This is a genomic window from Prevotella sp. HMSC073D09 (genome assembly GCF_001814145.1).
Taxonomy (GTDB): Bacteria; Bacteroidota; Bacteroidia; order Bacteroidales; family Bacteroidaceae; genus Prevotella; species Prevotella conceptionensis.
The window spans coordinates 96,289-139,915 of sequence record NZ_KV815108.1 but is presented as its reverse complement, the minus strand read 5'-3'; the positions used below and the strand labels follow the sequence as shown (position 1 = coordinate 139,915).

The window sequence follows — 43,627 nt, the reverse complement described above, 5'->3', positions numbered from 1 at the left end:
GGACATTGTCATGGCGAGAAAACGCACTTTTAGAAGAACGGAAAAAGAACCATTTAATAAATTAATGAGTATGAAGAATAGACAAAAGACAAATTCGTTTGCAGGTTATAAGTACCTGCTTTTCGTGCCATTGGCTTTCGCCTTGGTGTTTATGGCCAGCTGCAAAAGAAAGACGAAAGTGCAAGAACAAGTTATGGAGGGCACAAAAGTTGAAGTGAAAGCAGAAACGGGCGAGGACACTGCACAAATCAAGAATGCCGAACCAACGGATAAGGCGTATGAGGTGGTTGAGCAGATGCCTACTTTCAAGGGTGGAGATGCTGCATTGATGAAGTATCTCTCGGAGAACATTAAGTACCCCGAAGCAGCCGAGAAAGCAGGAGAACAAGGTCGCGTTGTGGTTAATTTCATTGTAGAGAAAGACGGGGCGGTATCTAACGTAAAGGTAGTTAGGTCGGTAACGCCGACACTCGATGCAGAGGCGGTAAGAGTGATAAAGGCCATGCCCAAGTGGGTTCCTGGCAAGCAAGACGGCAAGTTAGTGCGCGTGAAGTATAACGTACCTGTGTCTTTCAGATTACAATAGCATACAGCTAGACTGGTAATATTGACGAGTTAATGGGTTGGCAAGCGAATGTGGGGGTGGCTAGTGGCTTACTTCCACCCTCCTTGTCGGCTCATTAACTTGCTGGCGAAAGGCCTTTTATCATGTTAATAGTTGGTTAATCCGTTTCTTTAATGAGATAATACGTTGCATCTAATAAATAAATGCGTATGAAGAATAAACAAACGCCCAAATTGTTTGCAGGCTTTAAGTGTCTGCTTTTCGTCGTTTCGGCCCTCATATTGTTGGTTATTGTCATCGCTCCTGTTAGGGCGAACGCGCAGGATAAAAAGGGAAAGACCACCCAAATGCGTAAAGACACCGCCACAGACGATAAGATTTACGAGGTGTGTGAGCAGATGCCCATCTTCGAAGGCGGTGATGCAGCACTGTTGAAATACCTTGGAGAGAACTTGAAATACCCAGACAAGACTAAGGACAGAGGGGTGCAAGGGCGTCTTGTAATAGGTTTTATTGTCGAGAAAGACGGCTCTCTAACCGACGTTAAGGTGTTACGACCAGTGGATATAGACCTTGATGCCGAGGTGCTAAGAGTGATAAAGGGCATGCCCAAATGGATTCCTGGCAGACAAAACGGCAAACGTGTGCGCGTAAGATACCTACTGCCCATACATATTTGTTTGCAATAGGTGTCCTTATATCTTTTTTTATCCTTGCTTATCATCCAAGAAATTAATATATTTGCAAAGTGACAGCAATGCAAGATAGCTGTAACGTATAACCATTTAAATAATCATGAGTATGAATAACGAACAAGCACCTAATCTGTTTGCAGGCTTTAAGTGTCTGCTTTTCGCCGTTTCGGCCCTTATGTTGTTGGTTGTTGTCTTCGTTCCTGCTAGGGCGAACGCGCAGGATAAGAAGGAGAAGGAGAAGACCACGCAAACGCAGAAGGACACCACCACAGACGATAAGGTTTACGATGTGTGTGAGCAGATGCCCACCTACAAAGGAGGGGAAGAGGCAATGATGAGATTTATTTCGGAGGTAACAAGGTATCCACAACGGGCCCAAGACTTCGGCATACAAGGCTGTGTTGTGGTTGGCTTTATCGTTGAGAAAGATGGGTCGCTAAGCGACTTTAAGTTCATACAGCGGGTAGACCCTGAACTGGATGACGAGGCTTTAAAGACTGTGAAGGTTATGCCTAAGTGGAATCCGGGGAAACACAACGGTCAAAATGTGCGCGTAAGGCATAGCGTACCAGTTGGTTTTAAGCTGACATAAATGTGGTGTGAACCAGCTGTTGACCTCTCAACAGACAAACTTCCATCGCTTATTGTGCAACAAACCGTCTTTACATGTTAGTCAAATTCAATGCAAGATAATCTCAATACACAACCATTTAAAAGTATGAAGATGAAGAACAAGCAAGCCTGCAAGCGGTTAGTAGGCTTTGATTGTCGACTTTTTGCCGTATTGCCCTTTGCCTTTATGGCTGTTGTCTTCGCGCCAGCAAGGGCGAATGCGCAGAGAAAAGTGCGAAATAAGTACGTACAACCCAAGCGGATTGAGGTAGACAATAAGGTTTACAATGTATGCGAGTTGATGCCATGCTTTAAAGGAGGCGATGCTGCACTGCTGCAATATCTGGGTAAGACGGCCAGATACCCCCAATCGGCGCAAAAAATCAAAAAGGAAGGGTGCGTAATCGTGAGTTTCATTGTAGAAAAAGACGGTTCGCTGTCTGACTTTAAGGTTGAACGGGCGGTGGATGCTGCCCTTGATGCCGAGGCTTTGCGTGTAATGAAGGCCATGCCCAACTGGTTGCCAGGCCAGCAAGACGGCAGATTTGTACGCGTGAGGTATAGTGTACCTTTGAGATTTAAGCTGAACTAAAAACAGATAAGGCCCGTAACGCTGCTGACAGTGGACGAGTTTGCAAGTTGACAAGTTGACAAATTAACGAGTTAACAGGTTGATAAATCACACGGGTTGACAAGCTTATAAGCCAGCAAATGGCTCTGCTTATGGTCTATTGTCACTCCATGAACATACTCACTTATAACCTTAGCAACTTAATTTCCACAAAAACAAAGTCTAAACATCACACTAAATGCCCATTTACAACTTCGCCTTAAACTCGTCGAACACCTCTTTATAGCCATTAAACACGTTAATGTCTACCTCGCCTTGTATGCCTTGCACCCGTCCGTCGGGACAAAGTTGCCAATACACCAAGTGAACATCGGGCTTGTATTCGCCATAACGCGCAATCCAAATGTCGTAGTCGCGCTTGATGTCGGGAGCCAGTGGCAAGTAACGATTAACAAACTGCTGACTGATATAAAGTATGGGACGTTTGCCCGTTCGTTGCTCCACAATAGTGAGCCAAGTGCGAACGGCTTTGAAGAGAACCTCCGCACCGCCCATCTTAGCAATCTGCTGCGGACTGGGTTCCACATCGAGAACAGGTGGAAAATCGCCTTTCGATATGTGCGAATGGCGTAAGAAATGGGCCGCCTGAGCCGCAGCAGGCGAGTAAATGGAGAAGAAATGATAAGTGCCAACGCTGAAACCGTGGGCGCGAGCTTGCTTATAGTCCGCCTTGTAAAAGGGATTGAGCAGCGATTTGCCCTCGGTACTCTTGATATAAATAAACGATATGGGATAGTTTACCTGCCCATGAATGGCCTTTCGGCTAGCCGTTCCCAAGTGAATGATGCGCAATTGGTTCCATTTGATGGGATGCACGCGCTTGTTGATAACGTGTTGGTACTTTGAAATGTCGATGCCATAGATGCGTTCGGTGGTATAAGTAAGGCGTTCGCCCAGATATTGGCCTGCTTTCCATTCGCCAACCTTCACCTTGGGCTGCGCTGTAAGGGCAAATCCCTTACCTGTTTGGGCATCGTTTTCCCAATGTCCTTCGTAGTGGCTGCCGTCGTTGCCCGTATATTCGCCGTGTCCGCTGGCCATCATCTTACTGTTAAAGCTGCCCACGTACACACCTGCGGCATCTTCGCGACTGCCACTCACCAGCGTGTCGGCATTCCAACGCCCCGTAATTTTCCGTCCTTTGCTGTCGTGCGCCGTGCCCATTCCCTGCCGTTTTCCCTCCTTCCACTGTCCAGCATACACCACACTGTCTTTCAGCCACAACACGCCATAGCCATGACTGCGGCCACGAAGTACCGTGCCTTGGTAGCAAAGGTCGCCTTCTTGTTGCAACACCTGCGCCGTTCCGTCGCCGTTAAGTGTATTCTTCTCGAAGTGGCAAGCGCCGAAAAGTACCACAACCAACAATGCCGTGAGCCAAAGAAAGCGTTTAGGATGGTTTATTTTTCGTTCCATAGCATTTTGGCGATGATGTTGCGAGGCACTATACCTACACCGTTATACACTCCAACGAAACGCCCCCACGCACTGAACACGGGCGAACCTGCCTGTCCTAGCGCAGCGTGCATGCGCAAGCCGCTATCCGTTTGCACACTGGCCGCCCATACAGCAGCACTGTCTTTAACCGTGGCCAAGGGGTCTAGGCCCAATCCAGGCACGCTTGCCACGCGCACCTCTCCCGTTGCCGACATGCCCCAAGGCAAGGCCGAAAGCGCATTTGCGCGCCAAGGCTTTCTCTCGTTTGTGGTTTGTAGCAGGCACAAGCCCCATTGTTGGTCTTCGCGCAAACATTTGGCAGCGATGCTCTTGCCGTCGAAAAGCAGGGCATAACGCGTGTGGCGCAACACCCGCAGTTGCTTTTCCTTACGCAATACAGCAAGCCTTTTGCTCACCTTTTGCACCTCGGCCAACCGTGTTTTCAGCTTATGGGCGTAGGCCAAAACGGCCGTATAGCCTTCGTCTTGCATGCCGTGCACCTTCATATAGTAGTTGGTTTCCTTTATTTCTTTTCTTAACTGTCGCTCTTGTGCAAGCAGTTTGGCCAATGTTTTCTGCACCATCGTGTTCACATCGGTGGGCAATTTCCCCTTATCAGCTGTGCCATGAGGCATGGCAGCGACAACTCTACCACTGCACGAGGGCAGCAATGCAAACCTGTTAACCCAAAATCCAGAGGTGAGATAGGGCGTTTTAAGTAAGTCTGTGGGGCTTGTTGCTGCCTCGGCGAAAGTGCTATCGGGAGCTACTTCGGCAAAAAACACCACCTTGTCGGCACCTGTACCCACGGTGTACCACAGGTTGCTCTGCACAACCACAACGCTATTGCGCATCTGTCGTTGCGAAGAGAAACAGCACATCACGGCATAAACCAGCGCGCCAACCAACAGCACGGCGGCCACAAGACTCCATGCCATGCCCTTGCTCATCCTTCTTTTCTTTCTTTTCATTGTTCCGGTCTTAGGCGTTTTTCCCGCCTATGTTGTCGATTATCGGTGCAAAGTTAATCTAAAAATCCTAATCTTGCACACCCCCACTCGCGAAAAAATGTACACCTGCAAGATGTACAACGCATGCGCACGCAATCGTTTGCATTGTTTTTTGCACATATCTATAGGTGTCACATGCCATTTTCGACATTTTATTTTATCTTTGCAAAAGGAACAGGTGTGCGAAACGAGCGCGCGTTTCCTTGTTGTTCCACCTTTATGACACGTTTATTCAATAACTAACAACAATATGAAAAGATTTGTTTTGTCTGTATGCTTGGTGCTGCTGTCTGCTTTCAGTGCCCTGGCGCAAGAAGTTAAGTCGCCCAATGGCGATGTAAAGGTAAACTTCGCACTTAACAATTCGGTGCCCACCTACACCGTAACCTTCCGCGGCAAGGCCGTTATCAAGCCTAGCCGCCTGGGCTTTGAACTGGTAAAGGGCGGCGACTTGCTGGAAGGTTTTACGCTTGTGGGCGAAGAAAAGGGCTCGGCCGACGAGACGTGGACACCCGTTTGGGGCGAGAACCGCACGATAAGAAACCACTACAACGAACTGTTGGTGCGGCTCGAACAAAAGTCTACCGAGCGAATGCTCAACATCCGCTTTCGCGTTTACGACGATGGAGTGGGCTTTCGCTATGAGTTTCCGCAAGAAGGAAAGCTGAACTACTTCCAGGTGAAGGACGAACGCACCGAGTTTGCTATGACCGGCGACCACACGGCGTGGTGGATTCCTGGCGATTACGACACACAGGAGTACGAATACACCCAGTCGCGACTCAGTGAGGTGCGGCAGAAGATGAAGGGGGCAATTACCAATAACATGTCGCAAACCCCATTCTCGCCCACGGGTGTTCAGACTTCGCTGATGATGAAGACGGCCGAAGGGCTGTACATCAACCTGCACGAGGCGGCTTTGGTGGACTATCCGGCAATGCACCTCAACCTAAACGACCGCGATATGGTGTTCACCTCATGGCTTACACCCGATGCAAAGGGCGTTAAAGCTTACCTGCACACGCCCTTCCGCAGTCCTTGGCGCACGATGATCGTTACCGACGACGCACGACGAGTGCTTGCATCAAACCTTATTCTTAATCTTAACGACCCCTGTAAGTACGCGGACACGTCGTGGATACGCCCTGTTAAGTACGTAGGCGTTTGGTGGGAGATGATTTCGGGCAAGGGCGATTGGGCCTATACGCAGCAATTCCCATCGGTTATACTTGGCGAAACAGACTATACCAAGGCCAAACCATCGGGCAAACACTCGGCCAACAACGCCAATGTGCGCCGCTATATCGACTTCGCCGCCGAACATGGGTTCGACCAAGTGCTGGTTGAAGGCTGGAACATTGGTTGGGAAGACTGGGCAGGAAACATGAAAGAGAAGGTGTTCGACTTCCTAACGCCCTACCCCGACTTCGACATCAAGGCCTTAAACGATTATGCGCACTCAAAAAACGTACGCTTAATGATGCACCATGAAACGTCGTCGTCGGTGATGAACTACGAACGTTACATGGACCGTGCCTACAAATTGATGAACCTCTACGGCTATAACGCGGTGAAAAGCGGGTATGTAGGCGACATCATTCCACGTGGCGAGTACCACTATGGGCAAGTGATGGTGAACCATTACTTGGAGGCCGTGAAACGTGCAGCCGATTATAAGATTATGATTAACGCGCACGAGGCGGTTCGCCCCACGGGTTTGTGCCGAACTTATCCCAACCTTATCGGCAACGAGAGCGCACGCGGCACCGAGTATCAGGCCTTCGGGGGCACAAAACCGGGGCATACGGCCATACTGCCATTCACTCGTTTGCAGGGTGGGCCGATGGATTACACGCCTGGCATCTTCGAAATGGACTGCGCAGGTGGCTCGCATGTAAACTCTACCATCTGCGGTCAGCTTGCGCTTTATGTTACGATGTACAGTCCGTTGCAGATGGCGGCCGACTTTCCAGAGAACTATCTGAAACATCCCGATGCCTTCCAGTTCATTAAGGACGTGGCCGTAGACTGGGATCGCTCGCTATATATCGAGGCCGAACCAATGGCCTACATCACGGCGGCCCGCAAAGCCAAGGGCACCGACAATTGGTTTGTGGGCTGTGTGTCGGGCAATGCGCCCCACAAGTCGCAGTTGTCACTGTCGTTCCTTGATAAAGGGCGTAAATACGAGGCAACAATTTACACCGATGCACCCGATGCCGACTATCGTACTAACCCAAAAGCTTATCGAATAGAACGTCGCACGGTGACTTCTGCCACCAAACTTTCGCTCACAGCCGTGGCTGGTGGTGGTTACGCCATATCAATCGTACCTAAACGATAAAGGTTTGGCGCGAGGGTTTGCTGTTGTTTTTTTCCATAAGGCTTTTATGCCCCGTGCGTATACACTTATATAAGGTAAGAAAAGAATGGGCACGACATAAGGCAGAGAAAAATGCTTTTGCAGTTGTTGCGAAAGGCAGAACAAGCCTAATGCGTGCAGCAAGAAGTCATCACACAGGTTAAGCCCGTAACGTCCATTCAAGCCCACTCACACAGGCCCTATGGCTCAATGCCACGTAGACAGCCCCTTGTTGTGTAGCAATTGCATTCTAGCTGCATTGCTAGAAGTTGGCAGTTGCCACGCATTCACTCGCTGAATGCAACACAACAAGGGGCTATTTACGTGGCATTGTGCGTTAAAGTGGGTTGCGAGGTGTTGAAGTTTGCGGGCGAGGGAGGTTCCTTAGTCCCAGAAAAATTGATGCTTTATTCCATTATAGCCCACTTGTCAACCCGTAAACTCTTCAAGACATCCACTTGCCAGCCCTCATTTTGTCCGCTTTTCAGTATGAATTTTAACATTATGAGTGCCCATTTTACCCACCAACCGCTCACCTTGCCAAAAAAATCGATTCTCGCGAAGGTTGGTTTTGATGCAAAAAGGGGTTGCTTGTAAACGAAGGCAAAATGAATATACATTCATCAAACCGCCATTTGTACCAGATTTCGGCCTATTTACCACCAAAACCAGTGCATTTTGGTGCAAAACGCAGTGCAATATGGTGCAAAACGCAGTGCGTTTTGGTGCTAAATACAATGCGTTTTGGTGCTAAACGCAAGGTAAAATGGTGCTAAATGCAGCGCAAAATGCCGCTAAACGCGAAATAAAAAGCATAAATATGCACTACTATAGCATAAACAAAACCTTTCCGAACCATTAAAAAGAGGACGATAAAGGGCAAAACGGCAGTTAAAAAGTGGGGTTTTAGGGGCTAAAAGCGGATAATTGAGCGTAAAAAATAATGAGTTGGCAACCAAACTAGAAAGGCAAAATGGTGCAAAATGCAGTTTTTTTGCTTAAAAGAGACAGAGTGAGAGATGTGAAAAGCTGAAAATAGTGCCAATTTGCCCAATTTACAGCCAATATTTTCGCTAGAATGGCGATAAAACCAGAGCGATTTTGTAAAATAAAAAATAATATTTTTAAGCTTTTTAGTTGACGAGTTGGCAAGTTGACGGGTTTGTGAGGTGGGGAGGTGGCGAATTGATGGGTTTGTGAGTTGACGAGCTTGTAAGTTGATGAATTTGCGAAATGGGGAGATGTCGAGTTGATGGGCTAGCAAGCTGATAAGCTTGTAAGTTGATGAATTTGTGAGATGGGGAGAGGGCGAGTTGATGGGCTGGCAAGCTGATGAGTTGGTAAGTTGATGAATTTGCGAGATGGGGAGAGGGCGAGTTGATGGGTTGGCAAGCTGATGAGTTGGTAAGTTGATGAGTTTGTGAGTTGTCGAGTTGTTGAGTTATCGAGCTATGCTTTATGTAAACAGAAAAAAGACAACTTCCACTTTGAACAAAATAAAGAGTAAATCTCCACCACTTGCACCAACTGCCACGCTGGGGTCAACATGCTACAAACGGCAAATCTTTCTACCATAAACAACTATTAGCATGATGCTTACCCCCAATGTCCAACGAGAACATGGCTGTTAGCCAAGCGCCCCCCACCTAAACAAACGCCGCATGAGAGGGAGAAACCGAATGGTGTTGGGTGTCCGCAAACCGACAATCCCCGTTGGTTGCACGCGCTACAACACGCAAAAGGGACCCGAAACACGTTCGAGCCCCATCCAAATAACCACTAATTTCTTTAACAACTAAATTTACATAACAACTAAAATCTATCCGCCATCGCGGCGTTGTGTGCCTATTGCACGTTTAAGGCATGGCAAGCAACTTGCCTTCAAGGTCTACATTAACCTGTGCACTGGTTACTCGGGTAAGAACTAGCCCTTGCCTTGTACTTGTCATCATCATGAAAGGCACCTTCACACCACCCACATTGCGGTAGTCTTCGTACCTTATCACCCCGGCGGGCGACGTGGTTTGCCTTATCAAGCCGTCTTTACGCGACATGCACACCATCATCTTATATCCCGACCGGTAACGAACTTCCAGTTCAAAACAGGCTTCACCATCCAAATCTTTCTCGCCAACGAAGGCAAGCGACACCACGTCCGACGTCTTTTTGTTCACATAATAGTCGAACAACGGGCCAAGAAACTTCGACCCAATGATGTACGATTCAACCATACCGGCTGGCATTGGCTCTGTTTGCGGCGTTGGGGCGGAGTTAAAAGTCCATCCCTTGTCCTTATATGCACATACCATCATCGTGCCAAGAGGCGACTTCACTCTCTGGTAGAAGGCTACACCAGGAACCAAGAGTGTGGTAACGGGCATTTCGCCCCCTTGTGTTACAACCACCTGTTGCAGTTGCAACGATTTGACCTTGGCTGCCGCTGTCAATCCGCCTAGTTGGCGAACGTTTTGCGAACAGATGTCGTCTACGGTCTGTCCGAAAACGCCTACGACAGCCAAAGTCCACGACAACATTAACGTACCTACTCTTTTTGTAAAACTCTCCATAAGCTTAATATCTCTTTTTAAACAATGATTACTTGAAAACTGCTTTAAATCCACATACATTAAAGAGCCGCCAAACGCCTTCACAGGTTTTAAACTTTTTCTTGTAAGAGGCATCCGGCGGCTGTACTATCCTAAATACCTCTGATGCAAAGTTAGGCCGAAAATCGCCACGTTCAAAGCCCAAGAATATAAAATAGATTAAGGCAAAATGAAAAAAGATGAAAGGCTAAAACCGCGTTAACATAAATATACGCATTAGTTACACCCTTTAAGTTGCGCCAATAAGCACACACAAACCATTCGGGGCATAAAAGTGGACAAACAGAAAAATAAAAACCACAAAAGAGGAATAGTCAGACCATTAGCACTAACGTTAAAAGACGTATATGAAAAAGAAAATAAAAGTTGCAGCAAGAAGGGGAAAACACGCCCGAAAGCGTGAGAAACTAGGCAACAACAAGCAAAAAACAGACTTAACCCCTAAGCTAAACAACGACACCATTAGAACAAAGAAATTAAACATTAAGCACAAGATTTACACCAAAAAGACCTTCGTTAAAAAGTGATGAACGTATTTTGTAAACTAAATCGCATAACCTTTCACTTCTTCAACTTTACCTTATCGCTTTCATCCAGGCAGTTAGCCATCCTTCTCCTTCGGTGTTCGCCATACATTCCGTTTGTCAACAGCATCACATTCTCCCCTCAAACAGCACGTCCGCCCCACCCTGCCGCCTTTTTTAGCTATGCCCACATCTCTTTTGCACGTTGTGTCCGCCCTTGCTTTATCACCAATCCACGTTACCTAAACACACAACTACCACGCTTCCTCCACAAAAGCAGACCTTAATATAACGCGCGCGTACGCGAGAGAAAGAAGACCATAACGTTTCCACACCACGGCCTGCATCGCACGAAAGCCATCACCCTACCCCATTCGCCCACTCGCACCAATGCCATAAGAGCAAGTTGTAGCCCGCTGCCATGCCTAGCTGAACAAACCAATTTGAGAAAACAAGTGGGCCAACAGCCAGGTATTAAACGGACCACACCAACGAACCATCCTGCCCCAATTGCCCCTTAAAAAGCAGTGAAGGCACTTTTTACAAGCCACCAGGAACAAAAAATACACGAAAAAATTTGGAACTACTAAAAAAAAGCAATACCTTTGCACCGCATTTAACAGCAAAGCGATTTTCAACATCGACGGAAAAGGAAGTTTGGGTGAGTGGCTGAAACCACCAGTTTGCTAAACTGACGTACGGGTTACCGTACCGGGGGTTCGAATCCCCCAGCTTCCGCACGGTTTTAATAATCGCATGGTGGATTCATCTAACGGTTAGGATACAAGATTCTCAATCTTGGCATAGGGGTTCGATTCCCCTATCCACTACTACAAAAAAGGGCTTTTGCGCATGTTCGCGAAAGCCCTTTTTGCGTTAACCAATGCAAAACAACCTTACAAAGACAAGCCTTACAGACAATTTAAATGGAATAGTTACGTTTTTGTTGTACCTTTGCATAGAATGTAAGCTTTTAAAAGTAGAACAAAAAGAATAGAAAAATAGAGAAAACTCATAAAATATTTTTTAATTATGAAAGATAATACATTGGGATTAATAACTTTGGAAAATCTCTTGAACAAAGACGAATTACGGCCTTTTACTTTTAAGTTCAAAGTCCGCTCTGAATCTTTTAGGGCTTATACAGAACGTAACAACAAATTTATATCACCTATCTTATCAATTCAATCGCCTACTAATGGAAAAGATGTTAACCTGAAGGAGTCACAGATTTTATTGATATCAGCTGCAGGCGCAACAGGAAAATCTGAACTTGTAAAACAACTATCCGTAGATATGAGTTGCCCTGTTATTGACCTTGGAAAAACTGATGTCGTTGCAGGAAATTCACTTACTGGTACGATATTTAAGAATTTGGAAATTAGAGATGCGGCAACGTTTCTTGAGAGAATAAAAGAAGGCCAAGCAATCTTACTAATAGATGCCCTTGATGAGGGTTACCAAAAGACCAATACCCAAGGATATTTTGATTATCTTAAGGATCTGGTTGAAATGTTGCCAGGAAAGGGAACCCCCTTTGTGTTGTTTGGGAGAACCAATGCAGTTGAACTAGCTGCATTATATTTTGAAGAGTGCAAGATAAGAACAAGTATAATCCAAATTGAACCCTTTACAATAGAGAAGGCAAAAGAATTTATAGACAAACAAATAGGAAGCGAGAGTATAGTTTATCAAGAAAAATATCGTGAAACGCGTGATTATATAATAAATTCTATCGGTGGTTTCTTTAAAGATCAACATGCAATAAAGAATAAACAATACGAGCATTTTATTGGCTATGCACCTGTACTGTTGGCAATTTCCACTTTTTTCAAAGAAGAAGTTACTAATTACCAAAAGACTCTAGAGGATTTGAAGAAGACCAACGCTCAAGAAATTTCACTTGTTCTAGATATTGTAGAACGGATTTTAGTACGAGATAAAGAACAAAAGGTCAAGCCTAATTTATTAGTAAGGATAACAAAAGGAAGGCAGCCAAATTTTATTAGCCAAGTGTTCGAAAAAGCTTATACACCAGAAGAACAATGTGCAAGGGTGCTATATACCATGCTGCAAGAGGAGTATAAATACAAACCAATAAACGATGAACATTTCAATCAGGAATACACAAAAGGTCTAAAGGACTGGATAATAGAACATCCTTTCTTAAATGGGAGGAAACCGTCAAACATCGTTTTTGAAAGCTATATTTTGGCTCGATTAATTTCAATAAAGGAGTATAAAGACATGGTTTATAGATATTTGAAGGAAAATTACACTAATTCCTATATGTTTTTTTACATCTACCATGAACTAAATAAAGAGTCTAAGGCTCTTGAATTATCATTGTTACCATACTTAAATGCCTCCATTAAGGCCTTGGATACTAAGAACAATTATTATCTAATGTCGTTGGTCTCCGAGAAGGCGGAAACTGGTACTGCAGAAGTTTTTTTTTGAAGGTTCAAATGAACAAATGACTTCGTACGAGTACAAAGTTAATTTTAAAGAGGATGAAGAAATAGTTTTCACATCAAGCATGTCAGACATAACAATTGATGCACCAATCACACTTAGATTGGCAGGCAATAAAATTGATATTACGTCCCCTACATACTTATGTTGCAAAAAAATTAAAATATGTGTTGATGAAATAAACATATGCAACAGAGAGCCCGAGAGTAAGGTTGTCATCGAACCTGACGAAATGATTGTTGCTACTGATACAGGAAACTATCCCACCATTTGTAACAATGAGAAAGTTGGTAACCATCTTGTCGTAATTTATCCAGGAAGAGTAGAATATCCCTTCTCTCAATACGCTGTTGAAGATTACAAGAAGAATGCTAGATTGACGCCTGAAATGCGTGATGCTTACCAAAAATTACGAAGAACTCTTATCATGTTTAGATCACATAGTAAAGGCAAATTAGCAAAGATTAAAGCGAAAATTGACAACAGAATTGGGAAAACAGACATTGGTAAAAAAGTTATAGATTCTCTATTGAAAAAGAATATTATCTATCAAGATAAACAAATGTATATTATAAATAACACAGCAATGGATAAATTCTTAGGAGTGAAATTTGATGGAATACGTACATGTGTAATGTCAGATGCAATACTTCTTTTTTTGGAAGATTGCTGCAAGAAGAAAGAGGATAAATGCTAACAAAAATCCCCAATAAAGGCTTTTTGTGTGATTATTTACAGTAACTATTCAGCAATAAGGCGTATAAGCTATTGTTGATTATCAATAAGTTACACAAACAGACACATACAAATTCTGGTAAAGTAATGTCATTTCGATCCTTTTTGCCACAATATTACGTTTATAAGTTTTTGATAATCAACGTTCATTATTGCTGAATAGTTACTATTTACAAGCTAACCATTAAAACATTATAAAAATTTGCTATCCCATTTTAAGGTGCTACCTTCACACAAAGGAGATAGGCTTTTTTCAACAGTCTAACGTTTAGTACATAGTTCTCTTTCCAATCACGACAGAATTTCGCTTAATAATGTAATGAAAGTGCAACTTTTAATGTCTGCCTAACGTCTATACAGTATGATTGAACTAAAAGACATCAACAAAACATACTTTGGTGCACAGCCCTTACACGTGCTCAAAGGTATCAACCTCACCATCGGCGACGGCGAGTTTGTGTCCATCATGGGCGCATCAGGGTCGGGAAAGTCAACCCTTTTGAACATCCTCGGCATTCTCGACAACTACGACACAGGCGAATATCGCCTAGGGGGAACGCTCATTAAGGACCTTACCGAGCGGCGCGCCGCCTATTATCGCAACCGTATGATTGGCTTTGTTTTCCAATCTTTCAACCTCATTGGCTTTAAAACGGCTGTGGAAAACGTAGAGCTACCCTTGTTTTACCAAGGCGTGTCGCGCAAGAAACGCCACACCATGGCCATGGAATACCTAGAAAAGCTTGGGCTTGCACAATGGGCCAGCCACTACCCCAACGAGATGTCGGGCGGACAAAAGCAGCGCGTGGCCATAGCAAGGGCACTAATAACCAAGCCACAAATAATACTTGCCGACGAACCAACGGGCGCACTCGACTCTAAAACCAGCGTTGAGGTGATGCAACTGATAACCAGCCTAAACAGAAACGAAGGCATTACCACTGTGGTTGTGACCCACGACCCTGGCGTGGCCGAACAAACAGACAGGCTGATAAGGATTAAAGACGGACTGATTGTTGACGAAGGAGACAACAAAAAGCCCCAAACACACCTGCACAGATAAACCACACTTAACCGCAAGAAGCAATTATGTACACGCTCATAGCCGAAATATGGTCGACCACCCGACGCAACAAGCTGCGCACGGCACTCACGGGTTTTGCCGTGGCATGGGGCATATTCATGCTGATTTGCTTGCTGGGTGCAGGCAACGGACTTATCAATGCCGCCACACAAAACATGGACCGCTTTCTTGATACCTCGATGATGGTAGAAGGCGGAAATACAAGTAAGGAATATAACGGCCTGCCCAAAGACCGCGCTATCACACTGAACGACCAAGACATCAATACCACGCAAAACCAATTTAAGCAGAACATCGAGACCGTTGGCGCAGAAATAGAATTGGGCGACCAAACCATCACGCTGGGCGACAAGTACGAAACGGCATCGCTAACGGGCGTTTATCCCAACGAAATAGACATCAACAAGCGTAAAATGATCTGCGGAAGATTTATCAACCAAACCGATATGGAGGAGCAACGCAAGGTGTTGGTGATTAGCAAAAGCCGCGCACAAGGGCTGATGCCCAACAATTGGCAAGGCGTTGTGGGGCAACAAGTAACGATGGGCGGCTTGGCTTTCCTCGTGGTGGGCATCTACTCGGACGACGAGAGCATGTTCCGAAATAATTCGTACGCACCATTTACCACCGTACGCACCATATATAATAAGGGCGACAAAACGGGAAACATCATATTTAGCTTTAAGGGGCTAGACACACAAGCTGCTAATGAGGCCTTCGAGCAAAGTTATCGCCGCAAGATTAACGCTCGCCACGACGCCGCGCCCGACGATGAAGAGGCCATTTGGATATCGAACAGGTTTACCAGCAGCCTGCAAATGAACACGGGCACGGCCATTATACGCTCCGCCCTGTGGGTTGTGGGCATCTTTACACTGCTTAGCGGCATTGTGGGGGTTAGCAACATCATGCTCATCACCGTAAAAGAACGCACCCGCGAGTTTGGCATACGCAAGGCCATTGGCGCAACGCCGTGGTCGATATTAAAGCTCATCATCACCGAGAGCGTAATTATCACCCTCTTCTTTGGCTATATTGGCATGATGCTTGGCATCGGCGCAAACCTTTGGATGGATGCCACCATCGGCAATTCCTCACTAGATACGGGCGTGTTTCAACAGAAAATGTTCGTCAATCCCACCGTGGGTTTTGCCGTCTGCATGCAAGCCACGCTGCTCATCGTTATCGCCGGCACCATAGCTGGTCTTGTTCCTGCGCGCAAAGCGGCAAAAACACGACCCATAGAGGCACTGAACGCGATGGACTAGCAGAACGGAACGGCCTGACGAAATGAGGCAAGAAGAAACGAAGCAGGCAGGAAGAAGAGCGGCAAAAGCCCCGCACAACCTGTTTCCCCCAAACGCATAAGTCCATAAAACGCCACTTCCGAACGCATAAACTTATAAATTCACCACCTCAACACCTCACATATACAATGATAGATCTCGACAGATACAAAGAAATACTCGACACCCTAACGCGCAACAAGACGCGAAGTTTCCTTACGGGCTTTGGTGTCTTCTGGGGCATTTTCATGCTCGTGGCACTGTTGGGCGGAGGTAAAGGAGTGCGTGAGCTGCTGTCGAACACATTCAAAGGCTTTGCTAACAACTCGGGTATGTTCTTTGCCATGAACACAACCAAGCCCTACGATGGGCTGAAAAAGGGGCGCAGCTGGAGCATGTCGTACAAAGACTTGGAACGAGTGCGCCAACAAGTGCCAGAAGTAGAAATGGTTACGCCCTTGATTAGCAAATGGGGGTCTACCGCCGTGTACGAAGACAAAAAAGCATCGTGCGTGTTTAAGGGACTAGAAAAAAGCTATGAGGACATCGAAGCACCCGACATCTATTACGGACGCTACCTTAACGACATAGACAACCTGCAAAAACGTAAGGTATGTATCATAGGAAAGCAGGTTTATAAGACACTTTTTCCGAAGGGCGGAAACCCTTGTGGAAAGGATATTCGCATAGGTTCTGTGTTCTTTAAGATTGTGGGCGTGGATTATAGCCCTGGTAAGATCAACATTAATGGTAGCGCACAAGAGTCTGTCGTTGTACCAATAAATGTGATGCGCGATGCCTTCGCCATGGGCGACACCATCCACCTGTTGTGTTTTACAGCCCATAAGGGTTACAAAGTGAGCGATGTTGCGCCCAAGATACGTGCAGTGTTGGCGCGCGCTCACCATGTAGACCCCACCGACGAGAAGGCATTACCCTCCTTTAACATGGAGGCGATGTTCAATATGATGGACAATTTGTTCAGCGGAGTGGACTTCTTGGCATGGCTTGTAGGCATCGGTACGTTGCTGGCAGGAGCCATCGGCGTGAGCAATATCATGATGGTGACGGTGAAAGAACGCACCACCGAGATAGGTATAAGGCGCGCTATCGGGGCAACACCGCGTAACATTCTCACCCAAATTATCACCGAGAGCATCACGCTTATCGGCGTCGCGGGCATGTCGGGCATCGTTTTCACGGTGATGATACTGCAATTGGCCGAAATGGCCAGCACCACCGACGGCATCGTAAGCGCCCATTACCAAATCAACTTCACCACGGCCGTGGGCGCAGTTCTGTTTCTTTGCGTGCTTGGCGTGCTTGCCGGACTTGCACCGGCATTGCGTGCCATGAACATTAAGCCCGTAGATGCCATGCGCGACGAGTGACAAAAGGGGCCGGCTTACGCCCAAAAACCATACCGAAACAAAACAATAAGACATAAAAACATTAACAAAGGAGACCCCAAAAACAACGCCCTCGCAACACGAAAGGCTAACAAGGGGAATGACGTTATGAAGAAGAAAATCATTGTGGCAGTGCTTATAGCCATCGTGTTCGTAGGCACATTCGTGTTTCTCTGGGCAAAATCGCAGCCCCAACCCGAACAATACACCGAGCTGACGGCCAGTGTTAAGGACCTGAAAAAGACCACGGTTATTACCGGGCGCATAGAACCGCGCAACGAAGTGAACGTGAAACCGCAGATTTCGGGCATCATTACCGAGATTATGAAGGAGGCGGGACAACCCATACAGGCAGGCGAAGTGATTGCCAAAGTGAAGGTTATACCCGACATGGGACAGCTTAGCGGCGCACAAGCGCGAGTAAGACTGGCCAAGATTAACCTGGAACAGGCCAAGGCCGAATATGATAGGGAGAAGACTTTGTTTGACAAAGGATTGGTGGCTGCACAAGAATACGAGAAGGTAAGGCAAGTGTACCAGCAGGCCAAAGAAGAAGTGTCGGCCGCCGACGACAACTTACAGGTGGTGCGCGACGGTGTTTCGAAGAGCAACGCCAAGGCTAGCTCCACGCTGATACGCTCTACCATCACGGGAATTATACTCGACATCCCCGTGAAAGTGGGCAATTCGGTTATTCTAAGCAACACCTTCAACGACGGAACCACCATTGCCAGCGTGGCCAACATGAACGACCTAATCTTTAAAGGCAACATCGACGAGACCGAGGTGGGGCATGTAAAGCCGGGAATGACGATGAAAATAACCATCGGCGCATTGCAAAACCTCAACTTCACGGCCTCGTTAGAGTATATTTCGCCCAAGGCGGTAGAGGCTAATGGCGCCAACCAGTTTGAGATTAAGGCCGCTGTGCACGTGGATAAGGCCACAAACATACGCAGCGGATATAGCGCGAACGCCGAAATAGTGTTGCAAGCGGCCAACAAAGCCCTCACTGTTCCCGAAAGTGCCATCGAGTTTAGCGGCAAAGACACCTATGTTTATATTCCCAAAGGCGAGGGAAAGGAACTTACTTACGAACGAAGGAAGGTGAAAACGGGGCTTAGCGATGGTATCGACATTCAGATATTGAGTGGCCTGAAAGCCGGCGACAAGGTGCGCGGACCAAAGGTTGTTGCCTCAACAGACAACGAAACTGATGAAAAACGAGACTCGAAAAGACATTACTAATATGAATATGCTTAAACAATCACTACTTTTCGCGGCCTGCACTATGGCCTTCACAACCGCTTTGGCTAACGATGTGGACGTGAAAACATTCCGCTATGCCGGCCCTTTTGACCTACCTGCGCCCGTTTTGATAGACAGCACCGATGCGCAACAAAAGCGGTTCGCCTCCGAGTCGCTGCTCAACACGCCCCTTCACCTTAGCTTGGCGCAGCAAGGCCGCATCGTAAACACAGGCAACGCACCCACATCTGCTGCCCCTTATGCCCTGCACCTGCTGCAATTCAACATCCAAAACGCTGCTTATCGCAAGGTGGGTATCGAGCTGAAAGGCCTGAAACACTATCAGGTGTACGTAGACAACAAGCTGGTTTCACCATCAGACGTGGCCTTGCAACCGCAAACCCACAACGTGGTGATAAAGTATTTGAGTCAGAAAGACTCTACCTACAACCTCTCTGTACGGCTAACCAACGTGGGCGACAGCCTTACAACCAACACAGACACACGCCGAACGCTCACGCTGAGCGACATCCAAAACGGCCTGCAATACTATCGCCTAGGCCTATCTGCCAACGGGCGCTACCTCATCACCAACTATTACGACGTGATGGACGGCGGTTACACGCGCTATTCGTGGCGACTGACCGACCTTAAAACAGGTACCATCATGCGCCAGACGGACGAATCGATGAGTTGGATACCCGGAACAAACCGCTTTTACACCATACGCAAGGGACGTGAAGGGCGCGACATCATTGTTACCGACCCACTAACGGGGCGCGAACAGACACTGGCCACAGGCATTGGCGAAGGTAACATCACGCTTGCACCCAATGGCGAGTATCTGATACTAAGCACTTCGCAAGAAGGACCAAAAGAAGATGCCGACATCTACGAGATTACACAGCCCGAAGACAGGCAACCAGGCTGGCGAACACGATGGAATTTGTCGCTCGTCGACTTGAAAACAGGACTGACCAGGCCGCTTACGTTCGGCTATCACAACGTTTCGCTCGAAGACATATCGGCAGACGGGCGCTATATATTATATATGGTGTCGCGTAGTCGATTGGAAAAACGCCCCACAACGGTTTCTTCGCTCTACAAGCTAGATGTAAAGACGATGCAAACCACATGCGTTGCCCACGACGAAGGCTTTCTTTCGGAGGCGCGTTTCTCGCCCGACGCATCGGTACTCTTGGTTAAAGCCACGGCCGAGGCATTCAACGGCGTGGGCAAAAACGTACCCGAAGGCAGCACACCCAACATGTACGACTATCAACTCTTTGCCCTAAACGTGAGCAACAAGGCCGTAACGCCACTCACAAAGACCTTCAATCCAAGCATCGAAAACTTCTCGTGGAACCCGCGCGACGGACAAATCTACTTCACGGCATTGGATAAAGACCAACAAAAGCTTTTCCGCCTGAACCCCAAGACGAACAAGTTTACCCGACTCGACATGCCCGAAGACTACGTTACTAGGGTTTCTTTCGCCCACAATGCGCCGCAGGCCGTGTGGTATGGAGAAAGCGCATCCAATTCGGACAGGCTTTACACGCTGAACTTAGACAACGGAAAGAGCAACCTATTGGAAGACCTTAGCAAGCTGAAACTAAAAGACATTGACCTAGGAACGTGTACGCCGTGGAACTTCATTTCGTCTCGTGGCGACACCATCTCGGGCCGTTGTTATCTTCCCCCACACTTCGACCCGAACAAAAAGTACCCCATGATAGTAAACTACTATGGTGGTTGTTCGCCCGTGAGCGTTTATTTCGAGAGCCGTTATCCCCTGAACCTCTATGCTGCGCAAGGCTACGTGGTGTATTTGGTTAATCCCAGCGGTGCCGCCGGTTTCGGACAGACGCACGCTTCGCGCCATGTCAACACTGCGGGTAAAGGTGTAGCCGAAGACATTATCGAAGGAACAAAGGCGTTTCTTAAAGCCCATCCATACGTAGACCCCAAGCGCGTGGGCTGCATCGGTGCATCTTACGGCGGATTTATGACCCAATACCTGCAAACCCAAACCGACATCTTCGCCGCAGCCATATCGCACGCAGGCATAAGCGACCATACCAGCTATTGGGGCGAGGGCTATTGGGGATATAGTTACAGCGAGGTGTCGATGGCAAACAGCTATCCTTGGACACGTAAAGACCTCTATGTCGACCAAAGTCCGCTGTACAACGCCGACAAGATACACACGCCCCTACTCTTCCTTCACGGCAATGCCGATACCAACGTGCCCATCGGCGAGAGCATTCAGATGTTCACAGCCTTGAAATTACTGGGCAGGCCCACGGCATTTGTTGTGGTAAACGGCGAGAACCACACCATCATGGACTACCAAAAGCGCATAAAATGGCAGAACACCATCTTCGCATGGTTCGCTCGTTACTTGCAAAACAACCCCTCATGGTGGCAAGCACTCTATCCTGAAAAGAAACTATAACACAAAATAAACACCGTAAAATCGGGTTAAGTTCAGCGTTCTGAACTTAACCCGATTTTGTTTTAAGGCAAGCTCTAAAACTTCCCTCATTGGATTTTAGGCCTTATCCGTGCAGAAATGAGGTCATCTTTACCACTCTCCCTTTCTTATCTTTGCTCAGGAGGATTGAAAGTCAAGACCCCTTCAATCTTAAAAGTCAAGGACATTCCAACAACATGCACTCAAACAGAAAACAAAGACGCCAAGAAACGTCTTTATGTAGAGAGCCCTTGTTTGTAAAACGAACAACAAAAATCCGCAAGAAGAACACCGCCACACCCCATCCTTTCGCCCTATCTCACAATGAAACAGGCACTTGTAAGTGTTTAAATCTGTAAAAGACAACTTTTGCATTGTGTACGAACACACGCTTTAAACATCCTTATTTATAAGGATTTGCGCGTTAAAATACGTTTAAATCAACGTTCTTAACACCTGTTAAAGTTAGCGTTCCACCTCAAAAATCATGCCGCTTGCACAAGCCGTATTGCGCTTTATTTGCTATATTTGCACAAAGAAAATATAGCGAACATGATAAAAGACAAGCTAAAATCTATCTTATCGGCATTCAGCTACCGCCAAAAGATATTCCTTTTGGTGACGGGAGGATTGATTGTAGGTCTAGGAGGGCTTTTCATGTACCTCCTTAGAATGCACACATACCTCACTGACGACCCTTCGGCATGCGTAAACTGTCATATCATGACACCCTATTACGCCACATGGATGCACTCCTCGCATGGTCGCGACGCCACATGCAACGACTGCCACGTGCCTCACGACAACATCTTCGCCAAGTATTACTTCAAGGCGAAAGACGGTATGAACCATGTTCGCAAGTTCGTTACCTTCAACGAGCGGCAGGCAATAACAGCCGAAGATGCCAGCGCAGGGGTGATAATGGACAACTGCATACGTTGCCACACCCAGCTCAACCAAGAGTTCGTACGCACGGGGCGCATCAATTACATGATGGCCAAGCGCGGAGAAGGCATGGCTTGTTGGGATTGTCACCGCGACGTACCACACGGCGGAATGAACTCCCTATCCTCTACGCCCAATGCAGAAGTGCCATTACCCAAGTCGCCTGTGCCAGATTGGCTGCAAGGCATGCTCGGAAAGAAAGGCAAGTAACCCAAACACATTCATGCACCACGCCTAAACGCGTGAGCAAAAACATTATGAAAACCGAAACTAAAAACAAATAAGATATAGATATGGCAAAGCAATTAAAACGTTGGCAAGGATGGCTGTTGTTCGGAGGTTCAATGGTTGTCGTTTTCATCCTAGGCCTTCTCGTATCGTCGCTCTTAGAGCGCAGGGCCGAAGTGGTTAGCATCTTCAACAACAGAAAAACCCCAATGGAGGGTATCGTATCTGAAAACTCGAAGTTCGCAAGCGACTTCCCACGCGAATACGAAACGTGGAAACAAACGGCCGACACAACTTTCAAAAGCGAATTTAACAGTTCACAAGCCGTAGACGTGCTTGCCCAACGTCCCAACATGGTGATACTTTGGGCTGGTTATTCTTTCTCGTGGGACTATGCCACACCCCGTGGACACCAACATGCTGTTGAAGATGTGCGCAGAACACTACGTACAGGTGCCCCTGGAGTAACCGAAGGCAAACAGCCACAACCAGGAACATGCTGGACTTGTAAAGGTCCTGATGTGCCACGCGTGATGAAAGAGCAAGGCTTGGCCAATTTTTACAAGGCTCCGTGGTCGAAGTGGGGAGATCAGATAATGAACAGCGTGGGCTGTTCTGATTGCCACGACTCCAAAACGATGGACCTCAAACCCGCACGGCCTGCACTGTACGAGGCCTGGCAACGCGTTGGCAAAGACGTTAACAAGGCCACCCATCAAGAAATGCGCTCGCTGGTTTGCGCACAATGTCACACAGAATACTATTTCAAGGGCGACGGACAATACCTTACTTTCCCACAGGATAGTGGTATAACAGTTGAGGCTATGGAGAAGTATTACGATGCTATGAACTATAAGGACTACACGCACGCACTAAGCCGTGCACCCATCCTCAAAGCGCAGCACCCTGGATACGAAATTCACCAGATGGGTATTCATGGACAACGCGGCGTTTCGTGTGCAGATTGCCACATGCCATACATGAGCAAAGGCGGCGTGAAATACACCGACCACCACATCATGAGCCCCCTGGCCAACATCGAACGCACATGCCAAACCTGTCACCGCCAGAGTGCAGAAACGCTTAGGCAGAACGTGTACGAACGCCAACGCAAGTGCAACGAAATACGTAACCGCGTAGAAAACGAATTGGCCACAGCACACATAGAAGCCAAGTTCGCATGGGACAAGGGTGCAACCGAGGCCGAAATGAAACCCGTTCTCGACCTCCTGCGCAAGAGCCAATGGCGTTGGGACTTTGCTGTTGCCTCGCACGGAGCCGCTTTCCACGCTCCACAAGAAATCATGCGCATCCTCTCGCACAGTCTCGACTTCGCTAACCAAGCACGCCTGAAAGTGGCAAAGGTGCTTGCCCGTCATGGATATACGGCCGATGTGCCCATGCCCGACATCTCTACAAAGGCCAAAGCACAAGCTTACATCGGACTGGACATGAAACAGAAAGAGGCCGACAAGGAGAAATTCCTAAACACCGTTGTGCCGCAATGGATTAAGAAAGCCAAGGCCGCAGGGCGTGCGCTCGACTTGTAACAGCACTGCCGACTAAGGATTTGCAAACAACAAACATGTTACAGCATCCACCATAAAGGGGTTAAGGCTCATAAAAAGGCCTCAACTCCTTTATGGTGTCTATAAAAGGCATCTCCACTTGCGGCAAATCCATTTGTGGGAAACAACCGCTTTGGCGTGCTTTCAGTTCCCGCCACTCCTATATATAAATAGGTATGCGCATGCGAGCTGGTTCTCAAAGGACATATTCTTAATACCCTAGTAGCAACCTTGCTCTTTTGAACGCCCCACAATTCACGCACACGCCAACAGCAGCAAACACCCGCTTTCACGCCCATTCGGTACGAATGATAAAACGATAACTAACAAACAAAAACAACAAACCATTATGTGGACACGACCATGGAAGATGGTTGAAGGCTTCGCAGTTGGAGCCGGACTTGTGCTAGTTGGCCTACTGTTGCAATTCAGCACAGGGCCGATAGCCTGGAACAACCTTTCATTTCCCGTCAACTTCATCATCCTGGCAGGCTATCTCCTCGCCATGAGCCTTGTATATGCTTTTCGCAACAAGGTATATTCCTTCAAGTTCCTATCCTCGTACGCCTCGGCCATCCCAGCCTTAGCCTACGCCGTGGCTCTTACAGCCATCATGGGACTTACCAAACAGGTGCCCGACGGGCACCCGGCATCCGACCCTCTGGGGCTTTCGCGCATGCTTTCGTTCTGGCCCTTCGTGCTTATCTACATCTGGGTGTCGGTCATTGTGGCGCAAGCCACCATCAACAAGGCCATGCACTTCAAGTGGCGCGACGTGCCTTTCATGCTCAATCACGCCGGTTTGCTCATCGTTATGCTATGCGCAACATTAGGCAACGCCGACATGCAACGCCTCAAAATGACCATCCACAAGTCGTCTCCCGAGTGGCGAGCCACCAACGACCAAGGAAAAATCGTCGAAATGCCCCTTGCCATACAGCTTAAAGAGTTCGAAATCTACGAATATCCCCCCAAGTTGATGCTTGTAAACGGCAAAACTGGCGACCCCATACCCAAGGATAAGCCCGCAACCATCGTTGTAGACAGCACCTTTAAGACAGGCGAGTTGCAAGGTTGGCGCATCAAACTAAACAAGTGCATCGACGAGGCCGCCCCTCTGATGACCCGCGACACCACCAATTACCTGCCTTGGCACTCGTCGGGAGCGGTGACCGCGATAAACATCACCGCCACTTCGCCCAATGGAAAGGTGAAGAGAACGGGCTGGGTAACCTGCGGAAGCTACCATTTTCCCTACCAAGTGCTTAGCCTAGACGGCAAAATATCCATCGCCATGCCCGAACGCGAACCGCAACGCTACCTCTCGCGCATAGAACTGATGACCCAAGCCGGCCTGCACGCATTCGCAGACATAGAGGTAAACAGCCCGTTAAGCGTGGAAGGATGGAAAATCTATCAGCTATCATACGACACCTCGATGGGCAGATGGAGCGAAACCAGCGTGTTAGAACTGGTTAGGGACCCGTGGCTACCCTTTGTATATGCAGGTTTGGGCATGATGATGCTCGGTGCCGTATTTATGTTTTTGTCGTTACAACGCAGAAAGGAGACCAAAGAATGACCTGGAATCACTTCCCCTATTTCGCCCTTGTGGCCGTTTTGCTATGGGCTGTTGGCGCATACGCCGCCTGGAAAGACAAGAAAACGCTCACTCTTAGTGCCACCATTGCGGGCCTGTTGGTGTTTTTCGGTTACATCGTAGCCATGTGGGTGTCGCTCGAACGCCCCCCTTTGCGCACGATGGGCGAAACACGTCTATGGTATTCGTTATTCCTTCCCTTTGCCGGAATGGTAGTCTACCTGCGTTGGCGCTACAAGTGGATACTCTCTTTCAGCACTATCTTGGCCACGGTGTTCATCGTTGTCAACGTGGTGAAACCTGAAATACACAACAAGACGCTGATGCCCGCCTTGCAAAGTCCTTGGTTTGCACCGCACGTCATAGTCTACATGTTCGCCTACGCCCTGCTTGGTGCGGCTACCGTGATGGCCATCTACCTGCTTTTCGTTAAGAAGAGACCAGCCACCGACGACGAAATGGACATCACCGACAACCTTGTTTACGTTGGCCTGTCGTTTATGACGCTTGGCATGCTCATGGGCGCGCTCTGGGCAAAGGAGGCTTGGGGACATTATTGGGCATGGGACCCGAAGGAAACATGGGCTGCCGTAACATGGTTTGCCTACCTAGCCTACGTGCATTTCCGCCGTTCGCGTCCCCATCACCTGCGCCCCGCGCTCTACATGCTCATCGTTTCATTCCTACTCCTGCAAATGTGTTGGTGGGGAATAAACTACCTGCCTGCCGCTATGGGGTCGAGTGTGCACACCTACAACCTGGGCTAGAAAGCAGAGCATAAGTGCTCACACGCAAAAAAAACAAACCACATTACAAGCCGTTGGCAGCATAACGTTGCCAACGGCTTTTTGTCTATTCAAGTTCTCCAATATATCCTCAGTTCGGGGTAAAGCGCCATGCCTTTGCTTACCCTCCAAATCGGTCATTATACCGCTTATCATTTTTTAGGCTGTTTCCATCGCTTACGGCCCAGCTTTCGTTTGCCTGTGGGCATCATGCCTGTCTTATTTCTCTCAACGCAGCCCACTACACACCTCCAAAAATAAGATAGGCAATATGCTCAACAATCAAAAAAATCTGCACAGGCACTAATGAACCTATTTCGGATAAGCACGCCTCACAGGTACGAAACGGCAGACAAAGATACCACAACGCCAGAGATACAGCCTCATCCGCCTGAGGCAGAACGCTGTTATGTGCTAAAAGGCGACCAGACAGAAGTTATTCCATGTATCTCCCACAGGCTGAAGACAAGCTGCAAATGGCAGATGTTCTCTGTATTTCCATGCTGCTCTCGCCGTCGGCTGTGGGCTGCATACACTGCAACAACATGCGCTGGCCGTCCGCAAACGTACCTGCTTGCCGTTCCGTAGCCCATACACGTGTATTCGGCACATTCACTTTTGTATAGTTTTCAGCAAGAAATTTAACATTATAAGTGCCCTTTCTGCTCACCGAGCGTTATCTTGCCGCAAAAAATCGATTCTCGCGAAGGTTTGTTTCGAGGCAAAAGGGGGCTTGTTGCAAATGCAAGCAAAGTGAATACGCATTGCATAAAACTGCAATTCGCACCCATTTTCGGGCTATTTGCAGCTAAATACAGTGCAATTTGCTGCTAAATGCGTGCAATTTGCCGCAAAACGCAGTGCGTTTTGATGCAAAACACCTTGCGTTTTGGTGCTAAACGCAAGGTAAAATGGTGCTAAATGCAGGGCAAAATGGTGCTAAATACGAGGCGAAAAGCATAAATATACATTGCAGTTGTATAGGCAAAACCCATTCCCACCATTAAAAACAGGGCTAAAATGGGTAAAATGACCATTAAAAAGTGGGGTTTTAAGGGCTAAAAGTGGGTTATTGAGCGCAAAAAATAATGAGCCGATAACCAAACTAGAAAGGCAAAATGGTGCAAAAAGCAGGCTGTATTCTCGAAAATAGACAAAACAATAGACGTGGAAGACTAGAAATAGTGGCCATTTAACCACTTTTCACCCCATTTTTTCGCTAGAACGAAGCGAGAACTAGAACAGTATTGTAAAATAAAAGCAACAATTTAAGGGTGTGAGTTTTTGAGCTGATGGGTCTTTGAATTTGCAAGTTCATGAGTTGATGAGTTTGCAAATTGATGAGTTGCCGTGTTCGGGTATTGTCGGTTTTTCGCGAGTTTGTAAACCAGAGAGTTGATTTGTACCGCATTTCGCAGACGGAGAGGAGAGTGTATTTATGTTGGCCCAACAAAGACAACAAGCTCCTCTTAATTTACGGAAACATTAAGCCCAAATCGGTTGCTAGGGCTTGTGCAATTTTTGTTTGATTGTTGAGCCTATTGCCTGTTTTGTTCTTGAAGGCGTAGCGAGCTACATAAAGAGAATGAGACTGGCAATATGTCGACAAACAAACGAAAGATGAACAGCAGACAAAGGAAACAACCTAAAATAAATGGCAAGCGGCTTAACGGCCGATTGGGATTAAAAGTCAAGACGGTTTCGGCATATCGCATTGCGCTTTGCAGTTTACAGCACTGCATGTAGCAACTCATTGCAGCGTGTTTTGATGTGAACAGCAGTACCGTTTGCAGCAAATAGAGGCCGTTTTGATGCGAATAGCACACTTTTCAGCATAAATTTCACTTTAATTCAACCCAAATCGGTTGTTTGAGACATGCAATTTTTGTTTGAATGTTGAGCATATTGTTTGCCTTATTCTTGAAGGCGCAGCGGGCTACGTAGAGAGAACAAGACAGGCAAGCTGCCGGCAAGCAAACGAAAGATGAACAGCGAGTGGTGGAAACAATCAAAAATAATTGATAAACGGTATAACAACCTATTGGGTTCAACAACAAATGCCGCCATCAGCATTTACACACAAGAGCCAGATATAATACAGAAAAAGATGAATTGGCGGTTGCATAAAGCTATCTAAACACCGCACAATTCATCCTTATTTTTATCGGCCAAGCAGGCCGTTGGCGCAACATCAGCCTTTACCGTGCTGTCTCCAAGCCCATTTGCTTAGCCTTCTGCATCAGCAATTGCATCAGCGGTTCGCGCTCGTTAGGCACACGATTGTCTAGCACTGCATCTTTAAGCGTTTGTTTCAGCGTGCCCACCTCACGGCTAGGACCAAGATGAAACAACTCCATTATCTCGTTTCCATCAATCACTGGCTGTAACAAACGTTTGTAATCACGTTCTTTCAAGTCGGCCAACTTTTCGCGCACAATGCGGAAATTATCTAGGAAACGTTGTTTCTTAATGTGATTTTTGCTTGTTATGTCGGCCTCACAAAGCGTCATCAAGTCTTCTGTGTCGTCACCCGCATCGTTCATCAGTCGCCTAACGGCACTGTCGGTAACGCTGTCTTCGGCAATAACGATGGGCCGCATGTGCAAGTCTACAAGCTTTTGTACGTACTTCATCTTCGAGTCGAGGGGCAGTTTCATGCGCCTGAACAAGTCGGGCACCATCTTTGCACCAATGAAATTGTGGTTATGGAAAGTCCATCCAACCGCCGGGTCCCAACGTTTTGTCTTCGCTTTGCCCACATCGTGCAACAAGGCTGCCCATCTCAGCCACAAGTTGTCGGTGTGTTGGCAAATGTTGTCAAGCACCTCCAACGTGTGATAGAAGTTGTTTTTGTGCGCACGGCCATTGCGCGTTTCCACATTATCGAGCCTAGTTAATTCGGGAAGGATGAGTTGCAGCAGGCCACAGCGGTGCAATTCCACAAATCCGCGACTAGGCTGCTGTGTCATCATTATCTTGTTTAGTTCGTCGGCAATGCGTTCTCCGCTAACAATCTTAATGCGTTCGGCATTACGTGTAAGCGCATCGAATGTTTCGTCTTCGATGAAAAAGCGAAGTTGGGTGGCAAACCGCACGCACCGCAACATGCGCAGGGGGTCGTCAGAGAAAGTGATGTCGGGGTCGAGCGGCGTGCGAATGATGCCGTCTTCGAGGTCGTAAAGGCCGTCGAAAGGGTCTATAAGCTGCCCGAAGTTCTCGGCGTTAAGGCAAACGGCCATAGCGTTGATGGTAAAGTCGCGGCGGTTTTGGTCGTCTTCCAGCGTTCCGTTCTCCACGATAGGCTTGCGCGAGTCGTGGCTGTAACTTTCTTTTCGCGCTCCAACGAACTCAATTTCGTAACCACGAAACTTCACTTGGGCTGTTCCGAAATTGCGAAACACCGATATGTGCGCCTTCTTTCCAAGGCTTTTGCGCAGTGCGTCGGCCACTTGTATGCCACTTCCCACCACAACTACGTCGATGTCGTTAGACGCTCGTTCCAAGAAAAGGTCGCGAACATACCCTCCTACCACATAACAAGGCACGCCGAGGGCATCTGCCGCATCGCCTATTTTATGGAAAATGTCTTGGTCTAGGAGTTCAGCCAGTTGGGCATCGGATAATATCTTCATGCTAAATACAAGTCTTTTTGTGGGTACAAAGTTACGCATAAAAGTTGATAGTAGCCCGTTGCAAACACGTTTTTAGACGTGCAGGCTGACAGATGTTGGGCATAAGCGCCAATTGAAAAGCGACAACGGATGCGCCTGAACACAAAATGAAGTGCATTTTATCGAATAAGCCTTAAAATACATGCAGATAGTTCGGCGGTTTCGTTTTTTATTGTTACTTTTGTCCATGATGGTGCGTGCAAACACCAGATGAGACGTAGGTACATGGCTGGCAGCGCGTTTTTAATGATGCGCAAAACAGGGCGGTTATCGCCTATGTGCCACATCGGGTGTTGCAGATGGTACCCCATACAGTACATATAATTAAGAAATATGAATAAGATACTTTTGCTTTTGGCTCTGTTTGCCTTAACCATTAGCTGCGAAAAGAGCGAAGACGAAAAGGCGGCACCGCTGCTAGCCAAGATAGACAGCTTGTATAAGGCAGAGCGTTATCAAGACGTACTCGACTCAATTAGCGTGTTGCGCGACCGCTTTCCGCGTGCCATCAATGCGCGAAAAACGGCTTTGGGGATTTGGCAAACGGCATCGTTGAAGTTGGCACAAGCCGACATTGCACGCACCGACTCGGCTTTGCAAGCTAAAGAGCAGGCTCTGAAACAAGGAAAGCTTACCTCACAGCGTAAGGCGGAGCTTTTGGTTAGGCGCGATTCGCTGAAAATTCGATACGAGGCCCTTTGTCAAATGGTGAAGGCCATTCAGAAAAAGCAGGCGCAATGATTGGCGCGCACGGCACGACAACTCGTGCCTTTTCTTTTGCCGTTTGCTGAATAATGTGTAATTTTGCAGAAATTAGGCTGCACTCGGCAATATAAAAGCAAGCTTTTTATTGCGCTCGTTGGCACTAACTTTGCAGAAATTAGGCTGCACTCGGCAATGTAAAAGCAAGCTTGCATGCACTACCGATGCGCCCTACCCTACCTCACCGAGGCTCAAAAGAACAAGAACGATGGCAGAACAAGCAACGACAGAGAAACAGTTTGAGGAAACGCTGAAAGAGTGTGCAGACCTTTTTGAAAGAAAACTGCACGACTATGGCGCATCGTGGCGCATTCTGAGGGCCACATCGCTTACCGACCAGCTCTTTATCAAGGCCAAACGCATACGCTCGCTCGAAATAAAACGAACGGCAATGGTGAACGAAGGCATCAGACCTGAGTTTATCGCATTGGTGAATTATGGTATTATCGGCCTAATTCAACTAGACAAAGGCTTTGCCGACGAGGTTGACCTCACGCCCGAAGAGGCGCTTGCCCTGTATCACCAATACGCCAACGACGCCTTGCAACTGATGCTAAAAAAGAACCACGACTACGACGAGGCGTGGCGAACAATGCGCGTTAGCAGCTATACCGACTTGATACTAACTAAACTGCAACGCATAAAGGAAATGGAAGACTTAGAGGGCGACACCCTTGTTAGCGAAGGCATCGATGCCAACTATATGGACATCATCAACTATGCAGTGTTTGGAGCCATTAAACTAAAAGAGAAGGAAGTACGATAAAGACCATGCTTGCGGCTTTGCTAAAAGCGATAACCAATCGTATATGCCGCACCAACTGGCCAATAGAGCATTTTGAATGTGAAACGACTGATATACATACTTACCAACGTGTGCAGGCTGTTGATAGCCACAACCTTCGTGTTGTCGGGCTATGTAAAGGCCATCGACCCACTTGGCACACAATATAAGATAAACGATTACCTGATGGCCGCTGGCCTTTTAGGCTTCGTTTCCGATTGGTTCACGCTCTTCACATCCGTTGCCTTGTCCGCCACAGAGTTCGCTTTGGGCGTGTATCTGCTCTTCGCCATACAGCGGCGTTTGGTTTCAAAGCTGCTGTTGGGCTTTATCGGCATGATGACCCTCATCACGGTGTGGATATACTTTGCTAGTCCTGTAAAGGATTGTGGTTGTTTCGGCGATGCCCTTCATCTGAGCAATGGGCAGACTTTGGCAAAAAACATCGTGCTGTTGCTGGCCGCCATAGTGGTGGCAAGATGGCCGCTGCGCATGGTGAGGTTCATTTCAAAGACCAATCAATGGATTGTTACCAACTATACGCTGTTCTTTATCATCGTGTCGAGCGCGTGGAGCCTGTACACGCTCCCCCCATTCGACTTCCGTCCATACCACATCGGAGCCGACATCCGTAAGGGAATGGAAATTCCTGCGGATGCAAAACAACCCAAATTTGAAACAACCTTCGTGCTAAGCAAGAACGGAGAGACGCGCGAGTTTACGCTAGACAACTACCCAGACTCCACTTGGACCTTCGTAGACAGCAAGACCGTGCAAACCGAAGAGGGCTACGTACCGCCCATTCACGACTTCTCCATCACCGACGAGGCCACAGGCAACGACATAACAGAAGACGTATTGAGCCGTAAGGGCTACACATTCTTGCTGATTTCGCCTTTCTTAGAGCAAGCCGACGACACCAACTTCGGTGCGATAGACCGAATATACGAGTACGCCAAACGGCATAACGTGCCCATGATGTGCCTAACCGCCAGCGGAAAAGCCGCCATCAGCCGTTGGCAAGACCTCACTGGGGCCGAATATCCTTTCTACATCACCGACGGCACTACGCTGAAAACGATGATAAGGAGCAACCCCGGGCTGATACTTATTAAAGATGGTGTGGTGATTAACAAATGGAGCCACAACGCCTTGCCCAAACAAGAAACGCTGAACGCCCCACTAGACAAGCTTAGCATCGGCAAAATAGACCCCACTAGCGTAACGACACGCATCACCAAGATAGTGCTTTGGTTCGTGTTTCCGCTGTTCTTGCTTACCTTGGCCGACCGCCTATGGGCATGGACCAAATGGATAAAGAAACAAAGAAAACGCAATAAACTATATACACTCTTAAAGAAAAAAAGAAAAATGAGAAAAAAGATCGTAGCAGGTAACTGGAAAATGAACCTGAACCTGCAAGAAGGACTGGCCTTGGCAAAGGAAGTGAACGACACTTTGGCCGCCGACAAACCCAATTGCGACGTTATCATCTGCACACCTTTCATTCATTTGGCTAGCGTAGCAGGCGTTTTAAACAACCAACTCGTTGGTTTGGGCGCCGAGAACTGCGCAGACAAGGAAAAAGGAGCATACACGGGCGAGGTTTCGGCCGAGATGGTGAAGAGCACGGGCGCACAATATGTTATCCTCGGACACTCTGAACGTCGCGAATACTACAACGAAACACCCGAAATATTGAAGGGAAAAGTGCTCTTGGCACTTAAAAACGGGTTGAAGGTGATATTCTGCATCGGCGAGACTTTGGCCGAACGCGAGGCCAATAAGCAAAACGATGTGGTGAAAGCTGAACTTGAAGGTTCGGTGTTTAACCTCTCTGCCGAAGAGTTTGCCAACGTTATCGTAGCCTACGAACCCATCTGGGCCATCGGTACAGGCAAGACTGCAACGGCCGAACAAGCCGAAGAGATACACGCCTTCATTCGTTCGGCAATCGCCGAAAAGTATGGCAACGAGGTAGCCGAGAACACTTCCATCCTCTATGGCGGCAGCGCAAAGCCCAGCAATGCACCCGAACTGTTTGCCAAACCCAACATCGACGGCGGCCTTATCGGCGGTGCAGCATTGAAATGCGCCGACTTCAAGGGCATCATCGATGCCTGGAAGAAATAACAACAAGCAATAGCTAATGCGGCGAAGCGGCACTTTCGGCTTACGAAAGTGTGCCGGGCGTGTCGTCTCGCCAATTTATTCATCCACTTTCCAAATGCGGCAAACGTGCGGATTGGTCGGCAACAGGCCACTTCGCCCTAGCGTAACCCTCAACACCCCACAACAATGAAACGTCTGGTAACCGTTATTCTCACTTGGATTTGCACCGTCATTGCGATGGAGGCGCAAACCTTTACCGACCATTTACGCCGACGCGACACGAAGACGCAAGGCGTTGTAACCATCTCTCAGAGTGCCGCCATAGAACAGCTGGTTAACGGAAAGGGCGGCGCAGGGAAGTGGGCAAACCCCAATTCCAACGAACGCATACCCCAAACCGCCAACGGCAGCACGGCCAACAGTGGGAAAAGTACCTCGGTAACCGAGGTGGAGAGCCCTGCGCGACAGCCTAACGAGAAACGCGAAACGGAACAAACGCGCAAGAACGAACCCAACAAAAAAGAGACCACACAAAAGAATAACGCCCTCGGCGACGATGGCGACGGCCTGAACATCCCCGTAATAGACACGCGCAAAAAGGTGATGGTGGGCGGATACAAGGTAGACGGCTATCGGGTGCAGGCATACGCCGGCGGAAACTCGCGCGACGACAAGAACCGCGCACAGCAAATAGGCAACCGGATAAAAGCAGCCTTCCCCGACCAACCCATCTACGTGCACTTCTATTCGCCACGATGGATTTGCCGCGTGGGCAACTACCGCAGCATAGAAGAGGCCACACGCATGCTCAACGCCATACAAGCCATGGGCTACAAGCAGGCTGTCATCGTAAAAGGAAAGATAACGGTGCAGAACTAAAACTGCCCAACATGCAACGACATACATAAAGAAGCCACTTATCTGAAACATGAACTTGGAACCAGAATACCGAGAAGGGCTAGACCAGCTAGCCGTACATTACAAAGAAGTGCTAGCCCTTTTGGGTGAAGACCCTAGCCGCGAAGGATTAGAAAAAACGCCCATGCGCGTGGCAAAGGCCATGCAGGTACTAACCCGCGGCTACACACAAGATGCTCGCAAAGTGCTTACAGATGCACTCTTCGAAGAGAAATACAACCAAATGGTTATCGTTAAAGACATCGACTTCTTCTCGATGTGCGAACATCACATGCTGCCCTTCTTCGGAAAGGTACACGTGGCCTACATTCCCAACGGCTACATCACGGGCCTAAGCAAGATAGCACGAGTGGTAGACATATTTAGCCATCGCCTGCAAGTGCAGGAACGAATGACCCAACAAATAAAAGACTGCATACAAGACACGCTTAAACCCCTAGGCGTAATGGTGGTTGTAGAGGCCAAACACCTGTGCATGCAGATGCGCGGCGTGGAAAAACAAAACTCCATCACCACCACCAGCGATTTCAGCGGTGCCTTCAACCAAGCCAAAACGCGCGAAGAGTTTATGAACCTCATACGCCCAAAATAACATTTTTTATATCTTTTAGATGCAAGTTCTACGTTAATCCTGCTTTAAATTATAAATACAATAATACAGAACACGATGAAAAAAACATTGAATTTGGTTGCCGTCGCCTTATTCGGCGTGGCCATGCTGTCGCTCAGTTCATGTCTTAGCGGCGGAAACGGAGGTGAAGAACCGAAGTATAAGAAAATTACAAAGGCAGAGCAAACGGTTATCATGAGTTCCATTGTTGGTAATTACTCTGGCCAGTTGAAGTTTGTCAAGGGTCCAAAGCCCACTGATATCGACTCGGTGAAAATCGCTTGGAGTGTCACAAACGACACGATACTTGTTATTGACAAATTCCCCGTTAGAGTTTTGACAGGCTCGGTCAGTGCCTCTGAAACCTTCGTAAAACAGCTAGGCGCGGCAGACCCCGTTGAGGTAAAGATGAAATTAAAGCTGCCCAATTACACGCTGGAAGACTATTACAACAAGGGTTATTACTTGGCAAGCCCCATTGCAGCCAAAGATTTCGACATAACGATTGCCGGAAAGCCTGGCAAACTGACATTTACAAATGTCATCCAATTTGGTTCTATGCAGCATCAGCAAGTGCAACAATTGCTGGAATACTACAAAGAAAAGCAAGTTATACGTTTGCTTGTAAAGCAAATAACGTACGAGAACACCCCTTACGAAATTAAGAATCCTGTCGTTCTGCAAGGGAAAAAGATTAATTAGGCACATGAAGTTTATTTCTTGGAACGTCAATGGACTACGCGCTGTGGTTGGCAAAGACTTTGAGAACACCTTTAAAGCGCTTGATGCCGATTTCTTTTGCCTGCAAGAAACAAAGATGCAGGCAGGTCAGCTAGACTTACAGTTCGATGGTTACGAATCGTATTGGAACTATGCCGACAAGAAAGGCTATTCGGGCACGGCCATTTACACGCGCCATAAACCCCTGAACGTTAGCTACGGCATCGGCATCGACCAACACGACCACGAGGGAAGGGTTATCACCTTAGAGATGCCCACGTTCTTTTTGGTAACGGTTTACACGCCCAATTCGCAAGAGGAGCTGCGCCGACTAGACTACCGCATGCAGTGGGAAGACGATTTTCAGGCCTATTTGCACAACTTGGATAAGCGTAAACCAGTGATTGTTTGCGGCGATATGAATGTGGCACACCAAGAAATAGACTTGAAAAATCCCAAGACCAACAGGCGCAACGCTGGTTTTACCGACGAGGAACGCCAAAAGATGACCCAACTTCTAGATGCAGGTTTCACTGATACCTTCCGTTGGAAATATCCCGAAGAGGTTACATATAGTTGGTGGTCGTACAGGTTTAAGGCACGCGAACGCAACACGGGGTGGCGCATCGACTATTTCCTTGTGTCTAATCGCCTACAAGCCGAAGTGCTAGACGCCAAAATCCATACCGACATATTGGGCAGCGACCACTGTCCTGTGGAACTACTCTTGAAGTAATTACATACGTTTAATCCACCTCATTGCCACTGTAAACTTACCGCTTAGTGGCAAATGAGGTGGATTTTTTGTGTCCATACCAAAAAGAGAAACAACGTGGAGCCACACTGATGTGCATTTACCACGCCTAGAACTCGCACAACAAGGCCATAGAAAGACCTTAGAACGACTAAACAATCGAACTAAAAGATTTTACCTCGCCATAAAAATAATAAGGTGTAATGTGCAGGATATAGGCTTAGTGCAACAACACTAACCAGCATGTTAACACATAAACTTGTTATAGTCAAACAGAATTGCTTTTGGAAAATTGTTGTTTGAAGGATGCAAGACGTTGCGTAGCACGGCATCAATAAACCCTTGCACAGAGGATAAAGAGGACTTTTGTTTGTTTACGATGCACCTATGGCTTTGCAAATCCAATTCTGTTTGACTATAACTTGTCTGCTTGCGAACTCGCCAACTAGTAGAATCTACTACCTTGTTAACGTGCAAACGGGTTACCTTGCCTGCTAATAAACCCGTAAAACCATAAGACTTTCCAGCATATTAACTCGTCAACGTGTAAATGCACCAGCTCGAAAAATCTACCACCTTGTAAAGGCATAAACTTGCGAATTCGTCAACTTACGAACTCGGCACCCCCCCAACTTATAAACGCTCCACCCCATTTTTGTCCACTTTTGAGCATAAATTTTAACATTATGAGTGGCTTATAATCCACCAACAGCTCACCTTGCCGCAAAAAAACGATTCTCGCACGGGTTGGTTTTGATGCAAAAAAGGGGTGGTTTGCGAATGCGGCAAAATGAATTTTTATTTAAAAGCACCGCCATTTGCACTGGTTTTTGGGCAATTTGCAGCAAAATATAGTGTGTTTTGATGCTAAACGCAGTGCAATATGCCGCTAAACGCACTGCGTTTTGGTGCTAAATGCAGTGCATTTTGGTGCAAAACGCAAGGCAAAATGGTGCTAAATGCAGTTCAAAATGCCGCAAAATGCGATACGAAAAGCATAAATATCCGCTGCAATGGTATAGATAAAACCCTTTGGAGACATTAAAAACATGGCCGAAAAGGGCAAAATAGTGGTTAAAAAGTTGGATTTTAGGGTATAAAAGCGGGTAGTTGGGCGTAAAAAACAATGAGCTGGCAACTAAACTAGAAAGGCAAAATGGTGCAAAACGCAGTCGGCTTTCTCAAAAGAAGACAAAAAGAGAGATATAAAAGACTGAAAAAAGCAGCTAATTGCACGCTTTTAGCGTTTCAACTTCGCTAGAATGGGTGGAAAACAAATCGCATTTTGTAAAACATATCGTAAGTTTTTAAGATTATGAGTTGGGGAGCTGATGAATTAGCGAGTTGACAAGTTAGTGGGTTGATGAGTTGGGAAGTTTGGGAGTTTGGGAGTTGAGAGTTGGTGAGTTGATGGATCGATGGGTTGAGTTGGTGAGTTTGGGAGTTAAGAAGGTGAGCTGGTGAGTTTGGGAATTGAGAGTTGGTGAGTTAGTGAGTTGGTGAATTTGGGAGTTTGTGAGTTGAGAGCTGGTTGGAGAGTTGATGAGTTGGTTGGGGAGTTGATGAGTTGGAGAGTTGGTGGGTCGAGTTGGGGAGTTTGACAGTTAGGAGTTGAGAGGGCGAGTTGATGAGCTGGTGAGTTTAGGAATTGAGAGTTGGTGAGTTAGTGAATTGATGAGCTGGTGAATTTGGGAGTTGATAAGTTTGTAAGTTGAGAGTTGGTTGGCTAGTTGATGAGTTGGGGAGTTATCAGCCGTTTGCTTTGTCGACAGGTGGAACGTGCGTTCCAAATCGTATTTTGTTTGCCTATAACTTACAGCGGTTGTATGCGCTTTACCACGCCCGAATTTTGCCAATACTCCACACGAGCCTTTTTATACCCCTGCATTTCTTGATAAATGCTGCGGGTTATGCCATGTTCTGTCCACCAATGGGAGTCGTCGCCTGCCCATTCCACGGTATAACGAGTGGCTCCACGCCCAGTATTGTGGTGTACCTTCACTTCGCCTTGATACACTTTCAGGCTGTCGGTACAGAGGTCTTTCACCAAGGCAATGCCAAGAGCTCCCCCAAACACGCAGCTAGCACAGCATATCACCACCCCCCAAAGACGCGAATACCATTTTTCCTTTTTCTCGATGGCCAACAAATAGCCTGCATAAGTAATAAGAAACATGATAAGAGACATAACCGCTTGGCGCAACAACCCCACGTAGCCATAGGTACAATCCGTCAAAAAGGTGATAAAACCAAAAAACAACACGAGAGCCAAACCAAAGGGTAGATAGAACTTCCATTTGGAAGGAGTGGACGTATTGGCGTTGGCCATGCGCTCTTGATTGCGTTTCGACCACCATGAGAATCTCCATCGCTTACCCTTTACGTCTGTCGTTGTATCGCGTTCATTTCTCGTCTGTGTAATTTCAGCTAGTATCGCGTTCCATTCTAGCGTGCCCTCAACAAGTTGTCGTTCGCCATGCTGGTCGCGTAGGGTAATGGAAACGGGCTTGCCACCATCGTATTTCACCGACCAGCTGCGCACCACCCGGTCGTTATCGTCTGGCGAATTGCCGTTCAGTGTTTCCCTTTCCACGGCATCAACATATCGCTTGGCCTGTAGCAACGTGCCACCGCCCAAACGATGTGCCGTGGCTACGGCCTCTAACTTACGTCCTTGCTTTAACAGTTCTATTATTTGTTCTTTCATCATGGGTTTTGTTTAAGTGTTTTTTCCAATTCAAGCTTCATCATGCAGTTTGCTGTGTTACTCTAAAAGACATCGGCAACAATTGAAGATGCGCTATAAAACCCGTCTTGGAGGTAGAGAAATATTGCATTGGGCTATTATCAATGTAACAACAACACACACTATTATCCACCCGATGATGTACGCATAGTTATATGCAGGGGTGTCTGTTGCCCTTCCGCGATAATAATTCATCACGCGTTCGTGCCGACCCGACTTTACATAATACCTCCAAATGCCGAAGAAAAGGGCACAAAAGGAACCGCATACATAAAGTACTGAGAGTTGCTTACCAAAAGGCAGCAGGTGTAGTTTATTCAATTTGTCTAACAATATGAGTAAAGGGAATAGTAAACCAGCCATTATTCCACCTGGTCCGCTAACCTTTCTGTCGCCTCTATCTTGGCTGCGTTCGCCCGCAAAGTATATTCTATCAATGATATTGAAATGTGCCATAACGGTAAATTGAAAAAGTTGCAAGGCTATGAAACCTTTGTATGCTAGTTGTTTTGTTGTTATCGCTTAAAAGCGGTGTGGCTTAAAATAATGCATTAACCCCATACAGCCAACAAGAATGATGCTGTTAGTTCGTTAGAACTTGCGTATGGAATCTATCTTTATCGTGGGTAAATACAGGGTGTCGGGCGAGTTGGATATGCGTAACTTACCTTGTTCAAAGAACAAAAGTTTTGCCCTTTTCAGATAGTTCACCAGGCGATAGTGGCAGTAAGTCTGTTGGTTGTCGTAGCTTAACAGCAATGTGCTATCGGGTTTACAATAGTTGTTTATGGGGTTATTGTCGTTGTTAGTAAGGTACGAAACATCAGAAAAGAGATAGACTTTTTTCCCATCAACCTCTAAAAACTCGATAGGTGCAAAGTTTTTCAGCTCTTTATCAAGTCCTTTATATAGTGGTCCGATAAGGAACCCGGGATGAGTTCCATCCTCGTTGAAAAGCTTTCGGGTGGATAGCAATAAGAAACTGTTGTATTCTTTATGGCTTGCAACATAGGTTTCGATGGCAGCATAACAGTCTTGCCTTACCTGATAAGGATGCTTATTGGTGCAGCTAGCCATCGCCAATGCAAGGGTTATTGATTGGGCAATGGTTAAAAGTTTATTCTTTCCCATATAGTTTCCTTTTGTTTCTTATGGCAGCAGTGGTCTTTTTCGTGCGTTCCATTAGGGACACTTGAGGGCGATGAGGGTACGGAATGCCTCCTGTAATCTGATGAAATGCGAATAGTTTACTGGACACGTTGCAAACGTGTAGAACCTTTTTGGAGGGAGACGAATGCCGTTTCCAATGATGTCGTGGTAGTAAATGCCAACACAAAGTCGCCACGAGGGGCAAACAAGCAGGGGTTCGGCTGCTTAATTTCTCGTTTTTGGGTTTGCGGAGCGTCATGTTGCCCTGCCTGCCAAATATCCGAGCAGCATGCTTGGGTTGGCCTCTTTTGTATCAGGAACTATTTGAAGAAACTCCCTCCTTTTTGCAATTCCTTATTCATGAAACGGTAGAAAATGCCGCTTGAATCGGCCTCCAGCAACGGCAGGTCTAGCTCTTCATACTTAAAATGGCCGTCCTCAATCAGCCTTTCCTCGCACAATCGCTCCCGGATGTCTGCCAAAACCACTTTAAGTCCTTCGTCGCGAAGGGTTGTTTCGTCTTTCGTCTCGCAGGCTAGAACTACGGATGCCTCGTTGATGTAGGGTGAATTGGTGGTTTCGTTGTTAGAGAATGTTAGCTCTGTGTCGGCTGTTTTCGTTTCGCAATCGAAATTAGATACCAGTCCTGCGCGTTCAATGGCTCGTAGGTGGTTTCGGGTTAAGAAGTTGATGCACAGCCCTTTCTTATGCTTGATGCAAGAGGAAAGGTACGAGTTGGCATGCATCCCCATCGCGAAAACATTGCCGATGCTGAACGATGAAGACAGTGTGGAGAGCTTGGGCTGCCCGTCTTTGCCATAATACGAGACGATGAAGACAGGGTACCCAGGATAGAACTTCTTTGTGTCTAGCTTTACCTTCATTGTTGAGATAATGGTTTGATGTGGTGGTATGTTGTTTGCAGACGGCGAATGAGCCGCGTTGCATTTGGTCTTTTCCTTTTAGGGACGGCCATTTCCAGTATTTACTTCGCTACCTTTTTTGTGAGAGGCCTTCTGTTGCGATAGTGAGGCGTACGCAGATTGTAGGGGCAGATGCGTTGTTCTTTTGCACCAAGTATGTAAACGGAAACCTAGCGTAAGATGGTCTTCCGCTAGTTCCGTTTACGGTTTTACCTACGGCTCGCGCCACGTTGGTTTGCCCACATTACAACGCGGGCTTAATCTGTGCCAGCCAAGCATCGATGCGTTCGTCGGTCTTGTCGGCCTCGTTCTCATTGTCGAGAGCCAGTCCAACAAACTTTCCGTCTTTAACCGCAGGGCTGTCTTCGAATGTGTAGCCTTCGGTAGGCACACCTTCGAGCACATTAGCCCCCGCATTAGTGGCGGCTTCACACAGCTCGGCCATTCCTCCGCAGAACGTGTCGGCGTTGGAATTGGAGTCGCCGCAGCCGAAAATGGCCACCGTTTTGCCTTTTAGGCCAACCTCGTCGAGCAGTTTCACACCCTCGTACCAGTCGTCTTGCATCTCACCCGAACCCCACGTGGATGTTCCCAGCAGCAGGTTCTCGTTTTCGTTAAGCACGTCGGCAGTTAGGTCGCCCACGTTAATGGCTTCCACGCCCAATTTCTCGGCTATTTTTTCGGCTATGCCTTGGCAGGTGCCCATTGACGAACCGAATATAACAATTGTTTTTTTCATCGTTTATCTGTTTGTGATTAATGTATTGCAAAGATAAAAATAAATGTTCATTCGCAATGCGTATGAATGTTATTTTTGCTTACTTCTCGGTCTGCTCTTTCGTGCACGTACAAAAAATGTATGGGACTGTCCCAAGGATGGGGCGCAAAAAAGTGCCTTGTATCTTCTTCTATTTAGGTTAAAAACCTTATCTTTGTCGTGCAAATTGTTACGTCCACGCTATGCGGAGTACAGCGTGCAACATCATTAACAACAGCCTAAATGTGCTATACAATGGAAGAACAATCTATACGCAAACCTTATCTGAGAAAACCTAAATGGCTTTACACCAAGATTGAGGGTGGAGAGAAATACGGATTTGTAGAGAAAACGCTCGAAGAGAATGGTTTGCACACGATATGCAGTAGTGGAAAATGCCCGAATAAGGGACATTGCTGGAAAAGCGGAACGGCTACCTTCATGATATTGGGTGACCGTTGTACGCGTGCGTGCCGATTTTGCGCCACGCAAACTGGAAATCCTTTGCCGCCCGACCCTCACGAACCGTTGAAGATTGCGCGTAGTGTGCGGGCGATGGAGCTAAGGCATTGTGTGATAACATCGGTAGATCGCGACGACTTACCCGACAAGGGGGCGGCTCATTGGGCTGAAACCATCCGCCGGATACGCGAACTTTGTCCGGAGATTATTATCGAAGTGCTTATCCCCGACTATCGCGGGCAGGAGTTACAAACGGTGTTAGCGGCTGCGCCCGACATCGTTGGGCATAACTTGGAAACGGTGGAAAGGCTTACGCCAAGCGTTCGCCACCGCGCTACCTATCGCAATAGCATGGGTACTTTGCGTGAGATTGCCGAGCAGGGCTTTATCACTAAGACTGGAATAATGTTGGGTTTGGGCGAAACGCAGGAAGAAGTGAACGCCCTATTGCAAGAGGCTTACGACGTGGGATGCCGAATGATAACCATCGGACAGTATCTGCAACCCAGCGAAAAGCAATTGGATGTGGTGGAATATGTTCACCCCGACATGTTCTTGGCGTACAAGCGAACTGCTGTGCGCATAGGTTACGAGAACGCCGAAAGCTCTCCCTTTGTGCGTTCTTCGTACATGGCGGAGCAGTCGTTTATTAGTATGCTGGTGCGGAAAAAGAAGTTGGAGGGGAAGAGTAAAGGTGAAAGAGTGAAAAGGTGAAAGGGTGAAAAGATGGCTAACGCCTTTTAAGGGTGAAAAGGTGAAATGGTGAAAAGGTGAAAAGATGGCTAACGCCCTTTAAAGCAGCCGAGCAGTTTCTAGATTTGTAGTTCGTTCTAGCTTTTGGACTGGTCGGACTGGTCGGACTGGTCGGACAGGTCGGACAGGTCTGACTTGTCTGACTTGTCCTATTAGCCTGTATTAGCCTGACACCACCTACAAACACAAGCGGCAAAGCATTTGGCTTAACTCCATAACTCCTTA

The 43,627-nt window shown here is 47.3% G+C and carries 35 protein-coding genes and 2 tRNA genes; 28 read left to right on the top strand and 9 right to left on the bottom strand.

Annotation, left to right across the window (positions count from 1 at the left end; genetic code table 11):
• The first annotated feature begins 70 nt into the window (after positions 1 to 70).
• From HMPREF2955_RS09710 to HMPREF2955_RS09695, 4 genes are all read left to right on the top strand, one after another.
• Positions 71 to 586, top strand: coding sequence for an energy transducer TonB (locus tag HMPREF2955_RS09710; RefSeq protein ID WP_246830117.1), 516 nt, complete (start codon positions 71 to 73; stop codon positions 584 to 586).
• Positions 587 to 774: 188 nt separating this feature from the next.
• Positions 775 to 1,254 carry an energy transducer TonB gene (locus HMPREF2955_RS09705; RefSeq protein WP_246830116.1) on the top strand — a complete coding sequence of 160 codons (480 nt, stop codon included), beginning with the start codon at positions 775 to 777 and terminating at the stop codon, positions 1,252 to 1,254.
• A gap of 112 nt (positions 1,255 to 1,366) precedes the next feature.
• Positions 1,367 to 1,852, top strand: a complete 486-nt coding sequence (locus HMPREF2955_RS09700) for an energy transducer TonB (protein WP_246830115.1) — start codon at positions 1,367 to 1,369, stop codon at positions 1,850 to 1,852.
• 126 nt (positions 1,853 to 1,978) lie between these two features.
• Positions 1,979 to 2,464: an energy transducer TonB gene (locus HMPREF2955_RS09695; RefSeq protein ID WP_070723026.1), complete on the top strand. Its 486-nt coding sequence runs from the start codon at positions 1,979 to 1,981 to the stop codon at positions 2,462 to 2,464.
• A gap of 225 nt (positions 2,465 to 2,689) precedes the next feature.
• Here the strand turns inward: HMPREF2955_RS09695 and HMPREF2955_RS09690 are convergent, their stop codons facing one another.
• Together HMPREF2955_RS09690 and HMPREF2955_RS09685 are read right to left on the bottom strand one after the other, a co-directional pair.
• Complete coding sequence (locus HMPREF2955_RS09690) at positions 2,690 to 3,919, bottom strand: GH25 family lysozyme (protein WP_070722990.1); 1,230 nt, start codon at positions 3,917 to 3,919, stop codon at positions 2,690 to 2,692.
• A complete protein-coding gene (locus HMPREF2955_RS09685; RefSeq protein WP_070722988.1) occupies positions 3,904 to 4,911 on the bottom strand; it encodes a S1 family peptidase in 1,008 nt (335 codons plus the stop codon). Before HMPREF2955_RS09685 ends, HMPREF2955_RS09690 begins: the two co-directional genes overlap by 16 nt.
• 289 nt (positions 4,912 to 5,200) lie before the next feature.
• Between HMPREF2955_RS09685 and HMPREF2955_RS09680 the strand changes: the two genes are divergently transcribed.
• A complete protein-coding gene (locus tag HMPREF2955_RS09680) occupies positions 5,201 to 7,294 on the top strand; it encodes a glycoside hydrolase family 97 protein (RefSeq protein ID WP_070722987.1) in 2,094 nt (697 codons plus the stop codon).
• A gap of 1,874 nt (positions 7,295 to 9,168) precedes the next feature.
• Here the strand turns inward: HMPREF2955_RS09680 and HMPREF2955_RS09670 are convergent.
• Positions 9,169 to 9,879: a hypothetical protein gene (locus HMPREF2955_RS09670; protein WP_246830114.1), complete on the bottom strand. Its 711-nt coding sequence runs from the start codon at positions 9,877 to 9,879 to the stop codon at positions 9,169 to 9,171.
• 386 nt (positions 9,880 to 10,265) lie between these two features.
• Here HMPREF2955_RS09670 and HMPREF2955_RS09665 point away from each other — a divergent pair, with 386 nt between their 5' ends.
• From HMPREF2955_RS09665 to HMPREF2955_RS16600, 15 genes are all read left to right on the top strand, one after another.
• On the top strand, positions 10,266 to 10,445 hold the full coding sequence (locus tag HMPREF2955_RS09665) for a hypothetical protein (protein ID WP_070722983.1): 180 nt from the start codon (positions 10,266 to 10,268) through the stop codon (positions 10,443 to 10,445).
• Between the two features lie 648 nt (positions 10,446 to 11,093).
• Positions 11,094 to 11,180: transfer RNA gene (locus HMPREF2955_RS09660), tRNA-Ser, on the top strand.
• Positions 11,181 to 11,200: 20 nt separating this feature from the next.
• A tRNA-Glu gene (locus HMPREF2955_RS09655) sits at positions 11,201 to 11,272 on the top strand.
• Between the two features lie 202 nt (positions 11,273 to 11,474).
• Positions 11,475 to 12,902 carry a hypothetical protein gene (locus HMPREF2955_RS09650; RefSeq protein ID WP_070722981.1) on the top strand — a complete coding sequence of 476 codons (1,428 nt, stop codon included), beginning with the start codon at positions 11,475 to 11,477 and terminating at the stop codon, positions 12,900 to 12,902.
• Between the two features lie 79 nt (positions 12,903 to 12,981).
• Positions 12,982 to 13,614 (top strand): hypothetical protein, encoded by a 633-nt coding sequence (locus tag HMPREF2955_RS09645; RefSeq protein WP_139145534.1) that lies wholly within the window; start codon positions 12,982 to 12,984, stop codon positions 13,612 to 13,614.
• Positions 13,615 to 14,013: 399 nt separating this feature from the next.
• Positions 14,014 to 14,715: an ABC transporter ATP-binding protein gene (locus tag HMPREF2955_RS09640; protein ID WP_070722978.1), complete on the top strand. Its 702-nt coding sequence runs from the start codon at positions 14,014 to 14,016 to the stop codon at positions 14,713 to 14,715.
• 26 nt (positions 14,716 to 14,741) lie between these two features.
• Positions 14,742 to 16,004, top strand: coding sequence for an ABC transporter permease (locus HMPREF2955_RS09635; RefSeq protein WP_070722977.1), 1,263 nt, complete (start codon positions 14,742 to 14,744; stop codon positions 16,002 to 16,004).
• 167 nt (positions 16,005 to 16,171) lie between these two features.
• The gene (locus HMPREF2955_RS09630) at positions 16,172 to 17,413 is read left to right on the top strand and encodes an ABC transporter permease (protein WP_070722975.1); all 1,242 of its coding nucleotides are present in this window, start codon (positions 16,172 to 16,174) and stop codon (positions 17,411 to 17,413) included.
• A 126-nt stretch (positions 17,414 to 17,539) separates the two neighbouring features.
• Positions 17,540 to 18,679 carry an efflux RND transporter periplasmic adaptor subunit gene (locus HMPREF2955_RS09625; protein WP_070722973.1) on the top strand — a complete coding sequence of 380 codons (1,140 nt, stop codon included), beginning with the start codon at positions 17,540 to 17,542 and terminating at the stop codon, positions 18,677 to 18,679.
• A gap of 7 nt (positions 18,680 to 18,686) precedes the next feature.
• Positions 18,687 to 21,137, top strand: a complete 2,451-nt coding sequence (locus HMPREF2955_RS09620; RefSeq protein ID WP_070723021.1) for a S9 family peptidase — start codon at positions 18,687 to 18,689, stop codon at positions 21,135 to 21,137.
• Positions 21,138 to 21,707: 570 nt separating this feature from the next.
• Positions 21,708 to 22,310, top strand: a complete 603-nt coding sequence (nrfH, locus tag HMPREF2955_RS09615) for a cytochrome c nitrite reductase small subunit (protein ID WP_070722971.1) — start codon at positions 21,708 to 21,710, stop codon at positions 22,308 to 22,310.
• Between the two features lie 83 nt (positions 22,311 to 22,393).
• Entirely contained in the window at positions 22,394 to 23,878 is a 1,485-nt protein-coding gene (gene nrfA / locus HMPREF2955_RS09610; protein WP_070722969.1) for an ammonia-forming cytochrome c nitrite reductase, read from the top strand.
• Between the two features lie 367 nt (positions 23,879 to 24,245).
• Positions 24,246 to 25,478: a cytochrome c biogenesis ResB family protein gene (locus tag HMPREF2955_RS09605; protein WP_070722967.1), complete on the top strand. Its 1,233-nt coding sequence runs from the start codon at positions 24,246 to 24,248 to the stop codon at positions 25,476 to 25,478.
• Positions 25,475 to 26,263 carry a cytochrome c biogenesis protein CcsA gene (ccsA, locus tag HMPREF2955_RS09600; protein ID WP_070722966.1) on the top strand — a complete coding sequence of 263 codons (789 nt, stop codon included), beginning with the start codon at positions 25,475 to 25,477 and terminating at the stop codon, positions 26,261 to 26,263. Before HMPREF2955_RS09605 ends, ccsA begins: the two co-directional genes overlap by 4 nt.
• Before the next feature lie 324 nt (positions 26,264 to 26,587).
• Positions 26,588 to 26,869, top strand: a complete 282-nt coding sequence (locus HMPREF2955_RS16600) for a hypothetical protein (protein ID WP_210401302.1) — start codon at positions 26,588 to 26,590, stop codon at positions 26,867 to 26,869.
• A gap of 1,610 nt (positions 26,870 to 28,479) precedes the next feature.
• On the opposite strand, the gene HMPREF2955_RS09595 is transcribed toward HMPREF2955_RS16600, so the two are convergent.
• Positions 28,480 to 29,913 carry a CCA tRNA nucleotidyltransferase gene (locus HMPREF2955_RS09595; RefSeq protein WP_070723018.1) on the bottom strand — a complete coding sequence of 478 codons (1,434 nt, stop codon included), beginning with the start codon at positions 29,911 to 29,913 and terminating at the stop codon, positions 28,480 to 28,482.
• A 372-nt stretch (positions 29,914 to 30,285) separates the two neighbouring features.
• On the opposite strand from HMPREF2955_RS09595, the gene HMPREF2955_RS09590 reads away from it, so the two are divergent.
• The 7 genes from HMPREF2955_RS09590 to HMPREF2955_RS09560 all read left to right on the top strand — a co-directional run bounded on the left by HMPREF2955_RS09590 (position 30,286) and on the right by HMPREF2955_RS09560 (position 36,594).
• The gene (locus HMPREF2955_RS09590; protein WP_070722964.1) at positions 30,286 to 30,693 is read left to right on the top strand and encodes a hypothetical protein; all 408 of its coding nucleotides are present in this window, start codon (positions 30,286 to 30,288) and stop codon (positions 30,691 to 30,693) included.
• 229 nt (positions 30,694 to 30,922) lie between these two features.
• Complete coding sequence (locus tag HMPREF2955_RS09585; protein WP_070722963.1) at positions 30,923 to 31,480, top strand: DUF1599 domain-containing protein; 558 nt, start codon at positions 30,923 to 30,925, stop codon at positions 31,478 to 31,480.
• Between the two features lie 78 nt (positions 31,481 to 31,558).
• Entirely contained in the window at positions 31,559 to 33,631 is a 2,073-nt protein-coding gene (locus tag HMPREF2955_RS09580; RefSeq protein ID WP_083317689.1) for a BT_3928 family protein, read from the top strand.
• 165 nt (positions 33,632 to 33,796) lie between these two features.
• Entirely contained in the window at positions 33,797 to 34,489 is a 693-nt protein-coding gene (locus HMPREF2955_RS09575; protein WP_070722961.1) for an SPOR domain-containing protein, read from the top strand.
• Between the two features lie 49 nt (positions 34,490 to 34,538).
• A complete protein-coding gene (gene folE, locus HMPREF2955_RS09570) occupies positions 34,539 to 35,120 on the top strand; it encodes a GTP cyclohydrolase I FolE (RefSeq protein ID WP_009231494.1) in 582 nt (193 codons plus the stop codon).
• Between the two features lie 75 nt (positions 35,121 to 35,195).
• A complete protein-coding gene (locus HMPREF2955_RS09565; RefSeq protein ID WP_070722960.1) occupies positions 35,196 to 35,840 on the top strand; it encodes a DUF4840 domain-containing protein in 645 nt (214 codons plus the stop codon).
• Between the two features lie 4 nt (positions 35,841 to 35,844).
• Complete coding sequence (locus HMPREF2955_RS09560; RefSeq protein ID WP_070722958.1) at positions 35,845 to 36,594, top strand: exodeoxyribonuclease III; 750 nt, start codon at positions 35,845 to 35,847, stop codon at positions 36,592 to 36,594.
• Positions 36,595 to 38,425: 1,831 nt separating this feature from the next.
• Here the strand turns inward: HMPREF2955_RS09560 and HMPREF2955_RS09555 are convergent.
• The 5 genes from HMPREF2955_RS09555 to fldA all read right to left on the bottom strand — a co-directional run bounded on the left by HMPREF2955_RS09555 (position 38,426) and on the right by fldA (position 42,169).
• Complete coding sequence (locus tag HMPREF2955_RS09555) at positions 38,426 to 39,322, bottom strand: hypothetical protein (RefSeq protein WP_070722956.1); 897 nt, start codon at positions 39,320 to 39,322, stop codon at positions 38,426 to 38,428.
• 90 nt (positions 39,323 to 39,412) lie between these two features.
• Positions 39,413 to 39,814 (bottom strand): hypothetical protein, encoded by a 402-nt coding sequence (locus HMPREF2955_RS09550; RefSeq protein ID WP_070722954.1) that lies wholly within the window; start codon positions 39,812 to 39,814, stop codon positions 39,413 to 39,415.
• Between the two features lie 135 nt (positions 39,815 to 39,949).
• On the bottom strand, positions 39,950 to 40,489 hold the full coding sequence (locus HMPREF2955_RS09545) for a hypothetical protein (RefSeq protein ID WP_070722952.1): 540 nt from the start codon (positions 40,487 to 40,489) through the stop codon (positions 39,950 to 39,952).
• A 338-nt stretch (positions 40,490 to 40,827) separates the two neighbouring features.
• Positions 40,828 to 41,391, bottom strand: coding sequence for a flavin reductase (locus HMPREF2955_RS09540; protein WP_070722950.1), 564 nt, complete (start codon positions 41,389 to 41,391; stop codon positions 40,828 to 40,830).
• Between the two features lie 283 nt (positions 41,392 to 41,674).
• Positions 41,675 to 42,169 (bottom strand): flavodoxin FldA, encoded by a 495-nt coding sequence (gene fldA / locus HMPREF2955_RS09535; RefSeq protein ID WP_019187151.1) that lies wholly within the window; start codon positions 42,167 to 42,169, stop codon positions 41,675 to 41,677.
• A 273-nt stretch (positions 42,170 to 42,442) separates the two neighbouring features.
• Here fldA and lipA point away from each other — a divergent pair, with 273 nt between their 5' ends.
• On the top strand, positions 42,443 to 43,363 hold the full coding sequence (gene lipA / locus HMPREF2955_RS09530; RefSeq protein WP_070722948.1) for a lipoyl synthase: 921 nt from the start codon (positions 42,443 to 42,445) through the stop codon (positions 43,361 to 43,363).
• Positions 43,364 to 43,627: the final 264 nt, after the last annotated feature.

Coding starts and splice junctions, on each gene's coding strand:
- HMPREF2955_RS09710 (WP_246830117.1), top strand. CDS start 71: ATGAAGAATAGACAAAAGACAAATTCGTTTGCAGGTTATAAGTACCTG.
- HMPREF2955_RS09705 (WP_246830116.1), top strand. CDS start 775: ATGAAGAATAAACAAACGCCCAAATTGTTTGCAGGCTTTAAGTGTCTG.
- HMPREF2955_RS09700 (WP_246830115.1), top strand. CDS start 1,367: ATGAATAACGAACAAGCACCTAATCTGTTTGCAGGCTTTAAGTGTCTG.
- HMPREF2955_RS09695 (WP_070723026.1), top strand. CDS start 1,979: ATGAAGATGAAGAACAAGCAAGCCTGCAAGCGGTTAGTAGGCTTTGAT.
- HMPREF2955_RS09690 (WP_070722990.1), bottom strand. CDS start 3,919: ATGGAACGAAAAATAAACCATCCTAAACGCTTTCTTTGGCTCACGGCA.
- HMPREF2955_RS09685 (WP_070722988.1), bottom strand. CDS start 4,911: ATGAAAAGAAAGAAAAGAAGGATGAGCAAGGGCATGGCATGGAGTCTT.
- HMPREF2955_RS09680 (WP_070722987.1), top strand. CDS start 5,201: ATGAAAAGATTTGTTTTGTCTGTATGCTTGGTGCTGCTGTCTGCTTTC.
- HMPREF2955_RS09670 (WP_246830114.1), bottom strand. CDS start 9,879: ATGGAGAGTTTTACAAAAAGAGTAGGTACGTTAATGTTGTCGTGGACT.
- HMPREF2955_RS09665 (WP_070722983.1), top strand. CDS start 10,266: ATGAAAAAGAAAATAAAAGTTGCAGCAAGAAGGGGAAAACACGCCCGA.
- HMPREF2955_RS09650 (WP_070722981.1), top strand. CDS start 11,475: ATGAAAGATAATACATTGGGATTAATAACTTTGGAAAATCTCTTGAAC.
- HMPREF2955_RS09645 (WP_139145534.1), top strand. CDS start 12,982: ATGTCAGACATAACAATTGATGCACCAATCACACTTAGATTGGCAGGC.
- HMPREF2955_RS09640 (WP_070722978.1), top strand. CDS start 14,014: ATGATTGAACTAAAAGACATCAACAAAACATACTTTGGTGCACAGCCC.
- HMPREF2955_RS09635 (WP_070722977.1), top strand. CDS start 14,742: ATGTACACGCTCATAGCCGAAATATGGTCGACCACCCGACGCAACAAG.
- HMPREF2955_RS09630 (WP_070722975.1), top strand. CDS start 16,172: ATGATAGATCTCGACAGATACAAAGAAATACTCGACACCCTAACGCGC.
- HMPREF2955_RS09625 (WP_070722973.1), top strand. CDS start 17,540: ATGAAGAAGAAAATCATTGTGGCAGTGCTTATAGCCATCGTGTTCGTA.
- HMPREF2955_RS09620 (WP_070723021.1), top strand. CDS start 18,687: ATGCTTAAACAATCACTACTTTTCGCGGCCTGCACTATGGCCTTCACA.
- nrfH (WP_070722971.1), top strand. CDS start 21,708: ATGATAAAAGACAAGCTAAAATCTATCTTATCGGCATTCAGCTACCGC.
- nrfA (WP_070722969.1), top strand. CDS start 22,394: ATGGCAAAGCAATTAAAACGTTGGCAAGGATGGCTGTTGTTCGGAGGT.
- HMPREF2955_RS09605 (WP_070722967.1), top strand. CDS start 24,246: ATGTGGACACGACCATGGAAGATGGTTGAAGGCTTCGCAGTTGGAGCC.
- ccsA (WP_070722966.1), top strand. CDS start 25,475: ATGACCTGGAATCACTTCCCCTATTTCGCCCTTGTGGCCGTTTTGCTA.
- HMPREF2955_RS16600 (WP_210401302.1), top strand. CDS start 26,588: ATGAACCTATTTCGGATAAGCACGCCTCACAGGTACGAAACGGCAGAC.
- HMPREF2955_RS09595 (WP_070723018.1), bottom strand. CDS start 29,913: ATGAAGATATTATCCGATGCCCAACTGGCTGAACTCCTAGACCAAGAC.
- HMPREF2955_RS09590 (WP_070722964.1), top strand. CDS start 30,286: ATGAATAAGATACTTTTGCTTTTGGCTCTGTTTGCCTTAACCATTAGC.
- HMPREF2955_RS09585 (WP_070722963.1), top strand. CDS start 30,923: ATGGCAGAACAAGCAACGACAGAGAAACAGTTTGAGGAAACGCTGAAA.
- HMPREF2955_RS09575 (WP_070722961.1), top strand. CDS start 33,797: ATGAAACGTCTGGTAACCGTTATTCTCACTTGGATTTGCACCGTCATT.
- folE (WP_009231494.1), top strand. CDS start 34,539: ATGAACTTGGAACCAGAATACCGAGAAGGGCTAGACCAGCTAGCCGTA.
- HMPREF2955_RS09565 (WP_070722960.1), top strand. CDS start 35,196: ATGAAAAAAACATTGAATTTGGTTGCCGTCGCCTTATTCGGCGTGGCC.
- HMPREF2955_RS09560 (WP_070722958.1), top strand. CDS start 35,845: ATGAAGTTTATTTCTTGGAACGTCAATGGACTACGCGCTGTGGTTGGC.
- HMPREF2955_RS09555 (WP_070722956.1), bottom strand. CDS start 39,322: ATGATGAAAGAACAAATAATAGAACTGTTAAAGCAAGGACGTAAGTTA.
- HMPREF2955_RS09550 (WP_070722954.1), bottom strand. CDS start 39,814: ATGGCACATTTCAATATCATTGATAGAATATACTTTGCGGGCGAACGC.
- HMPREF2955_RS09545 (WP_070722952.1), bottom strand. CDS start 40,489: ATGGGAAAGAATAAACTTTTAACCATTGCCCAATCAATAACCCTTGCA.
- HMPREF2955_RS09540 (WP_070722950.1), bottom strand. CDS start 41,391: ATGAAGGTAAAGCTAGACACAAAGAAGTTCTATCCTGGGTACCCTGTC.
- fldA (WP_019187151.1), bottom strand. CDS start 42,169: ATGAAAAAAACAATTGTTATATTCGGTTCGTCAATGGGCACCTGCCAA.
- lipA (WP_070722948.1), top strand. CDS start 42,443: ATGGAAGAACAATCTATACGCAAACCTTATCTGAGAAAACCTAAATGG.